This window comes from Segatella hominis (assembly GCF_019249725.2).
Lineage (GTDB): Bacteria > Bacteroidota > Bacteroidia > Bacteroidales > Bacteroidaceae > Prevotella.
In genome coordinates this window covers 57,672-115,342 of sequence record NZ_CP137559.1, presented here as the reverse complement: position 1 = coordinate 115,342, position 57,671 = coordinate 57,672, and the positions used below count along the sequence as shown (strand labels likewise).

The 57,671-nt window shown below is 37.4% G+C and carries 63 protein-coding genes and 3 pseudogenes (2 of these 66 cut by a window edge); 1 reads left to right on the top strand and 65 read right to left on the bottom strand.

Annotated elements, in window-relative coordinates; all coding sequences use genetic code 11:
• The 11 genes from KUA50_RS00515 to KUA50_RS00465 form a co-directional block, all read right to left on the bottom strand.
• Positions 1–503, bottom strand: the 5' end (the start) of a protein-coding gene (locus tag KUA50_RS00515; RefSeq protein ID WP_218457818.1) for an AAA family ATPase. 730 nt of this gene lie to the left of the window's left edge; 503 of the gene's 1,233 nt are visible here — the first part of the coding sequence; it begins with the start codon at positions 501–503; the stop codon falls past the left edge of the window.
• 489 nt (positions 504–992) lie between these two features.
• Positions 993–2,222 carry a glycosyltransferase gene (locus tag KUA50_RS00510; RefSeq protein WP_218457819.1) on the bottom strand — a complete coding sequence of 410 codons (1,230 nt, stop codon included), beginning with the start codon at positions 2,220–2,222 and terminating at the stop codon, positions 993–995.
• A 19-nt stretch (positions 2,223–2,241) separates the two neighbouring features.
• On the bottom strand, positions 2,242–3,195 hold the full coding sequence (locus KUA50_RS00505) for an acyltransferase family protein (protein WP_218457820.1): 954 nt from the start codon (positions 3,193–3,195) through the stop codon (positions 2,242–2,244).
• Positions 3,195–3,773, bottom strand: a complete 579-nt coding sequence (locus KUA50_RS00500; RefSeq protein WP_256624341.1) for an acyltransferase — start codon at positions 3,771–3,773, stop codon at positions 3,195–3,197. The genes KUA50_RS00505 and KUA50_RS00500 overlap by 1 nt, the downstream gene beginning before the upstream one ends.
• Before the next feature lie 386 nt (positions 3,774–4,159).
• A complete protein-coding gene (locus KUA50_RS00495) occupies positions 4,160–4,360 on the bottom strand; it encodes a hypothetical protein (RefSeq protein ID WP_256624342.1) in 201 nt (66 codons plus the stop codon).
• Positions 4,333–4,779 (bottom strand): acyltransferase family protein, encoded by a 447-nt coding sequence (locus tag KUA50_RS00490; protein WP_256624343.1) that lies wholly within the window; start codon positions 4,777–4,779, stop codon positions 4,333–4,335. Before KUA50_RS00490 ends, KUA50_RS00495 begins: the two co-directional genes overlap by 28 nt.
• Before the next feature lie 297 nt (positions 4,780–5,076).
• Entirely contained in the window at positions 5,077–5,982 is a 906-nt protein-coding gene (locus KUA50_RS00485) for a hypothetical protein (protein WP_218457822.1), read from the bottom strand.
• Positions 5,975–7,744: a hypothetical protein gene (locus KUA50_RS00480; RefSeq protein WP_218457823.1), complete on the bottom strand. Its 1,770-nt coding sequence runs from the start codon at positions 7,742–7,744 to the stop codon at positions 5,975–5,977. Before KUA50_RS00480 ends, KUA50_RS00485 begins: the two co-directional genes overlap by 8 nt.
• A 13-nt stretch (positions 7,745–7,757) precedes the next feature.
• Entirely contained in the window at positions 7,758–10,196 is a 2,439-nt protein-coding gene (locus KUA50_RS00475) for a hypothetical protein (protein ID WP_218457824.1), read from the bottom strand.
• A 276-nt stretch (positions 10,197–10,472) separates the two neighbouring features.
• Positions 10,473–11,009: a UpxY family transcription antiterminator gene (locus KUA50_RS00470; RefSeq protein ID WP_218457825.1), complete on the bottom strand. Its 537-nt coding sequence runs from the start codon at positions 11,007–11,009 to the stop codon at positions 10,473–10,475.
• A 123-nt stretch (positions 11,010–11,132) separates the two neighbouring features.
• A complete protein-coding gene (locus tag KUA50_RS00465; protein ID WP_218457826.1) occupies positions 11,133–11,573 on the bottom strand; it encodes a hypothetical protein in 441 nt (146 codons plus the stop codon).
• Between the two features lie 221 nt (positions 11,574–11,794).
• Here KUA50_RS00465 and KUA50_RS00460 point away from each other — a divergent pair, with 221 nt between their 5' ends.
• Positions 11,795–13,018, top strand: a complete 1,224-nt coding sequence (locus tag KUA50_RS00460; protein ID WP_217752555.1) for a transposase — start codon at positions 11,795–11,797, stop codon at positions 13,016–13,018.
• 23 nt (positions 13,019–13,041) lie between these two features.
• Here KUA50_RS00460 and KUA50_RS00455 read toward each other — a convergent pair whose 3' ends face one another.
• The 54 genes and pseudogenes from KUA50_RS00455 to KUA50_RS00190 all read right to left on the bottom strand — a co-directional run.
• Positions 13,042–15,798 carry a hypothetical protein gene (locus KUA50_RS00455; protein WP_218457042.1) on the bottom strand — a complete coding sequence of 919 codons (2,757 nt, stop codon included), beginning with the start codon at positions 15,796–15,798 and terminating at the stop codon, positions 13,042–13,044.
• 102 nt (positions 15,799–15,900) lie between these two features.
• Positions 15,901–16,944 carry a glycosyltransferase family 4 protein gene (locus tag KUA50_RS00450; RefSeq protein WP_218457043.1) on the bottom strand — a complete coding sequence of 348 codons (1,044 nt, stop codon included), beginning with the start codon at positions 16,942–16,944 and terminating at the stop codon, positions 15,901–15,903.
• Positions 16,945–16,947: 3 nt separating this feature from the next.
• Entirely contained in the window at positions 16,948–17,274 is a 327-nt protein-coding gene (locus KUA50_RS00445; RefSeq protein WP_218457044.1) for an EamA family transporter, read from the bottom strand.
• Between the two features lie 2 nt (positions 17,275–17,276).
• Entirely contained in the window at positions 17,277–17,615 is a 339-nt protein-coding gene (locus KUA50_RS00440; protein WP_256624267.1) for an EamA family transporter, read from the bottom strand.
• Between the two features lie 16 nt (positions 17,616–17,631).
• The gene (locus KUA50_RS00435) at positions 17,632–18,540 is read right to left on the bottom strand and encodes a glycosyltransferase family 2 protein (protein ID WP_218457045.1); all 909 of its coding nucleotides are present in this window, start codon (positions 18,538–18,540) and stop codon (positions 17,632–17,634) included.
• Between the two features lie 8 nt (positions 18,541–18,548).
• A complete protein-coding gene (locus KUA50_RS00430) occupies positions 18,549–19,814 on the bottom strand; it encodes a hypothetical protein (RefSeq protein ID WP_218457046.1) in 1,266 nt (421 codons plus the stop codon).
• A gap of 37 nt (positions 19,815–19,851) precedes the next feature.
• A complete protein-coding gene (locus tag KUA50_RS00425) occupies positions 19,852–20,163 on the bottom strand; it encodes a hypothetical protein (protein WP_256624268.1) in 312 nt (103 codons plus the stop codon).
• Between the two features lie 277 nt (positions 20,164–20,440).
• Positions 20,441–20,851 carry an acyltransferase family protein gene (locus KUA50_RS00420; protein WP_256624269.1) on the bottom strand — a complete coding sequence of 137 codons (411 nt, stop codon included), beginning with the start codon at positions 20,849–20,851 and terminating at the stop codon, positions 20,441–20,443.
• 6 nt (positions 20,852–20,857) lie between these two features.
• A complete protein-coding gene (locus tag KUA50_RS00415) occupies positions 20,858–21,991 on the bottom strand; it encodes a hypothetical protein (RefSeq protein ID WP_218457047.1) in 1,134 nt (377 codons plus the stop codon).
• A gap of 122 nt (positions 21,992–22,113) precedes the next feature.
• Positions 22,114–22,872 (bottom strand): glycosyltransferase family 32 protein, encoded by a 759-nt coding sequence (locus tag KUA50_RS00410; protein WP_218457048.1) that lies wholly within the window; start codon positions 22,870–22,872, stop codon positions 22,114–22,116.
• A gap of 35 nt (positions 22,873–22,907) precedes the next feature.
• A complete protein-coding gene (locus tag KUA50_RS00405; RefSeq protein WP_218457049.1) occupies positions 22,908–23,768 on the bottom strand; it encodes an acyltransferase family protein in 861 nt (286 codons plus the stop codon).
• A gap of 127 nt (positions 23,769–23,895) precedes the next feature.
• Entirely contained in the window at positions 23,896–24,861 is a 966-nt protein-coding gene (locus KUA50_RS00400; protein WP_218457050.1) for a glycosyltransferase, read from the bottom strand.
• Between the two features lie 59 nt (positions 24,862–24,920).
• Entirely contained in the window at positions 24,921–25,859 is a 939-nt protein-coding gene (locus KUA50_RS00395; protein WP_218457051.1) for a hypothetical protein, read from the bottom strand.
• 53 nt (positions 25,860–25,912) lie between these two features.
• Positions 25,913–26,785: a hypothetical protein gene (locus KUA50_RS00390; protein WP_218457052.1), complete on the bottom strand. Its 873-nt coding sequence runs from the start codon at positions 26,783–26,785 to the stop codon at positions 25,913–25,915.
• The gene (locus KUA50_RS00385) at positions 26,769–27,476 is read right to left on the bottom strand and encodes a CatB-related O-acetyltransferase (RefSeq protein ID WP_256624270.1); all 708 of its coding nucleotides are present in this window, start codon (positions 27,474–27,476) and stop codon (positions 26,769–26,771) included. The genes KUA50_RS00390 and KUA50_RS00385 overlap by 17 nt, the downstream gene beginning before the upstream one ends.
• A gap of 12 nt (positions 27,477–27,488) precedes the next feature.
• Complete coding sequence (locus tag KUA50_RS00380) at positions 27,489–28,685, bottom strand: DGQHR domain-containing protein (RefSeq protein ID WP_218457053.1); 1,197 nt, start codon at positions 28,683–28,685, stop codon at positions 27,489–27,491.
• Positions 28,686–28,690: 5 nt separating this feature from the next.
• The gene (locus KUA50_RS00375; RefSeq protein WP_218457054.1) at positions 28,691–29,338 is read right to left on the bottom strand and encodes a hypothetical protein; all 648 of its coding nucleotides are present in this window, start codon (positions 29,336–29,338) and stop codon (positions 28,691–28,693) included.
• A gap of 39 nt (positions 29,339–29,377) precedes the next feature.
• Complete coding sequence (locus KUA50_RS00370) at positions 29,378–30,496, bottom strand: HEPN domain-containing protein (protein ID WP_218457055.1); 1,119 nt, start codon at positions 30,494–30,496, stop codon at positions 29,378–29,380.
• 58 nt (positions 30,497–30,554) lie between these two features.
• Positions 30,555–31,370 carry a glycosyltransferase family 2 protein gene (locus KUA50_RS00365; RefSeq protein ID WP_218457056.1) on the bottom strand — a complete coding sequence of 272 codons (816 nt, stop codon included), beginning with the start codon at positions 31,368–31,370 and terminating at the stop codon, positions 30,555–30,557.
• A 40-nt stretch (positions 31,371–31,410) separates the two neighbouring features.
• Entirely contained in the window at positions 31,411–32,034 is a 624-nt protein-coding gene (locus KUA50_RS00360; protein ID WP_218457057.1) for a hypothetical protein, read from the bottom strand.
• Complete coding sequence (locus KUA50_RS00355) at positions 32,024–32,809, bottom strand: P-loop NTPase fold protein (RefSeq protein WP_218457058.1); 786 nt, start codon at positions 32,807–32,809, stop codon at positions 32,024–32,026. Before KUA50_RS00355 ends, KUA50_RS00360 begins: the two co-directional genes overlap by 11 nt.
• A 15-nt stretch (positions 32,810–32,824) precedes the next feature.
• Positions 32,825–33,808: a hypothetical protein gene (locus KUA50_RS00350; RefSeq protein WP_218457059.1), complete on the bottom strand. Its 984-nt coding sequence runs from the start codon at positions 33,806–33,808 to the stop codon at positions 32,825–32,827.
• 19 nt (positions 33,809–33,827) lie between these two features.
• Complete coding sequence (locus tag KUA50_RS00345) at positions 33,828–34,868, bottom strand: acyltransferase family protein (protein ID WP_218457060.1); 1,041 nt, start codon at positions 34,866–34,868, stop codon at positions 33,828–33,830.
• A 38-nt stretch (positions 34,869–34,906) separates the two neighbouring features.
• Complete coding sequence (locus KUA50_RS00340) at positions 34,907–35,809, bottom strand: glycosyltransferase family A protein (protein ID WP_218457061.1); 903 nt, start codon at positions 35,807–35,809, stop codon at positions 34,907–34,909.
• Between the two features lie 38 nt (positions 35,810–35,847).
• Positions 35,848–36,693: a glycosyltransferase family 2 protein gene (locus tag KUA50_RS00335; RefSeq protein ID WP_218457062.1), complete on the bottom strand. Its 846-nt coding sequence runs from the start codon at positions 36,691–36,693 to the stop codon at positions 35,848–35,850.
• A 7-nt stretch (positions 36,694–36,700) separates the two neighbouring features.
• Positions 36,701–38,248: a lipopolysaccharide biosynthesis protein gene (locus KUA50_RS00330; RefSeq protein WP_218457063.1), complete on the bottom strand. Its 1,548-nt coding sequence runs from the start codon at positions 38,246–38,248 to the stop codon at positions 36,701–36,703.
• Positions 38,248–39,243 (bottom strand): annotated as a pseudogene (locus tag KUA50_RS16840) (acyltransferase family protein). The gene KUA50_RS00330 and the pseudogene KUA50_RS16840 overlap by 1 nt, the downstream one beginning before the upstream one ends.
• Positions 39,244–39,358: 115 nt before the next feature.
• Positions 39,359–40,681, bottom strand: coding sequence for a UDP binding domain-containing protein (locus KUA50_RS00320; protein ID WP_218457064.1), 1,323 nt, complete (start codon positions 40,679–40,681; stop codon positions 39,359–39,361).
• A gap of 54 nt (positions 40,682–40,735) precedes the next feature.
• Positions 40,736–42,601, bottom strand: coding sequence for a glutamine--fructose-6-phosphate transaminase (isomerizing) (gene glmS, locus KUA50_RS00315; RefSeq protein ID WP_218457065.1), 1,866 nt, complete (start codon positions 42,599–42,601; stop codon positions 40,736–40,738).
• 764 nt (positions 42,602–43,365) lie between these two features.
• The gene (locus KUA50_RS00310; protein WP_218457066.1) at positions 43,366–43,821 is read right to left on the bottom strand and encodes a hypothetical protein; all 456 of its coding nucleotides are present in this window, start codon (positions 43,819–43,821) and stop codon (positions 43,366–43,368) included.
• 31 nt (positions 43,822–43,852) lie between these two features.
• Entirely contained in the window at positions 43,853–44,944 is a 1,092-nt protein-coding gene (locus tag KUA50_RS00305) for a DUF262 domain-containing protein (protein ID WP_218457067.1), read from the bottom strand.
• A gap of 158 nt (positions 44,945–45,102) precedes the next feature.
• Complete coding sequence (locus tag KUA50_RS00300) at positions 45,103–45,456, bottom strand: hypothetical protein (protein WP_218457068.1); 354 nt, start codon at positions 45,454–45,456, stop codon at positions 45,103–45,105.
• Complete coding sequence (locus tag KUA50_RS00295; protein ID WP_218457069.1) at positions 45,449–46,087, bottom strand: hypothetical protein; 639 nt, start codon at positions 46,085–46,087, stop codon at positions 45,449–45,451. The genes KUA50_RS00300 and KUA50_RS00295 overlap by 8 nt, the downstream gene beginning before the upstream one ends.
• 244 nt (positions 46,088–46,331) lie before the next feature.
• Positions 46,332–46,622, bottom strand: a complete 291-nt coding sequence (locus tag KUA50_RS00290; protein WP_218457070.1) for an AAA family ATPase — start codon at positions 46,620–46,622, stop codon at positions 46,332–46,334.
• A 49-nt stretch (positions 46,623–46,671) separates the two neighbouring features.
• Positions 46,672–47,406, bottom strand: a complete 735-nt coding sequence (locus KUA50_RS00285) for a hypothetical protein (RefSeq protein ID WP_218457071.1) — start codon at positions 47,404–47,406, stop codon at positions 46,672–46,674.
• On the bottom strand, positions 47,396–48,676 hold the full coding sequence (locus tag KUA50_RS00280; protein ID WP_218457072.1) for a DUF262 domain-containing protein: 1,281 nt from the start codon (positions 48,674–48,676) through the stop codon (positions 47,396–47,398). Before KUA50_RS00280 ends, KUA50_RS00285 begins: the two co-directional genes overlap by 11 nt.
• A 56-nt stretch (positions 48,677–48,732) precedes the next feature.
• Positions 48,733–49,272, bottom strand: a complete 540-nt coding sequence (locus KUA50_RS00275; RefSeq protein ID WP_218457073.1) for a toll/interleukin-1 receptor domain-containing protein — start codon at positions 49,270–49,272, stop codon at positions 48,733–48,735.
• Positions 49,273–49,274: 2 nt separating this feature from the next.
• Positions 49,275–49,694 carry a hypothetical protein gene (locus KUA50_RS00270; protein ID WP_218457074.1) on the bottom strand — a complete coding sequence of 140 codons (420 nt, stop codon included), beginning with the start codon at positions 49,692–49,694 and terminating at the stop codon, positions 49,275–49,277.
• Between the two features lie 2 nt (positions 49,695–49,696).
• Positions 49,697–50,281 (bottom strand): dTDP-4-dehydrorhamnose 3,5-epimerase, encoded by a 585-nt coding sequence (rfbC, locus tag KUA50_RS00265; protein ID WP_218457075.1) that lies wholly within the window; start codon positions 50,279–50,281, stop codon positions 49,697–49,699.
• Positions 50,282–50,393: 112 nt separating this feature from the next.
• Positions 50,394–51,410 (bottom strand): hypothetical protein, encoded by a 1,017-nt coding sequence (locus KUA50_RS00260; RefSeq protein ID WP_218457076.1) that lies wholly within the window; start codon positions 51,408–51,410, stop codon positions 50,394–50,396.
• Positions 51,411–51,554: 144 nt separating this feature from the next.
• A pseudogene (locus KUA50_RS00255) lies at positions 51,555–51,774 on the bottom strand (UDP-glucose 6-dehydrogenase); the annotation flags it as partial.
• Between the two features lie 123 nt (positions 51,775–51,897).
• Positions 51,898–52,023 (bottom strand): annotated as a pseudogene (locus KUA50_RS00250) (IS66 family transposase); the annotation flags it as partial.
• A complete protein-coding gene (locus KUA50_RS00245) occupies positions 52,022–52,426 on the bottom strand; it encodes a hypothetical protein (RefSeq protein WP_218457077.1) in 405 nt (134 codons plus the stop codon). The gene KUA50_RS00245 and the pseudogene KUA50_RS00250, both read right to left, overlap by 2 nt.
• 28 nt (positions 52,427–52,454) lie before the next feature.
• Positions 52,455–52,640 carry a hypothetical protein gene (locus KUA50_RS00240; protein ID WP_218457078.1) on the bottom strand — a complete coding sequence of 62 codons (186 nt, stop codon included), beginning with the start codon at positions 52,638–52,640 and terminating at the stop codon, positions 52,455–52,457.
• 220 nt (positions 52,641–52,860) lie between these two features.
• Positions 52,861–53,013, bottom strand: coding sequence for an ABC transporter ATP-binding protein (locus KUA50_RS00235; RefSeq protein ID WP_218457079.1), 153 nt, complete (start codon positions 53,011–53,013; stop codon positions 52,861–52,863).
• Between the two features lie 288 nt (positions 53,014–53,301).
• On the bottom strand, positions 53,302–53,763 hold the full coding sequence (locus tag KUA50_RS00230; protein WP_218457080.1) for a hypothetical protein: 462 nt from the start codon (positions 53,761–53,763) through the stop codon (positions 53,302–53,304).
• Complete coding sequence (locus tag KUA50_RS00225) at positions 53,763–54,239, bottom strand: hypothetical protein (protein WP_218457081.1); 477 nt, start codon at positions 54,237–54,239, stop codon at positions 53,763–53,765. Before KUA50_RS00225 ends, KUA50_RS00230 begins: the two co-directional genes overlap by 1 nt.
• 265 nt (positions 54,240–54,504) lie before the next feature.
• Complete coding sequence (locus tag KUA50_RS00220) at positions 54,505–54,915, bottom strand: type II toxin-antitoxin system VapC family toxin (RefSeq protein ID WP_218457082.1); 411 nt, start codon at positions 54,913–54,915, stop codon at positions 54,505–54,507.
• Positions 54,912–55,175 (bottom strand): hypothetical protein, encoded by a 264-nt coding sequence (locus KUA50_RS00215; protein ID WP_119229824.1) that lies wholly within the window; start codon positions 55,173–55,175, stop codon positions 54,912–54,914. Before KUA50_RS00215 ends, KUA50_RS00220 begins: the two co-directional genes overlap by 4 nt.
• 687 nt (positions 55,176–55,862) lie before the next feature.
• The gene (locus tag KUA50_RS00210) at positions 55,863–56,195 is read right to left on the bottom strand and encodes a type II toxin-antitoxin system RelE/ParE family toxin (RefSeq protein WP_218457083.1); all 333 of its coding nucleotides are present in this window, start codon (positions 56,193–56,195) and stop codon (positions 55,863–55,865) included.
• A gap of 4 nt (positions 56,196–56,199) precedes the next feature.
• Complete coding sequence (locus KUA50_RS00205; RefSeq protein ID WP_153097818.1) at positions 56,200–56,448, bottom strand: hypothetical protein; 249 nt, start codon at positions 56,446–56,448, stop codon at positions 56,200–56,202.
• A gap of 650 nt (positions 56,449–57,098) precedes the next feature.
• Positions 57,099–57,344: a DUF6169 family protein gene (locus KUA50_RS00200; RefSeq protein ID WP_256624273.1), complete on the bottom strand. Its 246-nt coding sequence runs from the start codon at positions 57,342–57,344 to the stop codon at positions 57,099–57,101.
• Positions 57,325–57,549 carry a hypothetical protein gene (locus KUA50_RS00195; protein ID WP_256624274.1) on the bottom strand — a complete coding sequence of 75 codons (225 nt, stop codon included), beginning with the start codon at positions 57,547–57,549 and terminating at the stop codon, positions 57,325–57,327. Before KUA50_RS00195 ends, KUA50_RS00200 begins: the two co-directional genes overlap by 20 nt.
• Before the next feature lie 52 nt (positions 57,550–57,601).
• Positions 57,602–57,671, bottom strand: partial view of an ABC transporter ATP-binding protein gene (locus KUA50_RS00190; RefSeq protein WP_153084946.1) — the final stretch only. Its footprint extends 98 nt past the window's final position; only the last 70 of its 168 coding nucleotides appear in the window; its start codon lies off the right edge, out of view — the gene reads right to left on this strand; the stop codon is at positions 57,602–57,604.

The window sequence follows — 57,671 nt, the reverse complement described above, 5'->3', positions numbered from 1 at the left end:
CGCAAATAGTTTTTACCCAAACATAATTCAGACAAATAGCCATGAAGAGAAAAGCTCATCATCAAGACATTGTCCTCCAAGTCAAGGGGGAAAACATTTATATCACCATTAATGCTATAACGAGTAAATCCCGAGGCATCCTCATCATGCAATCTCTTCATTTCTACAGGTTTGTCGTCGTCTATCTCGAAGACATAATTCACTTGACAATCAAAATTATTGTTACCTAACAAATAACCGAGAAACGCAGCTGTATTCTGATTGAGCCACATTCTAAAATCCTTGAATTTAAAAGTAAGCTCTTCCTTAACACTCCCATTTATCTTCTTTGTAATAAACTCTTGAAGTCTCATAGGAGTCAATGAAGTAATTAAGTTATACCACAATAAAGCGGTATAGCTCTTACCCAGTCCCGATTCACCCGTAAAAACCATAAAAGGCTTAAATACTATCTCAGAATCAGTAATAGGTCCTAACTTATCTATTATTATTCGGATATTCATTGTACTATGTCTTTATGTATTCAAATTTATTTGCAAAAATAGAACTTTTAGGCGAGACTTCCAAATGTTTCGTTTTATTTAACACATTTGGATAACCATTCTTCTTTCGTGCTCCTTGATTTCCTCTTCAGTAAATCTCATTTTGATCAGTTTGGCAGAAATACCACCGATATCAGTCATATACTTGCCGCAAAAATACGCTTTTTAATTGAAGCCACCAAGAAAATAGCAAAAAATCTGCAACCTTTCAGCAAATTACGCAATACACCAGTCACCTTGTCCCTGCGGGTTCATCCCCGCTAAAACAACCCTGGCGAGGGCTTTGATGCCCCGCCAACCTTATAGCGAAGCGGTTCAGAGCGACAGGAGGAGCGGTTACATCCTCTCCCTTCTGAGAAGGGCAGAGGCTTGGAGAAGGATGTGGAGCTCCCTTTGGCTAAAGGGAGACGGAGGAATTCGAAAAATATACTTTTCTTTTCAAAAGCTTTTTCAAAGCATTTTCCCCTTCTTATACCACTCCACCATGACCTTAGCCTTTTCCTCCCAGGAAAGCTCCATTTGTCTTTCCTTGCAATTCTCCGAAAGGAGCCTCAGCAAAGACCTATCCTTTTCAAGCTCATTGAGCAGTTTGGCGAAATCACGAGCAGACTGGCTCGGAGAAGAAAGAGGAATCTTCCTACCTACCTTATCATTCACAGCATCACCCTGACCGCAAGTATCAAAACAAACGACAGGGAGATTATTGGCAATAGCTTCCAAAACGACATGAGGAGTACCCTCAGCAACACTGGTAAAGAGGAAAACATCCGACATCTGCATGATGTTCTGTACCTCATCGTGGCTAACAGCACCATGCCAGATACACTTATCAGCAATGCCATAACTCTCTGCTAATGACTGATAGGATTCTGCATCACCGCCACCAACAATATGAAGACGGAGCTTATCGTTTCCACTCTTAGCTACAGATTTTAAAGCCAAGCCCAACTGCTTGCGGAAATCCATTTTACCAACCCAGAGTACATCAAAAGTTTCTTTCTGCGATTTATCCACAATAGGATGATCCTGAACATAACACCCAGTCTCGTTAAGCAGAGGCGAATCTATATTCATGTATTTTTTGAAAGAGCGCTGCGAGTTCGATGAAGCAGAGAAGATGACTGATGCCTGATGCGCAGCAAGAAGCACACGCTTGGAATGTCTCAATTGGATACCCGTCAGGAAATTCTTCAGATGCATGAACAACTTTGTCTTCAGTCCAGCACCATCCAGATAAGCTACAGGGAACTTATCCTTGGCATCCACAGGCCCCCACACAAACGGCACCCCATTCTCTTGCGACAATTTCCAGAGATATCCAGGCTCACGGAATCCAATCATGTTGAGCTGATGCAACACATCCATCTTCTCCACCTTACAGATATCCTTTGCCAAGAGATACGTCCTCCACTGCCACTCCTTATAATATTTATAGAAGCGCCAGTCACCCTGGTTCCAACACATCTTCCTGATTTCCTCCGATACCGGATTATAATAGAAGTGCATGTTCTTCCCCTGTTCCAAGGTAGGCACCACCTCCTCTATCTTCTCCCGAAACTCCCCTTCGGTGATAATATATAGTTCACAGAACTTAGCGAGATTGCTCACCCAGTTCCATGCCATTCCCGGCTCACTCCCCATACCAGGCGAGCAAGCGTATGCATTAATTAAAATCTTCATACATCAGATCTTTTAAAATCTACCATTTACAACCACACAGTTTATGATAAACACACCATATTATATAAGCAGCAGCAAGAGATTCCAGATATATCCATGCCAAATCAGCAAATGGATTTCTGAAGTGAAAACCATAGTTGATAAAAAACAAGTGGATGAGCCACATGTTCATAGACATTTTACCTAAGAAATCAAATCCACGCTTCACCTTATCAGATAAATATCCCTGAATATCAATCAGAAACATAATCATAGCAATGATCAGACCGATATTCAAGATATTCCATCCCAAAACAAAACGGGCAACCAGTAAAGCTGCCACCAAGAGCAATCTATACCATACTCTCTGCGCTGCCAAGAAATCAAACAAAGAGAATTTACGGGCAATCATACCCGAATAAAGCAGAGGGAAATAATGCAGCACATAATGCCCAGCTTCAGAATAACATCTGAGAAACTTAGCCAAAGGTTGGAAGCAGACTACAGAAACAATCAGCAAAGGAATCCATACCTTATTATATTGCAGACTTTTGGCAAATAGTGGAAAACAGATTACGTAAATCACGTAGGTCTGCATAAACCACCAATTCCCATTCATATTCCTTGTCAGCAACATCGCATCCGTCACTACCTGAAACCATTTCACTTCATGGATAATCAATAAGAAAGGCGCTATCAGGATGACAATCAACCAAAAGGGCAACAACACCTTCTTCAGTCTCCTCCAAATATGAAAGACATTCCCTGCAGCGCAGTAAGAAGCCATTAGCCCATAGCCAGAGACAAACAGGAACATGCCCACGCAGATTTTGCCCATCATCCCAATAGACAGTAGCAGATGCCCATACTCTATCGGCTCAAACAGAGCAAAATAAGGCCGATGCCATAGATGATGCATAATCATCAATACCAAGGCAAAAGCCTTCAGTTGGCTTGAAACTTTCTTATCGAATGAATACCTCGTTTTCTGCATTATGATTTCGATAGTTCCATTCTACTTTCATGCTCCTTGATCTCCTCTTCCGTAAATCTCATTTTGAGCAGTTTAGCAGGAATACCGCCGATAATACTATAAGGAGGAAAGGATTTAGTGACCACAGCACCAGCAGCCACAACCGAACCATGCCCGATAGTCACACCTTTGAGGATTGTAACATTTGCCCCACACCACACATCATCCTCGATGACGACAGGCTGGTCATATACATTCACCCCATCCACAAACTTTTCCTCCACAGTAACGTCCGCGATATATTTGCCCAAGATGTCAATACGATGATCACCAGTGATGATTGTAGGATTCGGACCGAAGAGCACCTTCTTGCCAATAGTACATGCAGCATCCGTACAATAGATAGTACTACCTTTAGGAATCGAAGTACCATCTCCTACAGACAGGTTCCACAAGCCCTTGAAATCCGAAGACATCGGACGGATATATACCCCCTTGCCACAGTGCTTCATGCAGCGCTTCCATACGGGCACCCACATCTTGTCCCACAGATAAGAAGGAACAAGACTTATCTTTTGTAATATCTGAAAAATGTTCATGATTTCAAATAATTCACTATTATATATACAACTCATATTGATTGGCGAGATTGCTCACCTCGTTCCATGCCATTCCCAGCTCACTCCCCATACCATGAAAGCAAGCGTAAGCATTAATCAATATCTTCATACATCAGATTTTTCATTAAACCTCCAAAGAAAACTTATCCTTCGATAGCAGCGAAAGAAAAGCAGCGGTCATTACCTTTAGCAGATATGCAGCTATACAAATGACAGCAAACACAATAATGATATTCAAAGGGAACACACTGTTCCATTTATTAGTGATAAGCATAAACTGCACAATATAAATCTCCAGCGTGAGCCCAGCAACCAGAGAGATTCCTTTACCCAAGAACCTCTTGCCGAAGCACCAGTCAGTCCATTTATACGATGCCACATACATCCTTCACCCAATGATCAATTCTTATTCTGTCACGACAGACATACACCAAACCCCCCATCATCATGATGCTGAAATGACATACGAAATGAAAGCTCGTATGGAACGGCGAACCTTCAGCCACCGGCATCCAGAAGAAATAAGCCACAGAGCAAGCTACCGCCAGACCGAAGAGAGACAACATGTATTTATTGCCCCCCAGAATCGGCATTTTGCAGGTAAAAACCTTATCAACAGATAGAACAAAGCATAGTACACCACGATAGTTTGCAGGAACCAATAATCACTCCCCAATATCATTTTATCGAAAGTCAGCGGAGCATCCCATATCAAGTTAGCTGCCACCACCCAGATAAACACCGCAGGCCACAACCTCCTGATTTTCCCTTTAAACCAATCGATAAAGCTCAGCTCCTTATGCTTTCCAAATCCCATCATCAGAAGATACCCTGCCACAAAGAAGAACAGAGCATTACCCTGCACACCAAAAGTAGCAAAGGCAGTGTTCACTCCCTCATATAGCGGTTGGAAATGAGAATTGGTAATCATCAATGCAGCCATGAATTTCATCATGTCTAACGAATATAAACGCTTCTTAGTCATAGTATCACATTTATTTTTTAAATGAATTAACACTTTTCTATAGTCATCAGCAACAACCACCTCCTCTATTTTGTCCCGAAACTCTCCTTCTTTGAAGCCACATTTACACAAAAAGGGCGACTAATGTTGTATAATAAACGGATGCCTTAAAAAGACATCCGCAAATTTTATTCAATCGTTTATAAAACATCCTCACATCGCGCTGCAACACGATAAAGAGTCTTATCAAAGCAATCGCCATCTTAACACCATGACGATTGCTTTTTTATTATTCTTGTTTATTTATAAATGCAAGATTTAATGTCCGGATTTAAGAGTTTTCAACAAAACACCCAATTCTCCAATAAATCTATTCAAGCTATCAATTGGCATATTTTCTCTTGTTGAAAGTTTATTTTCTTCTTTTTCCACATAATCCAAGAAACACTTTGCTTTTATACTGACACTTGGTGAAGTAAACAAAGCCACACATCTACAAATATTCAAACGGAAATTGGTAAAAATCAAGCATAGTATCATACTATCTTCTTCCTTACAAAGATTCTTATCTTTATCTACTTCATTTTCTTTTTGCTTTAAAGTGCGATATTGAATTAAGAGTTCTTGCGCTTTAGCCAAATATTCAATAATTCTCTGTTTTCTTTCATCATCACGTGGCAACATCAAAGGATCATGTAGAGCAGCCATTGTACGCAGTAAATTAAAGAGGGTTGTTTCTATTCGTAACTTATCCTTTAGAGCTGTACGTTCATTCTCAACCGCTTTCTTCAAGTTTTCAATATCTTGTTTTTTTATCTTATTATCAGCTGATAGTTTATTCCAATCATCATCATGTTTCTTCACTTGCATATATTGCCCAACACCTGCCATCAACAATACCACGGCAAGAATCGCCAGCCAAAAACCTACCCAACTATTCAATCTATCAATACCAATATTGATGTCAGTTTGATATTGGTCACGAATCATTCCCAACTCATTCTCCATAGAATCCAAGCGTCGAGTATAGCTGGCAAACTTTACAGAATCTTGCTGGCTTATTTCCGTAGAAGGCTTTACTTCGCTATGAATCCATTTTACATTTTGCTCTACTGGGGTTATTGCGCTTACGAAAAATACACAAGCAGCAACTGACAATAATAGTAAGAGTAAGATAACAGTACCTTTCAAATAACAACCAGTTTCTTCTTTTTCCTTACACATTCTGATATATACTTTTATAAGAGTTTTCCTTTTTCAACATTTCTGCTTTCTCCGAATCTTTATAGATTTCATCTATCTCCTCCAATCTATACAACCTCCCTGTAACCAATGGGAATTGGTCTATTTTCATCGTTCCAATATCGGCATAGTTCAAACCTGTGTACCCACGCTTAAAAGATTGAAGCACCAAATCATCATGGGTCATCATAATCAATTGAAGAGACCTATCAAAACCTTTCTGTAAGACATGTTCATTATATGCCTTTTTCATAAAATAGGCAAAGTGCTCCAACTTGATGCTGTTTTCAAAATCGTTGGCATTAAAGACATCATCTACAACAATGGGAGCAGAAATTCGATGTTGCAACATCCAATAAAAAGAGATTGCCATTTTCATAGCCACGCAATACAGCTTAAAACGAAATTCATTGAAATACTCATGAGGCGTGGTTACATATTTTGTTTTTAAATTAGCATGAATCTCTAATTTAATATGTTCAATATCATCTACTGAATTAAATGTATATTCTTCACCATGATTAGAAAAGTAAGACATAATATCAGAAACAATATCACCATATTCTTGAATAAATTGTTTGACCAACTGTATTCGTAATTCATTCAATACTTGTTCTACATCTTCTAACAACTTTATATTTGTAGCAATAGAATCCTTATCTACGTTTTTCAATCCTATAGCTTGCAAATTATTCATCTCTTGCTGATTGTCAAATAGCTGGTTAAGTTCATCTAACTTTTGCCCAGTATTGGTCATATCCTTTACAATGTTATAAAGTGCGCAATAAAGTCCAACGAGCTTTTTCCGTTTCTCCTCTATTCTGTTTTTTGAGTTCTCATTTATACCATCCTCCGTTACACCCGATATCAAAGCACTTTCTCCATCCTCTGTTACAGATGGGATATCGGTCAATTCTCTCCAACGTTTCTCAAATAAGCGATGATACGATGAAACCTCGCTTAATTTTTGACTGTTATCTTCTACCTCTTTACTATCTTTATCCTTATCATATAGTAAAAGTGCCTCTTGTAAGTCTTTGTATTCTGATTCCGAAAAAACAATTCCTTGATTGACCTTTTCTTGCTTTTCTTTCAATTGTATTATCAATTCACCTATTAATTGATAGCTCTCGTTTAGCCTTCCATATCCCATTTGTTTTAATATCCAAAAAAATAAGACTCTATCTTTTTTCATTTCATGAATATCCACATCCGAACAAAAAAACGCAGGAACTGCCAAAGGGCTACATTCTGGAGAGTCTTGATTTATCTGTTTTTTTAGTTCTTCCCCCTCTAAACTATACGATAATTGCCAGATACAATTTTCTCCATTTGTTCCCTTCTTGAATCCAAAAGAGAAATAAGAATCAGAACCAGATGACAACAGTTTAGAATAACTTGAATATCCCATATAAATTTTCTCCAAAGCTGTATAAAGAGTACTCTTACCACTTCCATTCTGACCGACTAATAGCAAAGAAGATATCTTACTTTGAGAATCAAGAAAAGATAAGCCATAATTGACATCTCCATCTGGATAAGTACGAAAATTATCGAATACAAGAAGGGCTATACGACATTTCTCAGGAGCCTTATCAGTAATGGGATTACACGTTTTCTTCAAATCAGGAATACGCAGATTGGTTGAGGAAGTTACACAAAGGTTTCGGATGACCTTTCGTACTTCTTCATCCTTATCCTTTATATATTCCTCAACCCTCATCAAACATGAAGGATGCATCATTTCATTCTATAAATTAAAATTTGAGTATAACATTATTGATATACCCTTGAATTTTGAATTTGAATATTTTATCATGCCACAAATCCTTATTTGCATTTTCAGGTGACATCAAAAAAGCAAACAAATCATCTGCTACTAAATATTTCTTTAAAGTATCAGACAAGCTATTTATATATGTAATGACATATTCTCGACCTCTATAGAATAGTGATACAAGAATATTCAGAACATTCACCATTTGCCAAACTTTCCACATATAAGGACACAACTCTTCACGAACCATAGAGTTTTCATCCAACAGAACAGAACTATTCAATTCATAGCGAGACAAAACTTCTCGATATTTATCTAAAAGATCTCTTAGCTTCCTATCTACCTCTTCTGTTTCTATGCTACTATCAAAGAGGGTTGGTAAAGCTTGGGAAATTGCATCGGAAACATTTTGCAGTTTCTCGCAAACATCATGTATGTCCATGATGTCTGACATAAAATAATTGATGGTATTGGAATAGATAAATGAAGCCTGTGATTTATTTCCCATCTCTGCCATTATATCTTTGACATACCCATTCATAGCTGTTTCCACCTCACTACTTAAAGTCGTATTTTTCACAAACTCTTTATCCAGTACCTGAGAGGCTACACTAACAAACTTACCGTCTTGCAATGTGAGCACATTCTTTGACACGAGAAATTCCACAAGATTTTCCTGGATATTTTTCTTCGCGCCACAATCCCCTAACAAAATGTTCAGACTCCACTCTTTAGAATCCAACTCAATAGGCAACACAAATTCTTCCTCCTCCAAGTCATTTCTGAAACGATGATAAACAGCCGCAAGAACACCATTCAAGTTTTTCTTAATTACCTTATCAGATGATTCGTTGACATCTCCTAAGAGCATTTGCCTAATAATATGAACAACAAAACGACCAATATGACTTATCAAAACGTCCTCATTTTCTCCTGGACGAAAAACCCTAACCCACTTGAAATTACCTGTACCAAGAATGTACTGTGGTACAATACTTCCATTGTCAATTTGGACATCAACCCATTGGTGCATCTCTTTAGCAGAGATATCTTTTGTTTCAATATTATTAGCATTGTCCCAAATAAAATTCCACAAATATTGATAAGTATAACCAAAACGAAGACGTTCCTGTCTGTTGACACTGATATAACGAGACCCACGTTCTACCATCATTGTCTGATTGAAGAACATAGCAGAAAGTGCTTCTTTCATAGTCTTGCTATCAAAGACCATCTTTAAATTAGTCGCCTTTAATAAATCCGCCTCCAGACTTGAAAGCCGAGAAGACTCAAAGACAATATTATCATATATGTTCTCTATATTATCAGAAATTGGCAATGTATAATATTGCTCGCTGTCAAGTGCTTCATTCCATGCACTAACTATTTTATCTGCAATTGTTTCGTTTCCTAACAAGTAAACCAAGTTAGAAGAGTCTACATTTCTATGAAGAATCTCACCTACAATATTAAGGATTGCTTGTTCCACACTTCTTCTATAATAACAAAAAGTATCAATAGAAGAGAAATAATTAAACAACACCACCGCTGTCCTTACGAGATTACGGTCGTTCATCTTTTGACTCCACAATTTTTCTGATATCCCCTCCAATTGTTTTGCCATTTTACGCCATTGAGCGTTCACTTGGACAATGTTTCCAAAAGATATAAATCTAAACAATCCTAGATTTGTCTGCATTAGTTCCGGTGCTATCGAAACAATAGAGATTTTGCAGCCATCCACAAATATTCTCAATTTGCGGAAAGTAGAATTTTTCACATCTGACAACAATACAGAAATGCTCTTGATCCCAATAGGACTATCTATCATATAGACCTTTTCCGAGCCAAAAACGCTCTCTAAAGAAGCCAAAAGCTTATATATATCTACAGGAGATTTTGTCTCATAGCATATCTCAGGGAACTCCACCTCGAGCGACTTGCCCAAACTACGCAAGTCCTTCATCACTTCCTTCACGAAGAAGTGACCATATCCCAAGCGTACATTTTTTATCGCTTTTACCTCAACATCTCCAAAATCCAAAGATTCCTTGTCTTTAATACAAGAATAGATTCCCTCGATATGTACCCTTTCCTTTAAACCATAAACAGCGATATATGATTCTATTTCATCTTTCAATGCAGAAATCGTAGAACCATAATATATAGCATCATCGACAATAAATATACGATATTCCTGATCCGATTTGGCCAATATGCTGTCAAACAAAAACGGCAAAGCATGTTCTGTCATAACATTCAATTCCTTCAAGCCCATATTCTTTCTCAAATATTCGAGAAGCCTTGGACCTTTTCGGGACAATGCTATAACTATATCCGAATCTGAAGAGATGATGGAAGAGTTTAAATTCTCCACTATACCTTGCAGACTTTTTATATATGTTTCTTTATCCGTCATTGACACTGAGGTTCTTTAACACTGAGGTTCTTTAATAGGATAAATGATTTTTCAATATAAATATTGTAATAAATTCCCTTTCAGACATTCCTTAGGTTCCTCAAATCTCAGTTTTTCCTCTGTGATTCAAGTACTTAGCGAATTTCACATTACAATATTTCATACTTTTTATCCTCATCTCTAACAAAAGAATGAGATTCATGATGCAAAAATAGATATAATTTATGAATCTTGCAAGTTTTTTTGCACCTTTTAACGGTAAGTTAAACTTCACACCTACTTTACTTTCACAAACTTACACTCCACGCTGCATGCTATTGCTATCAAGCCTTCTATCAACACTATGAAGCGCTTGTCCTTCGCCCCCTTCACTCGCTGGTAATAACCAGTGATGCCAGCAAGTGGGCCATCGCCGATGACCACCCTTGCATTCTTCCGAAGCTTCCCTATCGTTTGGGGAGTGAGAAACTCGGGCTCGTCATAACCGATCGACTCATAAAAACGGATGAAGTCATCCATCTGCCTCTGCGGCACAACTATCGGAGACAGGGGATTTAGAATGAACTGCAGGATGTCCTGCCCCTTCTTCACCTTCATGATGCCATTGTAGCTGTCATGTACGAAGACGAAGTTGTGGATAGCCGGTTCCTCCCACGTTACAATTTCACCATCCCGAATCTCCTGCATTTTCTTCATCGGGATAAAATTCTCTATATGGTGAGCATCCAAGAGTGCCTTGGCCTTCATCTCCCGACGAAAAGGAGAACTCATCGCATACCACAAGATTTCATTGGGATCACAAGATAACCTCATATTGTCTTTTGATTGTTTTCCAACTGCTTCATTCTCTTCAATAGCAGAGAGTTAAGTAAGGACTTTATTTTTCTTGCCAACCTATCGTTATCTATTTTGACGATAGCAGCAAAATACAGTTAACTATAAAACACAATTTCTCATATTCTCTATAGTATCATCATAGCGTTTTATATACTTATCAACGATTTGGATAGATAAGTCATCAAGATGAGAGCATCTATTATAAATATCTTTCAATTGCATATTCCGAAGATTTTCCAAATCTTCAATAGAGTCAACTATAGTTTGAGACGGATTATCAATAACCTCATCGTTGACTTCAAATGTTTGAGTGGCCGTCAGTTTCTTAGATTTTATCTGCTTTAATAACTGTCTGCAAGACATATAAGGCTGGTTTTGAGCCAACAAATTATAAACAGCAATAAGGCACGTCATCTGCTGTTTTTCTCTCTCATCAAGTTGTTTGATCTCAACGAAATCAACATAACCATCAAAAACCTGATGAAATAAGCTTTGCATTTTTTTCAACTTATCCTGTGCATCCAGCAATATCACCGTCATTTTTTGAACCTCATTGATGAAGCCACCTGAGGGCTGATAACTCTGTATGAAGAAGGTTGTCAAATCAGTAGAATAATGAACAATACTGCGTTAAATTAATATTTAATCGTCTGTAAATCAATAACTTATATTAAGAAGTGCTTATGAAAACTTAACTGTAAAAAGTTGGTCAAGTCGCTGATTTTCAGTAACTTTGTAGATCACGACAAATACAATATTACATGAATACAGGACTTGACCAATATATGGATATCTTTAAAGATGCAGTTGAAGATTCAGCTGCAAAGATAACAAAAAGTTTCGAGAAAATACTCATCGAGGTGATAATTTTGTTCATGGTAATACCAAGAAAGATAAATTTCACCCAAATGGGGAGGTATGGCTTGCATGTTGAGCAAACCTATCGCAACGCATTCGGCTTGAAAAAGTCGAAGTGCATTGATTGGCTCAAACTTAATGTCTCACTTGCCAAGCGCTTCTTGGGTAAACAGGGAAGATGGGCTATTGCCATTGATCCCAGCTACATCAGTAAAGCTGGCAAGAAAACACCACATATCGGTCGTTTTTGGTCAGGATGTGCTCAGTCTGTTAAACATGGTCTCGAAATCATGGGTATTGGCCTCATTGATATTGATGCCAAAGACTGCATGATGTTAAAAGCACACCAGTCGCTAAGTAATAAAGAACTGAGTCTTAGAAACAAGACTATGGTAGATTTCTATATCAGCGTCATTAAGCGTTACCGCAAGGAACTTCTTAAACTCTCAACCCTCATAGTTGCAGATGCTTACTTCTCTACAAGTACATTTGTTAATGGGATAAAGAAAGAAGGGTTCTCTTTGATAAGCCGCTTTCGTGACAATGCTTGTCTCTTTTATGTCTATGCTGGTCCACGTACTGGAAAACGTGGTCGCCCCAAGACCAAGGATGGCAAGATTGATATGAAGAATCTTGACCTCACTCGAATGGAGAAGATGGAGATGAAAGATATAGAAGGAACAGCTTATACTTTGATAGCCTATTCCAAGGCACTCAGGTGTAAAGTTAGACTTGTCATCTGGCAGATGCCGAATGGCAAGAAGAAACTATTCTTCTCTACAGACACCTCACTTTCGGGTGAAGAAGTACTTCTTTATTATAGAACCAGGTTCCAGATCGAATTTTGCTTTCGTGACGCCAAAGGCTATACTGGTCTTATGGACTGCCAGGCTCGCGATAAGTGGAAACTCGATTTTGCTTTCAATGCTTCGTTCACATCACTAAATGTTGCCAAGGTAACTATGAAGGAGATGGGAATGGAATATTCTATGTCTTCATTCAAGTCACTGATGACCAACATTTATCTGGTGAAACGAATTTTTAAAGCAAGCGGGTACACCCCGAACCGAACTTTAATTAGCAAGATTTTCAAAGATCTCTCGTGCTTACAGCGTATAGCTGCTTAGCACATTATTGAATTATTAACGAACTATTGATGAAAATACAAGGAGTTTAATTCCTTCAAATTATCTTTTGTACTTTGGCCTTCACCCTCCTCTTTGTTAATTACATAACCTAATCCGAATCTATTTATTTCAGTTGCAGGTAACTCTATGTGAGCATTTAAAATCTTATCACACACAACATAAGAAACTTGGTCCATTTTGGCATTGTGCGCCTTTCCTACTCGATGAATGTCATCAATGCCTTGCCAATATTCTTTTATTACATCAACAAATAGCTTACGCAAAGTTATCAATTGATCACAATAAGCCTTTCTGGAAGGAAGAGCATAGCTTTTTTCATACAAATGCACCATCATTGTGCGCGGTTCTTGCATATCATCAAGCGGTAACTTTTCTCTACTAATATGCTTTTCAAAAGTCAAATCTATATCTTCAAAAATCTCATCTTTTATTATCTCTGAATGATATACATCTGCATTTGGAAATGCTTTTCTCAGCAAATCAATATGATGCATATTAATGCGATGCATTATATCCCCATCTCCATTTTCAAATTGTTTCCCAGCAGTAAAATAGTCTAAGAAGGTAAGACATTTAACCTCATTTTCACAAATATCAAACTCCAAGATGTTATTCTGGATGCGAAATTGTTTAACGAAGTTTTCTTCCAGTTGATTAAATGTGGCAGAATCATAACCAGCCAGTTTCAGTCCAAGAAGCACATCTGCCATCTCATCCAAATCATCAGGAACCTTAGCATCCATCTTAAAATCAGCAAATTCTGGCTTATAAGAAAGCTGCAAATTACATATCGTTAAGAATTTTGCCAACCAAAAATAGTCACGCCACTCTTTAGGCTTTTCCAAAGAGATAGAACTATCAAGCCATTTACATAAATAGAAATAAACCTCAGTCTGCGAAGAAAATCTTTTTCTTACATCATCCATCGTAATACCTATTTGGCTACCAAACAATTTATCAACAGACTCATCTAGTTCGATTTCCGTAAAGTTAACTGGCACTAACACTTGCCAACAAAGAGACGCAGTTTGCCTTAACCAGTCAAACGCTGCTTGATTATTATCTATATAATGCTTAACTCCACACCATACCAATGTTCTTGCCACAATATACGCTTGCATAGAGTTTATCTTCTTACCCTCCAATTCACGCAAAAGAGAATCAGGCGTATATTTTCCTTCATCTATAAGGGCCATAAGAAACAGAGGACTTGTGTTTTCATTAATATGCTCGAATAATTCCATACCGATTTCTCCTAATCCATTTCTATAATTCCTAAATATCTCTTCAACTATGATATGAGTTCTAATGGGGTGAACATCAGAAAATCCTTCACCATTATACTCAAAGAATTCACCTTTCATTTGGTCTATACATCGAGACAGGTCCATTGGAGAAAGATGACACAAGTTCCGAATGACATTCACAGAGATATTTCCCTGCAAGACATTCGAGACAGATATATACTGAAGAAAGGAGGCATTTACATGATCAAGTTTTCCTATCTGTTCAGAGATTCTTGCCCTTAGAGGAACACCTTGTGTCAAGAAATACACATATTCAAGCAATGTTTGAGGATGTCCAGAATTATTCCAAGCCTCTTCAAAGATATCAATATGGCACAATCCTCTTTCGCTTAGATGATCAAAGATATCCTTTGCCTCAGATTCGGTTAAATCTAAAGCAAGAGTAGAGTAATGAAGTTTTTCATTAACTTTGTTTTTACACCTATTCCAATCATCCTGCCGGATTGTTACTAAGCATTTAACAAAAGGAGTATCCTCTATTTCATTTACCACTTGAATCCATGAAGTATCGTATGGCAGCACATCTAAATATACAAAAGCTTCACTCTTCAAGCCTTTCGAAATATCTTTGATGGTGGCAATAATCTGCGATATGTTATTCTGATTTATATATTTAATCTCATATCGTAAAGGAATACCACAAATCTTCAAAAACCGATATGCCAAACTACTTTTCCCTGAACCAGAGACACCCGTTATGAAAACGAGATTACTGTCTTTCTGCTTCTCATAGAGTTGTTGTAACTTTTCTTCTCTTACTACATCATAATTTCTTGCAATATGTATTTCCTTGGCAGATATACCTTGATAATAAGATATTTCAGAATTAACATCTTCCTGACAAGCTGACTGAAAAAGTGGAATTACAGTTAGTCCAAATTGAGTAAAGAATTCCTTTTGGCGCACAGAAAACTCAATAATCTGCCCTACCTGACAACATAAATCATCATAAGTAGCAGACATTTCATTTATCACAAGATAACAAATCCACTGAACCAAATAATCCTTTACTATTAAAGGATCAATAGATGGAAATCGATTTTTTAAAACAGATTCAACATAATTTTCCAACTCTCCTTGCGATTTAGACTGCCATAATATTTTTGCAGCAAGCTCCTTGGAAGAAGCATAATCCAAATGAAGAGTTTCCTCTTTTTTGAGCGACTTTACAAGAGAGGACACCTTCGTCAATCTATCAGAAATCACTCCTTTATCATTGCCATGTCCAACCGCCACGAATGATATTTTTACATTTGAATTTTCATCTAAACTATCCTTACCACGAGAAAACAAAGAAGTAGATTTACCCTTGGAAAACAGATCAGAATACACGATTGTCCCAGAATAACACTTCACCTGTACGGTTTCGATAATTTGGTCATTCAAATATATGTCTAAATCTTCTCTTCCTTCAGGCACAAATACTTCTTTAGAATCAGCAGATTCTAACATTCTATACAAGGTATAGAGATATTGAACATGATAACCAAAAACTGTTGATGAAACGGACATAACTATAACCTTTGGCTCAAATCTGATACTTAAAAATCAAGATTAAACTTTTAATATCTCCTCATATAACTTCTCAATACTCTCATTCACCTTAACAGGAGCAAACACCCTTTCTCCGAAGCTTTTAGAATATTCTGCCATATCCTTGCGAAACATTGGCGACTCCATCAGTTTGCGAAGCTGCATAGTAAGCGTATCCACATCATCAAATGGGAAAGTGAGGCTGTTCTTCCCCTCTTCAATCACATCAGGAAGGCCACCTACAGGAGTAGTTACCACAGCAACGCCCCTTGCCCAGGCTTCCAATACCACCATAGGGAAACCCTCATGGCGAGAGCACATACAATAGATACTTGCTTTATTCCATACATCCTCCTTTTGCTTGCCAGTGATATAACCAGTAAATGTAACACTATCATCCAAACCCATAGTTTGAGCCATCGCCTGAAAGCGCTCCACTTCACCATTTCCCATGATGGTAACATGCCAGTCTGGGAAATCTACCTTCAGATTCTTCCATGCCTTCAGGAGCAAATCGGGATGCTTGTTATCATTCAAAAAGGCAGCCATGATGATACTCTTTTCTTTGATAGAATAATCCACAGCTGGAGTCGGAGCACAGGCATTATAGATAACAGCAGTCTTGGCTTTCACAGTAGGGAACCATTCTGCAAAACACTTCTGCCACTTCTTTGCTAACAGCACTACGCAGTCAGCCCTATTCAAGCACCATATAAACAACCGATTATGCTGATGATCCTCCAACTGATTACCCATGTGGATATGCATGACTATCTTCTTTCTGCCAAGTAATGCTAATAAAAGCACAGGCATTTGAATAATCAGACAAATCTTATCAGGCACCGTGTGGAAATGCACGATATCATACTGCCATATCGTAAACATCGCCTTGAAGTAAGCCTTCACCGCATACCACAATTTCACGCCATATCCTCTCTGAATTTGCGTACCAAGCCATCCGCAATGATACTTCTCCCAGAAAGGCATCGTCTTCATCAGGCGCAGCACACTCGCTACTCCGCCGCCACTCTGTTCAGCGGAGCCTACCATCAAAACTCTATTCATTATTTATTTAGAAACAATCATGATTGCTCCAGCTATTACAAAGAGCAATCCCACTATTTTTTGAATGTTTATCTTCTCCTTGAAAACCAAATATGACAAAAGCATAGTCCAACCATACGTCAAAGAAGTCAAAGGAAGAACTTTGGAATACTCCATCAAAGACAAGACATAGATATTAAGGAGAGCGGCTATAAGGTATAAGCCACCACCTAAATATAAATAAGGTGAAGACAATATGCCAAGAATATTGCTCTCACCTGCCAACCTCTTAAAAAACACGGATGCCTGCGCACCAAGATAGGTCATCGCCAACAAAAGTAAATAAGCCATATCTATTCTCCTCTAGCTATTAAGACAACACCGATAAAAACAGCTATCACCCCCGCTATATTCACCATCGTGAGTTGTTCACCCAATACAAAATAGCCAAGTAACACACTCAGAATGTAGTTGACACTCAAAATGGGCTGCAAAACTGACAGACTGCCAAATTTATAGGCAACAATCATGACAATGGCCCCAATGCCATAGAGAATGAATCCCATCAGCAGCAACAAGAGATTTCCATCCACTGCCAATTTCCACAATAGTTGACCGAAACAAGCCAAGACGGAAGAGCATATCATAAGCAAGATGCCCTTGCCATTCTTCTCCAAAGAAAAACTATTCATTTTCAATCCTTCAGTTCTACTTGTTCCTCAATATCTCAAACATCTGTCGATGCTTTTTCACAAGCACTTCCAATATCAAGCCACAAGCCCATAGCAGCATAGCCAGTAAGACAATAAAGCCAGAAACTATCAATGTTGGATAGCGAGGCACAAGCCCTGTTTGTAGGTATTCATAAAAGACTGGCACAAACAAGATGGCAGCCACCGCCAACAGCACCAATGAGATGCAAGAGAAAAACAGCAACGGCTTGTAGTCACGAAACAGACGGAAAATGGTAAAAATCACCTTCATGCCATCACTGTAAGTATTCAGTTTTGAAACACTTCCAGCAGGTCGATCTCTATATGTCACAGGGATTTCCTTGAGCAACATATTTTTGTCCAAAGCATGAATAGTCATTTCCGTCTCAATCTCAAATCCCTTTGACAAAACAGGGAACATCTTCACAAAGTCACGGCTAAAGGCACGATAACCAGTCATAATGTCCCTCACGTTGCTATGGAATAACTTGTTGATCAAATATCTCACAGTCACATTGCCTATATTATGGAAAGGACGTTTGTTCTCCTCAAAGTAAGTGGAAGACAAGCGGTCACCTATAACCATATCTGCCCCCCCATCTAAAACCTCGTCACACATCTGTCGAGCGTTTTCCGCAGGATAAGTATCATCGCCATCTATCATCAGATAACAATCCGCATCAATTTGATGGAACATACTTCTGATGACATTGCCTTTTCCCTGACGACGCTCATATCTCACAATAGCACCTGCCTCCTTGGCTATCTTGTCAGTTCCATCCACAGAATTATTGTCATAGACATAGATGTCAGCCTCAGGCAGAGCCTCTTTGTAGTCCTTCACCACTTTTGCAATGGTCTTGCTCTCATTATAGCAAGGTATCAATACAGCTATTTTATTCATGATTTTGATTATTTTTTAATGAAACGATTCCAATCCACCGTATAATAGACCAATAAGAGAAGAGAATAAAGTGAGAGAAGTCCAGCTCGCCAAGTGAACCATCCATGCTGAATGGAATGATTTCTCATGACCAAAAACCATATTGGTACAATCATGACAACCAACAGCAAGAAAACATTCTCACCAAAAACCTTTTTACTCTTTATCATTTTGATGTATAATAAAATCAAAGCCACAACAACGACAATGGCTCCAAAGAATGGCAAGACCAAATGTTTCCTTTCCACAGCCTGCCAAATAAAAGCCAAGATGCCACCAATCGTCATGTGCATGCCTTTATATACATCAGAAGTTCTTAACTTGGCACTCTCCATGGCATCAGCCAAAATATTGGTTTCTGTCAGCAAATAACCAACAAGCCATTTTGAAGCCCAAATCAAGCCGTAACCCAAAGCCCATGCGATGGAGATATAGATGACATACTTCCATTTGTCCTTACGATTGCTCATCAGCAAGCATACTATCATTGGCAATCCCAAAGTAAGCTGCGGTGTCGTCAAGAAGTCCATAAAACTGGTAACTCCACCTATAATGAAAAAAGTGCAATACAAGTTATCATCTTTTTCTACTAAACGTGGAAAGACCATCACAGCTATCATTGACAAAAATGAAAGATAGAAGCAAGTCGAGAACTGGAGAGAAAGAGGAACTATCGGGAAATTGATCAATACCAAAGACAAGACAAACAACCCACATGCCGCTTTACCTATTTTGCGATATATCAGCCATGAACATACGACAATTAGCAATGAGAACAGAACATAGTTGAGGATTCTGATGGCAGAATAATCCATGATGGTCATCAATGGCTTCAATGTCACTTGGTATCCGTGCCAATACCTGCCATAACTCTCCTTGTTGAGACCTTTGAAATTGCCCTTGATAACATTCTCCGTATCATAAGCTAGACTCATATAGTCATCCGACTTATAATCATCATTCAGCATGGCAGAACGAACAGGCTCATCAGCATCAGCGGATGCCATCAGGTTGAACATATAGCAATCGGTGAAGTTATCCATTTGGAACAACTTGAAATGAAAGAACTCCTTGTAAAGTCCCTCTTGTTCTATTACTTTTGTGGAAGAATACAAATTCTCCGCCACAGCACTTTTTGGAATACAATGCACAGCGATGATTGACAAAGTGAACAACGCTACCATGATAAGCAGAGCGACGACACACCTTGCAAAGGTTTGTTTAATCATTTTCATAAAGGTATTTATTTGATTAATATTTTACGTCTTAACTTTATAATCTCACAATCTCTTTCCACTCCAAGTCCTCCTTAGACAACACCGCCAAGAATAGCGATGTCATCACCTTCAGCAAATAAGCAGCCAAGACGATAATGGCAAATACGAGAAGAACGTTGAGAGGGAAAATAGAATTGAATTGATTGGTAATGAATGCGAATTGCACGATATAGACTTCCAAGGTTAAAGCAGCTATCCATGACATAACCCTTCCCAAAACTAGAGAATGAAATGCCTTGTCACACCATGAGTAAGAAGCAACTTTATAGAGATAATACACAAAGGTATGCAATGGAATCAAAGCCATAATTTGAATATCATATCGAATACCCATTGAGCCCTTTCCTATCTTTAAGATGACAAAATAAGCAATAAAAGAAACGATCACCCAAAGCATATCTCTCGTAATTGACGTGCATTTGATTTTATCCCTAAGCGAGTAACACAACCCGCCCATTACCATCACACTAAAATGACAAACGTAATGAAAACTAGTATGAAAAGGCGAGCCACTAGCTATCGGCATCATAAAGAAATATACAACAGAGACGGTTAAAGACAAAACGAAAAGACATTGCATCTGTCTAATCTTGCCCCCCCCAGAATAACTTAATAGGTCTTGTTAAGACATAAAAAACGATGTATGCCACGGCAATAGCTTGCAAGAACCAATAGCCATCAAAAAGAAGCAGATTACCAATCGTGAGAGTCTGTTTCCAAACTACAGCACTGACAACCACCCAAATGAACACGGCAGGCCAAAGTCTTCTCATACGCCCCTTGTACCAATTCAAGAATCCATGAGCCTTCTTCCTCTCAAATCCCATCATTAACAAGAAGCCTGAGACAAAGAAGAATAAGGCATTACCATGCACTCCATATGTAGCAAGAGAAGGCGAAACGTCTTCATAAAGCGGTTGGAAATGAGAGTTTGTAATCATCAACACTGCTATAAACTTCAAAAAATCCAAAGAATATAATCGTGAATTGCCCATATCAAATTAATCCATTTCTTCCTTCACGCTTTTTCTTTGCTCCAAAAGCATCTCTTTCTTTCGCTTCAACATTTGCTGTCTCTTCATCTCCATCATCTGGTTACGATTGGCATTGAGGCAGAGGGCTATCAACATACAATACCCCATTCCCTTTCCAGAAAGCCAAGAAGAGTCTGCCGTTTGCTCAATAGCAAGACAACAGAAAGTTATCATAGCTACACGATAATAGCGCATATCTGCAATAATATCAAAAGCTGCTAAACGACGCTTCCAGAACCAGCAGAAGAAAAATACACCAACAATACCAAACTGCGCTAAAGTTGGATAATAGGCATCACAGATAAAACCTCCACTTTCATCCAATCCCCAGATACCATTTAAATTATACTTATAATATAAAGGAGAATAAAACTTCCAGGCACCATTACATGCAAAAGATCCCATGCCAGAACCGAATGGCAAGTAGTCCCAAAGGATTTTCAAACTCGTCTTATAGGTCATTGGACGAGCCAAATATTCATTGTCCAAGCCCGAAATATAATAGGCATCAAAACGAGTCCAGGTTACCATCAATATGATTGTCACCACCACAGCACAATAAATCATTGTTTTAGGCGACTTAAAATTCAAGCGATGTTTCAAGAGGAAAATGAAGGCGATAAAACAAATTATCTCCCCCAGAAACTTAAACTTCGGCGCCAACATACCCGTGAGTACCAAAGTTAAAGCTATAAGACGATTGCGCTTCGTATCTTTTGTGAAGAGATAGTAACTCATACCCGTACATATCGCCAGCTGTCCTAATACAGGGAACTCTGCCTCCACCTGTGAATCCAAGGTTTGTGGATGATATATAATCCAAGAGAACAAAGTAATAATCATAGTTATTAACATCCACTTCTTTTGTTTTTTCGTAAACTGAGGGTTTAGAATCCATGTGCAGAAAATAATGGAATAAGGTCGTATTTCTTGCATCAAATCTAACAAAACAGCATCCTTGACATTCGCTCCAAACAAGAGAGAATACACCACATAGAATGCAATCAACCCCAAGCATACCATAAATTCCTTCCAAGGTTTCTTATTGATATACTTTGAGCCATACATCATAAAGGTGTAAAGCAGCAAAAGTATTGTCATCGCTTCATCGACGCTGGAGAAACCCGGCAAGTCATTATAAGCAATACAAGTAGGAAAATAAACTATCCAATAAAGGGTAAAAAAACGAGATATATTTTTCACTTTGTTTGTATTTTAAATAACTATTTCAAAAGAGCCTTACACTCTATAATGGCAATAACAAGTTTTTCTGGCAGTATTTTTTTGATAAGTTCTTTCAGTGAGAACCTTTTGTCCACCCAAGTCCCGGCATAATGATGGATGGTTCTAGTATTTTTCTCCACATGAAAACGCCCCGTCATGACATTGATAGGACAGAAATACTCAGACGGATACACATAGCAATCATCATCTACTTTCTGTATGCCAGACACATTTTTCAAGCCATTATTTAACAAAATATGAGTTGCAATATGAACCACTGTTATTTGATTGCGCATATTATCCTCATGGACAAAATGTTGTCCTTCATAAAAATCCAACATCTTTTGAATGAGACCGAGACCAGGAGCTACGCCTAGACCAAGACCAGGATTAACGCTCGCTTTGTGCATATTTTTCTTTTCATCAAAAGACGGCAAAGGATCAGTTTCAAACCCCATAAAGTTTCCATTGGCAATGATGTCATCTATCGGTCGAATGACTTCTACATCTGTATCGAAATAGATTCCACCATATTTATATAGAATCCAAAAACGGGCGTAGTCACTCACAAAGGCATACTTCTTTGCAGCATACGCCTCTGCTGTATAAGGAATGATATCGACATCGAAGTTATTTTCGTTCCACTCCTTAATCTCATAATCAGGCAAATACTTCTTCCAAGAAGCAATGCACTTCTGTGCCAATTCAGGCAAAGGATTTCGCCCAAACCAGCAATAATGAATAATTTTTGGTATCATTTTTTACCATTATTTTTTAGTTACACTCTTACAATTCAAACTCCTCTATTAGTATTTATTGCCCACAACCATTTTGGAGTTATCTTCCGAAAGACAGGCGGTACAATAAGACAAGTTACACACATAATTATAAATAAAGTTAAACCCTCGATTCCAAATCTTTTGAAAGGGAACAGCCACAACGTTTTTAATGCTAGCATATGTACTACATAAAAATCCATAGAATGTCTTCCTATATAATGAACAACAGGAATATTCGGCAAATAACGAAAAACATTATTGATGACTATACATCCTGCAACAGTGAACATTAATGCTAAATTATAGATTCCATCCGCACTCAATGCGTCATAACGTAAGTTTAAATGCGAAGGATGAAGGATTAATATGCATATGTAAACCAAACAAGCAAGACTTGCAACATATACATGAAACTGCTTTTCACGACAAATATGTCCCAAAGAATACATGCTAATACCGAGTGCGATATTACCCAAATACTCAGGAGAATGTATATTCAAAAAGTGACATAAATATGCAATCGTAAAACCGATAAATACTATAAGAATAGAATTTACCTTTCTAAGCATCAATTCATTATATAAAAATTGCACACAAAAAAGTGATGTCAAAAACCATAATATATCATTTGCGCCAAAACTTCCAGCGATAAAAAACTCTTTGATGGGTGTAAGCAAATAGTGTATCCAATTTCTATCACCATTAATATAGATGGTTACCAGATAAAGAATATATCCCAATAGAGAAAATACGAGAAATGGATATAATAGTTTTTTGCCCCCCAGTTCAAGAAATTCCGTGTAGTTCGTTGCTTGAAGAACATACCAGATTTGAAATAGAACCAGTACATGAAGAATTGCAATGGCTCCAACCATAAAGAATCATTTCTTAATGGGATGACGTTCCAAGCCAAGACATGAACCAACATCATAAAACAGATGAGGATTCCTGCTACATTGTCCAAATAATCTAAACGTTTCATATCAAATTCAAAACTTAGTTTTAAGATTTTTGCATTTTAATTGCCCACAGCTTCACTCTAAATACCATGGATCCTAACAAAAGGCAAACACGCTGAATCACAGATAAATCCACATAATTATGAAGATAATACAAAGAACTCTTAAATTGAGCAGACAACGAAAAGTAATTCGTTGTTTTACTGGTAGAACAGGCACCAAGATGAATACATTTGCACTCTGGAACTAGATAGCTATTCAATTTTAGCTTGGACAGTTTCTTATAAAGAATGTCTTCTTCATAGAATAGGAACGTATTTGGATCAAAGCCTCCTATGTTTCTCAGGACATTCTTCTTCATCAACATACATGACCCACTTGGCAAATCTATACCGATAGATTTATTCTTTAAAAGTTCATCATGCCCTTTCAAAAAATATTGCTTGCCATCATAGTACTTGAGCAATCCAAACAAATCCTTGTACATGCACATATATGCAATGATAATCTCCCAAGGATTATGCTCACGTCTAGCACAATTGTAATCAATGCCCTCCAAGTTCTTTTTGAAAAGAAGAGGACTAACAATAGCACAATTTGCCGAATCATATAGTTGAACTCTAAGAGGCTCGATGATATCTTGTACAAAAAGAATATCATTATTCAATATCAGAATCTCATCTATCTCACTATCAGCATACGCAAGTGCAAGCCCCTTGTTGTTTCCTTGCGCATACCCATCATTAGTTCCACTAATCAGAAAAGATACTTTCTTTAAAGGTGTTTGGATGGCTTGACCTTCAATATACTTGTCGTAGTCAGGACCAAAGCTATCCACCAAAAAATCATCAATAGCTTGAACTACACCTTCCTTAGGAGACCCATTGTCAACTATAATATATTTGACTTTAGCCGTATTGAACTTTTCTACGGATTTTATGCAATTTATGGTATCTTCCCAATTATTATAATTGAGAATAACGATACCGGTACAATGAATTGTATTCATATTACAAAAAATGTTGAAATTAATATTACATGGTACTTTTCGTTTCTATCCTCAGCTGATTATAAACTATATCCTAACTCTTGCAATTTCTGCCTCATAAACTCAACACGATTTTTCCAATCGCCAAATCTCAAAGCCATTTTACGATTCTTATCCACCAGATTTTGGTAATCCTCCAAATGCCCTAAAACATCCAACACCTGTTCTGCGAAATGGTCTTTGTCCAAATCTATCACAGGATTATAACCCAAAATATCAATCAGTTCCTTTGGAGCTTTACCTATGATAACAACTCTTGAAAGCATGCACTCCCAATAGCGTTGTGTAAAAGTTTCGATTCCCTGAGCAATTTCAGGCTGATTGACACTTCGTGGTAAACAGATTGTAATTTTAGAGTCAGCCAAGGCGTCAATCAACATTGCTCTTGTTGTCAATGCAACGTGCTTGTCTCCACTACTCAATACTCTAACACTATCAGGTAAAGAGTTTGTATCAACATAATAACAGCATCTACCAAACTCCAAAAAGTCAAATTTTCTTTCTGACAATCTTTTACCCTCCTTATAAAGATTCGTCTCAATTCCCTCTGGTAAATGAAAAATATGAACGTTCGGACAAAGTTTCTTCATTTTCTCGGCAACTTGAACCGATGTGAAAAATGCTGTACGAACATGATGGTTTTTCATCCATTCTGCAACCTGATTGAAAAAACCTGGCCAACAATCCCAAAACAAAGGGATAACTTCGTAGCACAAGTAATCAGGAAACGTATCAAATCGCAAACTGATAGCCTCACAAAAGCGAAGGCATACTTGCTTTTTGTTTTGAAAAAGAGTTGGCAGAGAAAGATGATGTGAAAGACTCTTATATAGAAATTCATAAGGTCTCGCATCTACTTTTTTTCCTCCTGCCTCCACCCAGGCTTTATAGATTGCTACTTTAAAGTTAATATTATTCTTGTAAACAAACGGTTTGACCGCCTTTACTATCTTTCCCATTATATATATCAAATATTTATAAGATTATTATCTAAGTAAATTATATCTTCCTTTTACCAGGGATAGCCCTTTCCAGATATTTCATAATCCTTAACTTTACGGAAATAGAAATTAAGAAACATACGCCAAGGACGCAATAGTTTATTCTTGATCAACTCAGATTTAGGACGCCCCATTTCCTTTGTTCGCATTCCAACAATCGGGTTATCACACAGTTTGTCCCACGCTTTTGGATTACTTCTATCTGTCACATTGGTCTCCTTCCATGAGATTTCAATATGTGGACTTAGCTTCGCCATAAGCGAGAATGAGCTTTGATCATGTCTATGCTCCTTAAAACCAGGTTTATTGGCGATAACAGAACGCTTATCCGTAATTAATTCTTTTGAAATATCATTGAGGGCTATCCACCCATTCAAGAACTTTTCAGATATAGGTGACTTCATCAATATAAAACAACCTCCCCAAAGCTGAAAGCTTGCACAGATATCTTTATCATCATACACTCCCACTTCTTTTAGTAAGTCACCCTTTGTCCATTCCTGCTCTATACATGGTTCTTGAAAGGTCAAAATAGGTTTATCCATACTCAGCAAATTCAAATATTCTTGGAACCCTTTAAGAGCTTTTTCTGAATGATTCCAAACGATTCCTGCATCCGAATAAACAATAATGTCACCATCAGACATTTGGTCAAAAAAGTATTTCACTAAATCCGCCTTCCATTTCCAATACCCAAATCCACGACGATAGAACCATGGTTTCAACTTACGCCAGTAAGATTTACTAAAAGTATTGGTCTCGTCACAAAAATGTTTTTCTGTGAATGGAAAGCTCTCAATGTATTTTTCCATTCGTTTCATCGCATTTCTGTAACGATGATCTGCAAATGAAACAAATATCAATTTCTTAATGTTCTTTTCCATAATATTCTTTCAATTTATCAATATCTGTAAGAAGTTTCCAATTCTTCTCAAACCATTCAGGTGTATTATTCCACCATTTCACATGCAACAAAAAATCAATGGTTTCCTTATCATATCTATATCCAACCACACGTGCAGGAACTCCACCAACAATTGCGTATGGTGGCACATTCTTGGTTACTACAGCATGAGCAAGAACCACTGCTCCATCGGCAATCTCGACTCCTCCAATCAAGGTAACCTCTAAGCCTATCCAACAGTCATTCCCAATCTTGTTAACTAGTTCTCTCTCTTTGTCATAATATCTGAATTCATCTAACATTTGCGCCTTAGCAAACGTTTTCATCTGAGGATTCCTCCCATGAGAAAGGGAAAAGAACAAAGGAGAGGTTGTTACAAAAGGAGACTTGTATGCGTGTAATCCATTAATAAAAGTACATCTTGGGCCTATCGAAGTAAAGCGACCAATATCTGCACTCACATTACATTCATGTCCTATATAACTACCATATCCCATCGTCCCATAGAAAGAACTATGTTGTGCTACCATATTCATTCCTTCAAATCGGCAACGATAGGAGATATGCGTGGAATACCAAAACTTCACCTTATCACCATTATGCTTCTTCTGCCATAGATAGAGAAGAAGTTTATATAGAAAATGGATTTTCTTAATTGCGTTCAACATCATAATTCAAATTAATTATCTAACTCTCACGCTTAATATACCACACATAGTTTTATACAAGGCTCTCTCCAATCCTCTTCCGCCTGTACCACTAAAATGCCCCTCAAAAGAGAACAAATCTTTAGCATCATCCAATAAACAAGACAAAATGCTATTTACACGATCCATATATGGCTTGCACAAATAGCTTTCAGATTTTTTTATGGCAGCCTTTATTTCTTCAGAAATATACATTGTATGGATATATCCAATCAACTTTATCATCGCTCCAACTCCCGTAGTTTTAGTAAGTATAGATTTATGCCTTTCACACTCAGGCCAATATTCACGGAAAACTTTCTGTACAACTTTATAAAAGCTTATCAATTCCACCGCCATATAGCGATAACTAGGTTTCCCTTGTACCTTGTCCATATCTATATACCATATACCTTGAGGAGAAGACATATGCGACATCAGTGCTTCCGCCATACATGCCTGGGAAACATATCCACGACCTGTACCCAGCATTTTTATCTTATGGTAGAAAGGTGACTCCACATTTGTATTCATAAATTTAACCAACTTATGTGAGATATAGATAAAATTCTTTTCCCTATCGGAAGCATTTGCAGTATATTCCATACCATAAATATCATAATAAAGGGATTTACTTACTCGCTTTTGATTAAAATTGACTTCTGCAAACACCTGTGCCTGCTCCCAAATGTCAAAGTTCAACATAATCGTGCAGTTAAAACGATAACGTTCAAGATACTCTTTTACTATAGAATCTTCTTTCGTTGGGAAAAAGCCTTTTGTTACGTCTTGATACAAAGAAATCATACTATACAATCGATGCTGTCCATCTACTATATAAAAGTCTTGCGGCATAGTCAATTGTGAAATACCTCCTACCGAAAAACTTGTATCATCTATCGTCACAGCAAGAAGCATTGCAGTAGGGAATATAACTGCAACTTTTCTCTGTTCGTAGTCAGTTAATATAGCATTTTTTATATATCGCTTGATTTCTTTGACTCGCTTTTCATCAATTCGTCTTTGATAAGAATTATCATTATCTTCATTTCCAGTATTATATGGATTTTGACTTGGATCTTGACGATAAAAGAATTTAGCGTTATCTTTTAAATCCATAAATGGGACACAAGCTTGCAACATCAATTTTTGCGAATTCTCATCACCACTCAAAATATTTACATTCATTGCCATGTCATTTAAAATAAATCATTATCATCAGAATCACTAATATTTTCTGTTTGTTGGGATTCACTCACATCTTCTTCTGATAGGGAATTAAACTTTTCATCATATTTTTTATAAACAGAATCCAAAATTTCTTTTTTAAGAGATTCTGCTGCAGAAGATTTTAATATTTTTTCTGACTCAATGGTAACCAAACCTTGCAACCTCTGTTTTAGATATTCTTTTGTAACGTCTTCCGAAATCTTTGTTGCCAATCTTTGAGAATTTTCTTTTGCTTTTTCCTCAATTGATTTTAATGATTTAAAGCCAAAAAAGCCAAAAACAGAAATTACGACTCCCACGACAAACGTACCTATTGAAAAATATCGATCTTCATTCATCTTTTGATCAAGAGCATATTGATATTTATCCTCCAACATACGCTCTTGTCTTTTCATGACACTAATTAGGCTATCGGCTTCTTCTTTACTAATATAATTACTGCCTAACATCTTATCAGATTCCACAACTTCTATCCGGATAGGCTGGAATGATGGAACTTTAACAAATGCCCCATATACCCAACAACATATACAGAACAAAATCGCCAAGATACAAGATATGAGAATAAACTCTGCTGTTGTACTATCAGAAGGTTCTCTCGATTTATCATTTTCCATACTTATCATTTCTTTGAATATTATACAAATTAGATATCATCAAGAAACGCCATTGCGAAACCGACTCATAATACATCTCTTAACTATATCCTTCAACTCATCAATGCAGAAAGGCAACTGCATAATAATTCCATCTTTCTCACGAATACTTAGCAAAGGGATTGATGTTCCAACATAATCACTAGAAGACAACATTTCTCCAGTATGAACGAACTTAGAACGATATGCATAATAGTCCTTCATCTTTTTCTTCATCGTCTCACTTTTTGTTACATCATAAACAAAATCAACAACTCTTCTTGCGATAGAGTATCTTTGCTGGCCACACTCTTTGCACGTTTCAGGTTTTATGTCGTTTAAAGTTATAACCTCTAAGGCTGACATAAAATAAAGAACAGCCAGTTCTCCATAGTTTTCAAATGAATTTAAATGTTGAAATATCATTTCAGAATATCTTAATCCTTGCGCATACAAGCATACACTTTTGTCCAAAACAGACAAATTATTCTCATATAGAAAAGGGCTCGCAATAAATGTATCAATATACAGGATGATTTCATCTGACAACCGAATAGACTTATAGTGTTGCTGGCATGCTTCAACACAGGCATCAGTGTCACTATTGTTAGCGCTTGTACCTACACATATATACTCCATAACATCTAAAGACATATAAGCACATATGGTCTTAATCAAAGACATAATCATTGTCTTTGCATCAATTTCATCATAAGCTTTTACTTTTATCGACAATTTATTCCCCAAAATAGAAAAAGAAACGCCTTCTACCTTACCAAAATTAGCGGACTTGTTTAGAGAGCAGGAAAGACCCCAAATTTTGTATTGTCCAAGGCCATGTCGAGTTTTTGTGATACACCCTTTTAATCTGCTCTCGATTTGTTCTTTATTGGACATTTCATCTGGTATAGAAAAGATAATACTACTAAGACAACCTTTTATCTTTGCCTTTAAAGTAACTTCCAACGCTTTATCCAAACCTATGTCACAATAACCAACAAATATTTTATTTTCAACCTTTAATGGAAAGAGATTCCATGCAATCTTTCCAAACTCTTTTCTTATGTTTGCCCACAAGCATCGCAAGAAATCATTCGATTCTTTATTACTTTGCAATCCTAATGAAATATCAATATCCATACAAAACAATATATTATGAAAATCTGGTGCTAACTCTAGATTCCTTTAATTATCTAACTTATTTTATCCACCCTATCACCTTATATATCAGCAGCCAATCGTATCTACGATATAGCCAAGGATAGAGTTTCTTGCACTGTTCACTATAATACTCTCTCTCGCCAAGGAAGAAAGAAAATAATGCCATTTTCTCCCAAAACGACTTGCCCTTGAAATCAAGATAGCCCAAGAAATCCTTCTTGATGTTCTTGCGAGCACGAGAGGCAGAAGAATATTCTAAGTTTACTTGGGCTACAGGAACATGACAGAGACACAGGCTAAAGTGACGATAGAGTTTGAATATTCGTTGCAAATCCTCATATCTTCTCACTTTTTCATCAAAAGGATATTGCAAACAGATACTCTTTCTGTAAACTGTAGTTCCAGAGCATTGGTACAGATGCCCGAACACATGCTCCTTGAATGGATTCTTAACATAGCCATCTTGATAAGTTCTGCTCAGTTTTTTATTCCCTGCATTATTGACCACTACTTCTGCCAAAAACATATCAGCATTTGGAATTTTCTCTATGTACTTAGCAAAGTTCGAGATGGCATCCGGCAACATCTCATCATCGGCATCAATAAACAGGATCCATTCTCCCTTAGCATTCTTCACACCAGTATTTCGAGCCTTGCTCGGTCCTCCATTCCCCTGACGAATCAAGCGAATACGAGAGTCTTGGATTTCTTCAACTTTAGCCACAGAGTTATCTGTCGAACCATCATCCACTATTACCACCTCAAAATCTTGGTAAGACTGAGACAAGACACTCATCAGCGACTGCTTGATGGATGCCTCCTTATTATATAAAGGTATTACTACGGAAATCATTGTTTTTCGTTCATTTACGTTAAATATCTAGTAGAATTTTTCAATATCCTAACAAAGATAACATATATGCACATCTTTGCTTCAATTTCTTATCATCACCATAATCCCCTATTACTTTTAATTGAGAAGGTGAACATAAGCCATCTTCAGATATACCATTAACTGTGATAAAGAATCCTTCATCTTGCCTAGTATTTACATAGACCTGTTCTAATACTTTAGTCCTAGGATTTTGGGCAATTAATGGCAAAAGTCTATCTACATAAAAATAATCGTATTTTTTAAACTTATGAGTAACAATTAAAATAATAAGGTCATTTGACACACCTAATCTTTTTGCAATCACAAATAACTTCAACAAATTAGAATTAGCTCTAACACCTTTTTTTACTTCAACTGATTGAAACTGCTCGGCAACTTTATCGACCGCAAATCGTATTTCTCGTAAAGTCTTATTTTTCAAGAAGTCATTAGAGAAATACTCTTTCACATAATCTTCTCGAATATCAGTTTCTTGTGAAATCAAAGCCATCGCATATTTTTCCTTCTCTTCTGCTAATGAGAACGTAAATATGTCTTTGTTATAGAATTTAGACATATAACCTTTATAATCCGCATCATCACCATAAAAATGATGGAAGATAGCTTTTGTATTACCCCTCATGCATTACAAACACAACATTGCTTACACCAAACTTATTGCCAACTAAAGAATCGTTCACATTTGGCACAAAGCAACGATAACCATAATCCATCTGGGCTGTAAAGACATTCAGAATTCGAAAAAGATGTGCTGGGTCTAATCTGTCCATATCTTCTATGACAAGTACTATACGTTTCTTGTTTACTTTCTGATATGTTTCAATATTATCACGAATGATTTTCGTTACCACATCATTCTCATAAACAGAATTATCATCAAAAGAAGACAAATATTTATCTAAGAATGAAGTCTGATCTATTTCTTCCTTATACTTGTCAATTTTATTTCGCAAACTCTTGAACAGCTTTCCAACTCTGAGACCTGTGATTACCGCCTTAGATACGGCATCGTTTGCTTCCACGGCAGAAAGCATGGAAATAAAGGTCTCTGCCACAGAGCCGAAATGGCTTTGAATATAAAATTCAGCAGCCATTTTATCCGTCACCTCATAATTTACATCAATCATTTTAAGCTGTAGCATCTGCAAAAGAACATCATGCTTAATTAGATTGAAGATGTCATTGTTCGGCAAGACCTGGTAGTTTACAGGATATAGTGTGATAAATTCAAATGGAGAGTTTTTATCTTTCTTATATTTCTCTTTGAACTGATTCAAGAAGAATGTCTTGCCATCACCAAACTTTGCAGATAATATGACTCTGTCATGGGATAGCAAATGGTTTTCAAATTTCTCCATTGTATCGTCAACAGGGATGAAATTATCGTCTAGTATCATAGCATTCACTTGTTTTTATACGTTTTTCCTAGTTTTTCTATGCAACCAATCCAACCAATTCGCCACCTTCCCCATCAAGAAAGATGCGACTCCGCCATCACGATAGATTCTGTTGAAAATCTTTCCTGCTGGTGAAAATAAGAAGAAAATCTGTTCTCTGCCAACAGGCATAGTAGGAGAAACAAAGCTTTGCTTGCAATTACGAATCAAATTTTCAACATGAGATGTAATTCCACCAAATTCCTTCACCTCTTTATAAATCTGTAAACTGAAATATGGTGAATAGTCCTGATTTTCGATGAAACTCATATGCCACCAATGCAAGATAGCTGCATCAGCAAAATACTTTAATGACATTGCAACTTGTGCATCATAGATTCCAGGGAGCTCTTCTATAATATATCCAAACTGCTTATCTGTCGCAAGCAACGCTGGCTGGTCTTGACTATTGCCTTTCTCAAAACAAGAGAGCAACCAATTCTCATGCCATTTCTTGTAAAACTCTCGTGTTTTATCATTGTCGGCTACAAACATCACTCCCGAATTAAACCAGAACTTAGCATCAGAAAGTGAAATGTCAAACATTTTTTCTACACCTTTGGTTGGAGAGAACATACACTCAGACAATGGTAGATGCCCATCTGGCACTGCAGCCACATTACAGGTCAATTCATCTATACCATCCAGCTTCTTGCAAATAACTGTATCCGTATCAATAAACAGATAAGCACCTTCTATAACATTGCGCACTGTTGTTTTGATTTCTCTCGACCGCTGCTTGGCATTATAATTCTCAGGCACCGGTACGACAACAATCTCCGTAATCATGTCACAGAGTTTCGGAAATCTCCTCATATACTTCTCCGTAAGCTTATCCACCAACACCTTGACGCTAACTTCAGGATGAAATATACGAAGAGAATGGAGAGACACCCATAGTTCCTCCAAGAAATAATCCTTTTCAGAACTAATTAAAGTATATACTATTTGAGTTTTCATTTATAAGACAATAAAGAAATTATTTAGCAAAAGTCCTCTGATACAAATGTTCAGAAAGCAATTTCAAGACATATCCAGCAAAAAGGCTAGCCAATAGAAACACTATCAACATTCCAGCCTTTGGCAATTCTGCCAAGATTGAAAATTTAGAAACTACGATATAATAAGATGAAGAGACAAATGAATGGATGAAATACATATACATGGATAACTCTCCTAGCCATCCCCAAACCTTACCTTTAAAAACTCTCGATAGCCAACTTTTTGCATTGACACACCCCAAAATTAGCATCGGAACAAAAAATAAAGCCAAAGTATCATAATTGTTATACGACAATACTATCAGTAACATGCCAAATGCGCCTATAAAACCTATAATATTCACAAGTAAAGGTTGATTCTTAAAGCTATCTTTTTTTTGATCATATATGTATGATAACAACACTCCTATACCCATCTCCAGAACACCTCTCATTAGGTCACAACTCAAAGGAGAACCTTTCAATTGTTCACGCCAAACCAAGCCACAATCACCAAAACTAGTTAAATAGGTAATTCCTAATATTACCATTAACGGTATAATTATTGCGATAGCTTTATGCCCACAATTTTTTAGCAAGGAAAAAATAATTGCCCCCCCAAAGATCAATATGGAGACAAACCACAAAACTACATTGATATACGAGTTAACTTTGATAAATTCCAATCCTTGGCAAAACAACAGTTCAGGAATATGCACAAAATACTGTGATACAATTCCATCTATAGAATAATCACTTAGATAGATATATTTCTTTCTGTCTAACAACATCAATGCTATGATAGAGAGAACCATCGGATAGAAAAAACGCTTAATCTTCTTCCATGTAAAATCGACTGTTCCTACATCAGAATGTTTACGATACGACTGATAAATAAAGAAACCGGCTAATATGAAGAAAAACTCAACGGCAATATAACCATTAGGAAAAGGATTGACTGCAGGACAATGGAAAGGACACAAAATGCACATAAAGAAAAAACGCATGGCATCGATTGCTACATTTCTATTACTTTTCATATTTTTACAAAAACATTATTCAAAAAACAAATTCTTGCTTACAATCTTTTCTTAACCCAATTTTTCCATACCTGCATATTTGCAATACTCCCTTTCAAATATCCACGTTGATGAAAAGCTTTCAAAAAGCGAATCAGATCATTCAATTTCATTTGTGCTAAAAGAAATTGAAGAATATTCTCAACGTGACATTTATGTGCTTTCTCAACCAAAGGTTTTAGAAACTTCTGATCGACAGGAAGCTCATCCAACAAAGGACTAATATTGCTAGAATACCAATCAACAAATAGCAAATTAGCAGTAGCTACATTGATAATATTATTAGTATATCCTGATGTAGAGGAAAGATTTTCATTGGAAATACGAAACGAGAAAAGTATCTCATGAGTAGAAGCGATTCCATTTTGTGCCATTATCATTGCGGTGGCAGAATCACTTTTTGCAGCAGTTGGAAAGTCAGGGAAATACCCCAAATCTTTCAACCTTGATGTGCGAAACACGTAATTTGCCAAACAACTTACAATGGGAGTTCCACCAAAAGTAGTAGCAAATTGCGCAAAAGTCATATATTCATCAAGATTGTAATCAGCTCTCGTTATCATACCATCCTCAACTCTCCTAGCTCGTGCTCTCAATATATCTACTTGTGGATATTTTATAACCAAATCATCTATCTTCTCCAAGAAATTTGGCTCATAAACATCATCATCACTTGCCATTATCAGATATTCCGTATCACACATATCCACAAGCAGGTTCCAATGAGAAACGAGACTCTTACCTCCCATGTTCTCTTTATTTCTACGGAATGTAAAACGAGAATCACCGCCACATACTTTATCATAAATAGGCTTCAGGGGCTCAGGAGAACAGTCATCAGAGATTAACACTTTAAAATCCTTGAATGTTTGGTTCTTGATACTCAACAAAGCTTCTTCCAAAAAAGAAGCCTTATATGATGGCACAAGAAATGTATATTTTACTTTGCACATAAATAACTGAAATATTTCTTTAAGTATCGTAAAGGAGAAAGTATTTTCTCTCCCACTTTATAACTATTTGAGTTTAAAATCCCATTCAATTCTTTAGAAAGGCGATTAAACTCACGAGTAACATTGAAAGGGGTACCATAGTATTCTTCGTATTTGTCTATATGCTTACGATAGATATACATAGTTTTCTCTTCGTTTTTGGCTTTTGCTTGAAAGTTTACACTTGTAGCGCTGTCCGTAACTCTGTAGTGGAACAGTAGTTTAGGCTCCTTATAAATTGTATCATTATGATAAAGAAGTCGAATAAAAAATTCCCAATCTTCATAGCCTCGTAACTGCTCATCAAATCCCTTAATTCTATTAAAGTCATTGCGACGAACAATACAAGCACAATCTATGCTATTCGCAATCAACAAATCTCGATAAGAAGAATAACGCAATACAAATTCTCCCTTTCGATTTCCAAAATATTCTGCACCAGTATAATAAAGAATACAGTTTGGATGAGAGTACATATAATTAAATCCTTCTTCTAACAAGACCTTATCTATAATGTCATCACCGTCCAAGAAAAACAGCAAAGGAGCTGAGGTTAAGTTTACTCCTCTATTTCTTGCAGCAGACGGTCCAGAATTCTGTTGAAACACATAATGTATTCGCTTGTCTTTCTCTACATACAACTTTGCTATTTCTGCAGAGTCGTCAGTAGAGCCATCATCAACAATGATACATTCCCAATCACTCAATGTTTGATTGATGACAGAATCCAACGCTTCTGCCAAATATTTTCCTTGATTATAACAAGGAACAATAACTGATATCTTTGGAATCATATTCACATTAATTAAATTTATGATGTATTACTCCTGATATGCGCTTGAAGAAATCTCTTGTTCCCTGTGAGAAGACTAAGAATTCTCCAAACAAAAGAACAGATACGATACTTAATACAATCATTGAATATCCTGCAAAAGCAAAGTAATTGCTCATACGATGAGGTAATATGATGTCGAATAAATACGTCAGAGCAACAACGTCCAATACGACAACGATATATCTAAAAATAACACGGCGGAAATAAATCAATACTGATAATTTCAAACCATCATGAAACAGAAGAATTGGTTTCCAAATGCAAATGATAATTACCTGTGACAAGATACTTCCAAGGATTACGCCTTCATAACCAATGAGATAACCGAAACCTAATGCTGCAGAAATATTGATTGCCCCTTCTGCCATCGGGGCCCACACATCTTTAAATATTCCATAACCATTGATATAATGATCAACCGTAAGGCGAGTGATATAAATGCTTTGATCAAGAATAAGCAAAATCAGCAAGAATTGTCCCATAACATACTTTTCACCCAACCAAAGAGCAATAAACGGATGCGACAAGAAATACACGCAAATCAAAGCAACAGCAGCTATACAAAAGCGAGAATCGTACAATTCCCAAAAACGTCGCTCAATTTTTTGTTTATCACCTTCTGCTATCAGACTTCCCACAGCAGCTCCCATACTGCTATATACCATACTGAGGACATCTTTAAACTTTCCTACTAGTAATAGATAATTAGCATAATAAGCAACTATCGACAAAGTAGAAAAGGCATACATTATAAATGGTGTACCTTGAAAGAGTAAAACAGCAGTAATACGATGAATGAACAATTGCTTTGTCTTCTTAATTATATCAGGATATGCTTTTAATAACTTCCGACCTTGATAGCCTGTTGTTTTCAGCCATGGGTAATCTTTATCAATTGTTCTATTCAACCACCAGCAACCAAACAAGGTTGAAAACAAGCTTGTACCTATATAAAATAGAAAAGGATTAGGCACAATAGGCAGCATGAAGATTTGCAAAATTTTCAATGCCACACTTACACCAGTTGTTACTCGTGTTACCTTGTACCCCTTTTGGTCTGTATTAAGAACGATTTGACGATAATTAATAAAGTAGCCAAGTAAAGAATTAAACAAGAAAATTCCAAATACGGCATACGCATACCACAAAGGAAGTTTCATCCCACGAAATATCTGAGGGAAGAAGCACATTAAAACAATAGCACCTGCTATAACTAAATATGCAACCCTTCGATAAATCCATCCTTGTAAGGCTACAATTCTGTTGATTTCGTCATAATCTTTTGAAAATAAAGGTCTATATAGGAAATATGTCACCGACATGCCAATGCCCAACTCTGCCAGATTAAGAAATCCTAGCAAATTACCTGCCGTGGATTCCAAACCTACTACCTCTGGACCAAGATAATCAAAGAATATCTTTCTTGACCAAAAGCCAAGTATCATAAACACTACATAGTAGAAAAATGATACTTGAGCGTTTTTTAAACTTTTAACTGTTCTTGATTCTGCCATTATTTATTTAGTAATTTCTTTTCTGCTTTTTTAGCGATGAATGCATAACTGTATATGCGTAATTGGTCTGCTAACACCGAAAGGATGAATACTGCGACCAAAAACGAAAGGGTAATAATGGGATATAATATCCCTGAATATTCAGTATGTATAATGTTGATAACTTTTGTGAAGTATGTCTCAAATACGGCATAGTTGGAATGCAGGAGATATACTGCAAATGCGGATGCTGCTACCTTATTAACGACTTTACTATAAAATTTTATTTTAGAAAAAGCCAATAAAAGATAGGTAGATGCCAACACTGACAAAGGATTGACATACGACATAAACATACCATAGGATTTGTAAACCAGATGGGCACTTGATGAACAATATGTGATCAGCATCATTATCATTGCTGACACGGATGTTAATATCAGAAACAATGTCAAATCATGCTTTACTCCATGTGTAGACCAACGAGGACGATAAACATGTACATATCTGGCTGTGAGATATAGTCCGATAAAAAGTATCGGAGATAAACCAAACTTAATATAGTAGAGTGGTTGAATCCAGCCAAACAATATCATGAAAATCCAATACAGCACAAGTACCAATTTGCAATCTTTTTGAGGAGAGTTGTTGATGAAAGAATTCAGGATAGGCGAAAGGATATAAAGAAATAAATATGCATAGATGAACCAATAGAATTGGTATGAACCTATGAGATATTTATAGTCTCCTATCGGGAAACGTATACCACTAATCAACAAAACTGCGACGACAAAGACTGCAAGAAACAACCACTAGTATATGAATTCTGCAAGTCGTTTTATCTTTATCTTTATTCCAAACCATCCTGATATCATAACAAACACGTTGACACAAACAAGGCTTATTGCCTCAAACTCTGTGCGCAACACCATCTCTACACCACTATTTACATAGTCTTCAGCAGTTGGACGTCCTAAAGAATAGTAAAGAGAATGTAACAATAGTACTAAGAACATACTCACAATGCGAAGAAGTTCTATTCCTGATTGGCGCTGATTTGGCTTTTGTGCCGCTTTAGATTCGGGAGGGGTAAGTTTATTTTGACTCAACATTGAAACTATTATTTTATTTCTAATCTCTTCTAAATATATCTCGTGTGTAAACCTTATCCTTTACATCGTCCAGACATGCGTCATAGCGGTTAGCGATGATTGCAAGGCTTTCTGTCTTGAAGGCATCCAGATCGTTAACGACCTTGCTACCGAAGAAAGTGCTGCCGTCTTCAAGGGTCGGCTCGTAGATGATGACCTCTGCACCCTTTGCCTTGATACGTTTCATAATACCCTGAATGGCTGACTGGCGGAAGTTATCGGAATTGGATTTCATCGTCAGACGATAAACACCGATGACGCATGAATTGACCTCAGCTCCAAACTGATTGTTCTCAGAATAACTGTACCAGCCTGCTTTCTTCAATACTGCATCTGCTATGTAGTCCTTGCGAGTGCGGTTAGATTCAACGATTGCCTCGATAAGGTTTTCCGGCACATCGGCATAGTTTGCCAGGAGCTGCTTGGTGTCCTTGGGCAAGCAATAACCTCCATAACCGAAGCTTGGGTTGTTATAGTGTGTACCGATACGTGGGTCGAGTCCTACTCCATCAATAATGGCCTTGGTATCGAGACCTTTTACTTCTGCATAGGTATCAAGTTCGTTGAAGTAGCTTACTCGCAATGCCAAATAGGTATTAGCGAAGAGTTTCACTGCCTCGGCTTCCTTCATGCCCATGAACAAGGTGTCAATGTTCTCCTTGATAGCACCTTCCTGCAAGAGTGCTGCAAAGGTTTTGGCTGCTTCTTTCATCTCCTCGACATCGGTAACTCTCATGATGGCCTCGTTTTCTTCTGCAAACTCAGGGCGGTCGATAATCTTGGGATAGCCTACGATAATACGGCTTGGATAAAGATTATCATAGAGTGCCTTACTTTCACGAAGGAACTCTGGTGAGAAAAGGAGATTGAACTTCTTGACGCCCTTCTTGGCATACTTCAGGTAAAGGCTGCGGGTATAGCCCACAGGGATGGTACTCTTAATAACCATCACTGCGTCTGGGTTCACCTCCAATACCAGGTCAATCACTTCCTCGACATGGGTTGTATCGAAGTAGTTCTTTACTGGGTCGTAGTTGGTTGGTGCTGCTATCACCACGAAGTCGGCATCAGCATAAGCTGATTTGCCATCGAGGGTTGCTGTCAGATTCAGTTTCTTCTCTGTCAGATACTTCTCAATGTAATCGTCCTGAATGGGAGAAACTCTATTGTTGAGTTTCTCCACCTTTTCGGGGATTACATCTACTGCTGTTACATGATGGTGCTGAGACAACAGGGTTGCTATACTCAGACCAACGTAGCCTGTTCCGGCTACTGCTATTTTTATATCGTTGAAATTATTCATAGATTCTATGATTATGTTTAACTATGTCCTTCAGAATTTGGATTTATTCTGCCTTTATTCTACCGTCACACTCTTTGCCAGATTTCTTGGCATATCTACATTCAATCCCTTATCTACTGCCACATAATACGCAAGTATCTGCAGGGGAACGACGCTGAGAAGAGGTACCAATGCATTGAGGGTCTGCGGTATTTCTATCACAGAATCGGCTATCGCCTTGACTTGTTTGTCGCCTTCGGTAACAATAGCCAGGATGCGTCCGTTGCGGGATTTTACTTCCTGCATATTGCTGATGATCTTCTCATACAGCTGGTGATGTGTAGCAAGGAAGACGATCGGCATATCGGTATCTACCAAGGCTATCGGACCATGTTTCATCTCTGCTGCAGGATAACCTTCGGCATGGATATAACTGATTTCCTTTAGCTTCAAGGCTCCCTCTAATGCTACGGGATAGTTGAATCCTCGACCGAGATAGATGAAATTATGTGCATAGGTGAATACTTTAGCCAGTCGGGAGATCGATGGCGTCTGCTCCAACACTTTCTCCATCTTGCCGGGTATCTCTGCCAACTCGGCGATGGTCTCTACATAGTCTTTTTCGGAAAGGGTGCCAAGCTCATGACCTAACGCCAAGGCAAAGAAGGTAAGGACGGTGACCTGACCGGTGAATGCCTTGGTACTCGCCACGCCTATCTCGGGACCTACATGAATGTAGATACCTGTATCTGTTTCTCGGGCGATGGATGAGCCTATGCCATTGACGATGCCGAAGATCAACGCTCCATGCTGCTTGGCAAGTTGAATGGCTGCCAAGGTATCGGCAGTCTCGCCACTCTGGCTTATGGCTATCACTACATCATCGGATTCGATGACGGGTTCGCCATAACGGAACTCGCTGGCATACTCTACTTCTACTCGCTTGCGACACATCTTCTCTATGAGCTGCTTGCCGATGAGGGCTGCATGCCAACTTGTTCCGCAAGCTACGATGATGATATGCTTGGCTGACATGAGTCGGTCTTTATAGTCTGTAAGGGCTGACAACACGATGTGGTTGTTGGATGGATTGTCCTTATCCGCAAACAGGCGACCACTCATACAGTCTTTCAGGCACTGGGGCTGGTCGTAGATCTCTTTCAGCATGAAATGGTCGAAGCCTCCCTTGCTGAGTTTGGAGATGTCGAGGTCTACGGTCTTGATGGCATAATCGCATAACTTATGGTTGAGATTGATCATCTCTATATCCTTGCCGATTCTGATTTCTGCTATCTGACCGTCTTCGAGATAGACTACCTGGTCGGTATATTCTACGATAGGAGTGGCATCACTGGCGATATAGAAGTCTTGCTTGTCGGCTCCTACTCCTACCACCAATGGACTTGACTGGCGGGCTGCCACAATGTGAGTGGGGTTCTTGCATTCGATGACTGCTATGGCATAGGCGCCCACTACATCATTCAGTGACTGGCAAACGGCTGACACCAAATCTTTGCCATTCTGCTGATAGTATGAGTCTATCAACTGTACCAGCACCTCGGTATCTGTTGTGCTCTTGAACTGATAACCGCGTGCTATGAGTTGTTCTTTCAGCACCTGGTAGTTCTCGATGATGCCATTATGTACCAAAGCCAGGTCACCACTCATACTGACATGGGGATGTGCATTTTCGGCTGATGGTTCGCCATGTGTTGCCCATCGGGTATGGGCTATACCGATATGGCCTCCGCAGTCTTTGTCTGCTGCGAGTTCTTCCAAGTTTGCTACCTTGCCCTTTGTCTTATAGACATTGAGTTTGTCCTCTCCATTGACGAGTGCTACTCCGGCACTGTCATATCCTCTATATTCAAGTTTCTTCAGTCCTGCTATCAGGACTGGATATGCTTCGTTTTGTCCTATATATCCTACTATTCCACACATAAATTTATGGTTATGTCGTTATATTCTGATTTGTATTGTATTTTTTGTTTTATTATAGTTGCGGCTATATATAAAGTACACACGGGTATGAGTATAGTTTTTTTCTAAAATCAACCCGTCCTTCTTTACCATTAAAGAAGGCTCCACCTCTCTTCTCGGTCTTCTCCCCTCAGGGGAAAAGAAGAAACCGCTCCTCCCTGTCGCTCTTAACCGCTGCGCTATAAGGTTGACGGACCATCAGAGGTCTCGTCAGAGGGGTTATGCGGGATAGGACCGCATGATTATAGTCCATCATTGTGATACGACCTTAACTGCTTAAAGATTTCCTCCAAACAATCAGCTACTCTACTCGCATCCTCCAATTGATCACAAAGATATGTTGCCTGAGGCTCAGGATTGTTGTTACGAATCATCGTCTTTAAAGCTTCAACTATAATCTTCTTTTGAGCAGATTCCTTAATATTTATATTGTACATCATAATAGTTATCGATTTTATGAATTTACACTATCTGTATAGCCAAGTAAGTGTTTCGGCATGCCAATCACCCTTGAAACGGCCAACACATTTCAGGAATTCATAACGAAAAACCAGAGACACAATCTAAGAAAATATTTTTTGTACGAATCGCAGCAAATCAGAGCCATTTGGAACTCGTCTGCAAAAGTACAAGATTTTATCCAAAATTGGAAGAACGATATATTCAATTCTTTTTCAACAACTTAGACTACATAATCTGGATGCTCGCGGAGAGTAGGGAAACGTTTACAAAGAAGCAATCTCATTTTCTATAATCATTATTGCAGGCTTAACTTTATTGTAAGCTGCTATAGTCGTCGATGGACTTGAAAATGTAGCCATTACAACAATAGAAGAATGAGCAGCTTTATTCCTTATACCCGTAAAAGTACTTGTAACATTTACCAAATCTACTAAATTCTGTGGTTTCAACTTATCTTCTATATTCTCCCATGTATCTACACCCAATACAGAAGTAAACACTTTAAAGAGATTGCTATAATAATTGAAGCCAAAATTTCCTTTGATATTCTTTTTAATATTTTGTTTAACTATAGGATCAACAATATGATTATCGATATAGTCATAGACAATAGAATCCACAGAATCTTCTATCCATCCCGAGAATTCAATGACAGCTAGTTTAGAATAAAAAATAGGTAAATCCGGATCCAAGATACTATTATTATATTCTGTATCCAACCTTTTCAATTTTGCTTCTATATCAGTATAATTAACCACGAGCAAATATTATTTTAGCCGCATTTATACGGTTTTGAACCTTCTCCAATGAACCTAGACCTTCCTTCAAGGCCTCCTCAGAGAAGTTCTTATCTCCTTCAACATCTTTATAAAGTTTATTGATAACATCAGCCCCTTTAGTTTCCAAAGCACTTATATTTGCTGCAATACCAATCAAAACGGCTTCAAAAACATTTTTAGACGTAGAAAGTTTCTCAATCTCCATAGCAACTTTTAAACTCCTTGATAGCAAACTTGCATATTCATTTTTCACATTTTCTGTTAAATCTTTATGACTTCTCATAAAATCATTTAGAAATGAAGCGAGCTTGCCTTTGTATCGATCTAGGTCATAATAGAAAGCAAAAAACCTCAAGATACGCTCTTCATTATTAAACCTAGATGTTTCAACCTTTTCTTTGGTAAGATGATTGGCATTCAACCAATCAGGAGATCTTGCTAAATCTTTAAGCAATGTATTAAAATTGCCTTGAAATATACAATTTCTAATTTCTTGATTATACAACTTGTTACCCCCAGAATTTAAACGATAAAAAATCTGGAATAAATATTGCATATGAGAACCTTTAGAATAGTCGCAACGTAACACAGTTACTGGTATCGCTAAATTTTCAACAATATCAATAATATCTGGACTATTTTGCTCTATTTCTACTTTTTTCTTGCCAGAAATTCTTTCATCTACATCGTCAATTTTGGATAATTTCCAGTCATTATCACCTAGAAACTTACAGATAGTAGTAATACGCTGTAATCCGTCAATAACATATCTTTTTTGGCTATGTACATCCAAACTGATACACATACTTGGAATTGGCAATTGTTTAATCATACTATCAACAAAAAGGGTTTGTGCTCTATTTTTCCAAACTTCACCACGCTGAAAATCAGGATAAAGATCTATTTGACCTTTTTGGCACATTCTATACAAATCTGCACAAGAACGTTGTTCTGTAAAAGCTACAATATCTGCAGGAGGAACCACTGTATCCAAAGCATCTTGCTCCTCTTCTTGCGCTCTATTTTCTAAATCTGTAAAATCAGCAAAGGTCATTGATTCCATAATTCACCTCAAATTTAATTTACATTTAAATAAATTCTCTTTATTCAAAATCTCAAAGATATCATGATTATGAATACTACACAATTATTAGTATCCAATAAAAAATGAACACTAATATTTTCCACTATATAAATAGTAGAATAGTTATATTTTTATACTTATGAAACAGAATACATGTAATATTTGGCTACTTGATAATCAAATATTGTGACATTACTTCCATTTACAGTAACATTAAAATAACTTGCAGTATGATAGTCAAAACCATCTATAGTATTAACACCTTTTCGAAGATTTATATAAGATGTCGTTGAATAATCAAACAAATTGGGCAAATAGCCTGATACATAACAACTTCGCCTGTAATCAAATAGAGATATATAATTCCCTCTAAAAGTACAGCCCATATTATAGAAGCCACCTAATGTATAATCAAAAACGCCATTGGCAGCTTTGCCAGCAATCATCATATAAGCAATTGCTGCAACACACCTCCTTGTCTCATTAATCATGACTATTATCTCCTTCTGTTTGTGCTACATCTGCGGACATATCATCTGGTGATTTGAAAGGCGGCCGAGGCGGAACTGGTGCTGTAGGTAAATGCTGCATCTGCGACATTACGATTTGAGCCTGATTGGTAATATTTTCGCAAGCTTGATTAGATTCGGACAAAAGTTGATGAATCCGATTAGCTTCGTTTTCGGCCTTACCTAACATTTCATCAGTCTTGAATATTGAGTATAACGAAAAGACAAGAAATACTATCATCAAACAACTCGCCCATAACATCAAAATATTAAAATCCGCTTGTAACTTGTTATATTCAGTTTCCAACAATGCCTCTACTCTATTTTGGTGTCTGTCCAACAAATCGGCTATTTTCTCTATATCATAAGTTTCTCTCTTCTGAGGATTAAACACCGGACAGAGTAGGTCTTCTAATATTTTTGCATCCTTTCTTTGTAATGCTACTATATCATTTTGAGCTTGTCTATAGTTGGATGCCAAGAAAGCAAAACAACCTAAAGCCAAAACGACAATTAATAAAATACAACAGACGAATCGATGTCTGGCGCTAAAATTGAATACTGAGAGATGCTTGCATTGTTCTTTTCCCAAATGTTCATACTCACTTTTCATTGTTCTTTGTTTTTTTTATTGATTAATCTTACTACTATCATAACTTATGATAATAACTGCAAAAGATTTATACTGTTCCATACATTTCACCGCCTGTTCCTTTATTATATATCAAGCTCAGAACTAAGAACTTTTTCATGAAGTAAATACTCTGTTACCTTACACTGAATATAGCCTTCAAGATAAGCTATGCATAAACCATTGACTTGTAACATGAGCTTATTTTTTTGCCATCAATATTCTTTTACTCACTCTCCAAATAGCAGGAAATATTCTCAATCTGAGCATCCATTTCATCTTGAGAACAGATTTTAAAAGGTATATCTAAAACATTTGCAACCTCGTTAGCATACGCTTTTTCTTCTTGCAAAAAATCATTTATGAAGGATAATGAATATTCTTTTGAATCACGAGCTATTAACCTCTTTCTTATTGTATCAGAACTGGCTTCTAATAATAATATCATATCAGGATTAATGGTTTCAAAAACTTCTAACGGAACTCGTTCTATGTTCCCTTTGTTGTCTATAAACAAAAATGACCATCAAGAAGATAAGGATTCTTATAACAATCAATATCTCCAATTAATCCTGCATACAAACATATTTTCTAAATAATGCCATAAAAATCTCATCTATCAGCACTATCAAAGCAAATCTAAAGAAATAACTATGATAGGAGAAATCCGTTGAGGCAAGAACACTGAAATCAGGCTTGTTTACTTGATAGGATAGCGTATTATGCGCACAACGGTTTCGATGCCTATAAACCAACTCTTCATACCTTTTACTCAATGGTGATTGAAATAAGCTGTAGGACTTAACTGGACCTAAAGGATAATTTAGTTGTCTAATATTTAAGACAGTTCTAAACTTTGACTTGAAAAAGAGATATTCCCTGTTCTGCCAGACACATAAGTTTGAAGTTGAATACAATTGCTCTATATCATCCTGTATCTTACCCATAAAAGTAGCATCAATCAAAGTAGAGGGTTCAAAAGACGGCTGCATCTTCTGTATTACCTCTATCAAATCATTGAATATCCCATTTTTACTGCTATAGGTCGAACATTCTCCATACTTTTTCTTATTAAGGAAATCATACCTATAATCATAGTCATGCGTAGCCAGTTCCCAACAGATACATTTCATCTTTTGCTCTTGAGCTCCTGTCATTTTCAAAAACAAAGATTGCATCAAATATTCACCCATAGGATAGGAATCGATACCATCACCGGCAGCCCTACTCGCTGCGATTCCATCCTTTAATATCTTTTTTAAAGGTGAAAGGATAAAATCGGAATGTTGACTAATATACATAAGAAGAATATATTTTACAAGATTCTACTAATCGATTACGTATAAATGTCACTCTATTTGAGTTTTTTAGAAAAGACGGTTCACTTCTCATTTTATCTATTGCAGCCTCTATTTCTGACTTTAATGTTGCATATCTTCCTCTATTATTCACTGCTACATATTGCTCCCGAATCTTACGCCCTTCAAACAAGACATAGTACATTAGCCCGAACAACCAATAATCAGCTTCATACCATGAGGAAAATATTCTATTATCCTTCAATCCCATGCGAAGTTTCATATGACTAATAGTAGATTTCAAAGTTTTGAAACGTTCTTTCCATACATCGTCGGGGAAGATTTCAGAAAAATCAAATTTATCAAACTTATTAACTCTGTCTTCTTGTTCTATTCCAAGAATATATGAAACATAGTCTGCATAATAACTTTCTCGAGAACTATATGCTGAATATCCCATCATAACATCCCAGGCGGTATCATGATTAGAAGAACAATATTGAGAAAGAATTGCCAAATACCTAACAAAGTCTATCTTAACAGGTTGCAAATCCTCCATAATTCTCAAATCACCCAACACATCGGAGCCATCATCGCATTTACCTTCAAAGAACTTTGTGAGATTTTGATTCTGGTAATACAATGATTTGCGACTATCCATAGGTTCCAACTTCTTACCAAAATAGTTGATATTTCGAAATAGCTGCGAAAAGTTTTTCTGTACTTCTGTTGCAATTCTTGTTTCAGGCACGACATAGGAGAAGCCTAAATAAGTTTTCTCGAAGAATTCATCAGTAAGACCATTTATCAGGTCATCTGTTATTCTGATATACTTATCACTTGTATTTATGTTACTAATAATTTCAAACTTATCCTTGCCATACTTTAGTATATCTGTATATTGCCATAGGAAGCCTTCAGATGGAGAGGCACCATCATCAACAGCACTATCATCTTCATTTGCAACTTTTATGCTATCACCCATCTCAAATTTCTTTTTGTCTGGGAAATAGCCGAGATAAGCTAAAAGTAAAGAAGTTAGCCTCTGCTGCCCATCCAATATCAAATTCTGTCTTATGGTACTATCATCATACAATGCAATTGTAACTGGCTGTACAAACTGTCCATCGGACAATGATTGCAATAAACGTTTTACATCACGTTCACGCCAAACAAAATGACGTTGGTATTCTGGCAAAACTATATTACCAGATAGCATCAACTTAATCCAATGTTTCAGGGTATATTCCCCGTAATAAACCTTATTTTCCATTTTTCAGAAAGTTTTAGTTATCGCTATATCATCAAATTACTACTGACATTTATTTGTTATGATAACTGTTCTTCTAAAGAAACTTTGGACAGCTGATCAGCAGTAGTACAAATTGGAACTATTTTTGAAAGAGAAGACGGGAGTTTTCCACCATCAACCAATATAGGAATAATTTTTTTATGGTTCGCTCTCATTTCTGAAATTTCAATCTTTTGCATGGTGCTAATTTTCTTACTTATTATAACAAGACAAATTGAACAATGTGAGATTTTCTTTTTTATTTCTTTAGATATGTCTTTACCTGGTCTTAATGTATCCGTTCCATATTGTGGTGAAATCATACTATTTATTCGAAATTCATTTATATCTCGCTCAAATTCCTGTGGAAATGAAATGTAATATTGCTTATACCTATATCTATATGACATCAAATAAGTTGCCAAAATTACAGATGTCAAAACAAGACTAACAACAAAAACAATAATTCCTATAATTTTACTTTTGTCCCAAACTATTGTTTTGTATAAATATAATGATTCATAGACAATAGTTACCAAAACAAATATTACGAATATATTTTTAAATGTAAATTTCATTTTTAGCCGAATATTAGCAAGACAAACAAGAGCATAACAACACATATCAAGTCGGGCAACAATATTCCCCACCAAAGATTCCATTTATCTTCAATAACATTTCTACCTTTTTTCCTCAATATCGTATTAATAATAAAATATACACAAATAACAAGAATAACAGCACTATAAAATTGGTTTCCCGCAACAATCTTCTCTTCAGAAGTGAGATTACCTAAAGTTACTTTATTGGAATACTCCACACATATTAGCAGCAAGGTTGTTGCTAACATACCTGGAGCCCAATAAAACAAATCTCGTCCTTTGAAATTGTACCTATCACTATAGCAATTATATTGAAAGAATGTACCAACGAGTGTTGAGATAACTGGTACTGCCACATATTTAGCAAAAGGCAGACTTAAAAATGAGATTAAATCCATAATCAATATAATGGAACATTAACATCAAATGGAGAATCGAAATCTTTCAGCATCGCATGCTTCGTATCTTTCTCTGAGAGATTGGCATGTTCTGTTGGGATTTTCCAATCAATACCAAGGCTATCATCAAGGATAGAGATACCTCCATCTGCCTCTGGATGATAGAAGTTATCACACTTGTATTGAAAGACTGCTGTTTCTGAGAGGACGGCGAAACCATGAGCAAAACCCTTAGGGATGAAGAACTGGCGATGATTGTCTTCTGTCAGTTCTACAGCCACATGCTTGCCATAGGTTGGTGATCCTTTACGGATATCTACGGCTACATCAAGGACTCTGCCTTTTACGCAGCGCACCAGCTTGCTCTGGGTATATGGTGGGCGTTGGAAGTGCAGGCCTCGCATCACACCATAACTGCTCATTGACTCGTTGTCTTGGCAGAAATGAACACTGTGTCCCAGGATTGGGGCAACCTTTTCTTCAAACTCTCGCTCGCTGAAGCTCTCGAAGAAGTAGCCACGAGCATCACGGAAGAGGCGTGGCTCTATAATGAGTACGCCTTCAATATCAGTCTTTATTACATTCATCGTTTTTATATTTAAAAGTTGTTGGCTCCATGCCAGGTGCCGAGAAGTAGCTTATAAATAAGTCGCACGAACTTCGCCTACCATACATTAACTACCTACTCCTTTAATTTTTCTATTTTATACCAAAATAATCTGCAAGTATTGGAGTCAATACTTCTGCAAAGCGTTTTTTATCATGCCTATCACCTACTTTGACATCTTTATTATAATAGTTTTCAAAGAATATAGTCTTTAATTGATTTGGCATTTGCCCTAATTGTCCTATACTACACCAAATCAAATCTAATTTACGCTCTACCTCAATACGCTTTAAATGAGCTGCAAATTTAACAAATTCTTTATTTATTACTTTATAGGAATCAGTATCTATATTCACTACTTGTTCTGCTAATTCCCCATGGTTAATTGGTGCGTTTGCAAAGAAAGATTCTGTGCCAAAAAATGGCTGATTAGGAAAATCCTCATGCAAATCAAAAAACACACGCAGCACAAATTCTCCTATAACGACATCAAGAACTTTATTCTTATACTGTGCAAACAGAAAGCCATTTCCTGTCTTACAATAATCATGGCATCTCAGTATCTTATAGCGAAAAGGTACATCACTGAGTATCGTTTCTAAACTTCCGCCATTTTCTTTTAGTTCAAAATAGCTTTTCAAAGAAAGTTGTAAAATTTGATTTAACTCATCTCCTAAAGAAAAACCATAATCTTCTGTAACAGACATTCTCCAAACTACAGACAGCCAAAAGAATAATGGTATATCATTTTCAATTTTTGCTTGTTGATTTATAAAATGAGCATAAGGTGACTCCAAAAATACAGAAAGCCTCTTTTCACATTGAGGACAGAATACGAAATCTTTTGCAACCGAATTCTTTGAAAGTTCCTCATCAATCCGTTCTTGTGTAAGCTTATCTTTATCAAACAAATCTTCAATTTTAGTGTCAGGTACAGATCTACCAGTATATACACTATCAATTGAGCTTGATATTGTAAAAAGGACTTCAGAATCACGCTTTCCAGAAGAATTATAACTCGAAAATGATGTTATAAGGAAACTAGGCACTATATGAGAATTGGTCTTAGTTGCCTTTTTCTGATTACAAATTAAACACACATCACTCATAGTTTCTCATTTTAAATAACAACCTTTATCTATACTATGTCCCAGATTTATATCAGGAACTCTTTGAAATCCATCTCGTTCTAAATTATCTTTTAATCTCTTCGATGCTCATAAGGTATTCGGTTTGATTGAGGACTCACAAACTTAATCTCGACGGAATATATCACGAGTATAGACTTTATCCTTTACATCATCCAGACAAGCATCGTAGCGGTTGGCGATGATGGCATGGCTCTGTGCCTTGAAGGCTTCGAGGTTATTCTCTACTACCGAAGAAGGTGCTACCCTCTTCCAAGGTTGGCTTATAGATGATAACCTCTGCACCCTTTGCTTTGATACGCTTCATGATGCCCTGGATGTAAGCGTCCAAAAATGTCACAACGCCCCTATTTGCGGGCTTTTTGTAAAGCTCGCAAATTTCATTTTTAAATTTCTTTCACTAAAAATTTCATTAATCCAAGCAGATTGTCATTGGAAGTAGGTTCTAGAACAACGACCCCTTGCGCTGTATGGTCTGAGGACGTATCGCTCGTTCTGCTGCCAGGTTATCTATGGTATATTCACCATCGTTTCGATAGGCGAAGACTTGCTTCCAAAACTTATAGAGATAGTTACTGCTGGCTCTTTGTTCCACTGTAAAGATCCGAACGAAGAAGAGCGATATCATTCTCCAAGTCTTTACGCTCCTTGGCATCCTTCTCCCGTTCTGCTTCCAACTGACGGTTCTTCTTTTTGGCATCTGCCAACAGGGTCTCAGCAGTTTTCAGCTTTCTCTTTGTATCAGTAAGCTCTTGCCTGGTTTCTTGTAATTGCAGAAGCACAACATCCAACTTTTGAGAATGGGTGGCACTTACCGCCTTGCTTTCATCATTGTATGTTTGCTGTTGAAGACGCGACAAACGAACCTCATTCGTCAACTCTTTAATATTGGCGGTAAGGCGGCTTATCTCCTCATCCTTGGACTGAATCTGCGAATACAAGAATTTACAAAAGTTATGTAGTTCTTCTCCTGTCATAATCCCTCCAATCTAGACACTAAGTCCTTCATGCCGGCATAGTCAAGCCCACCCTTCTTGACAAATAAACCATCCGCCGTTTGGATGGTAATGAACAGGATGAGCCAGTCATAATCAACTGCTTCATCTTTGCAATACTTACGCAAGCTACGACCCTTGCGGTTCTCTGGTTGTAGTCTTGCATCACCTTTTCAAAATATTCTTTGCTTTCCATTTTATGTGAATTTTAAAACGGTTGCAAAAATAGTATTTTTCATGCAAGCCACCTTACGCTGTATTGGTGGTTTACTCACCACTATATTACAAGTAGTTACACCTATCAGTTTTTTGAAAAAAGTTATATTTTGTTCCTCATTGCAGTATCGCTCTGCACTTGTCGTCACTCGAATGAGGAATATTGTTTTATTAACCTATGCTTGGTTTATGGCTAAACACTACAACACACAAAATGATTCTGCTTCCTTACCGGTTCTGCGGCGATAGTCATCACGCATTCGCTTTTCCATTTGTGCTATGTATTCTGCCTTTCGCTCCATAGAAGCCTTGAAGCGACGCATGAAATCTGCTTTTTTTTCTTCTATGTTCATAACGTAATCTCCTTATTAATTATTGTATTTTTTCGACTCCCCTGTCCCCCTCTTGCGAAGAGGGGGTCCTTAACCCACTCCCAAGCCCTCGCCCTTTCCAAAAGGGCAAGGGATGTAACCGCTCCTCCTGTCGCTATTAACCGCTACGCTATAAGGTTGGCGGGGCATCAGAGCCCTCGCCAGGATTGTTTTAGCGGGGATGAACCCGCAGGGTGAAGACTTGCTGAAACTGTTGGGCGGGATGGGACCGCCTTGCTATTATCTTGTTAAAGGTGCTGGGTACTACCCCTATTTTAAAACCACATTAGCTTGCAATAAGTCACAAAGAGAACGTAATGTCTTTAATGTATAAGGACGAATCGTCAAGTCATCACAAACTATCTTCTTATCCTTACCCAAGAAAAACATTCCACAATGATCATTAAGACCTGCTTTAACAGGATATATTCTTAATCTATCTTGTAAGTTTGCTAAATAATTTGGAGTAAAAAGAGCATATCCGACATAATGGCTTTCTGTCTTTTTAAAAACATACTTACCTTTTTTATTCAAATGCTTTTGGTCTATAAAAGACAGCCTGGACAATGAGACATAAGACTCTACTTCACCATTCGTAAAACGTCGAAGATTAAATGCCGCAAAATTTAACTGATGGGTATTTTCATCATAAAAGGCTGGAGAAGACAACAATCGAGCAATCTCCTCCATATCTTTCAATACTGGTTTCTCAAATGTTATATCACATTCCATTAGGCTATGTTCTTTAAGACTTCCAAAAATTTAGGGAGTTCCGAAAGTTGGAGGATGCCCTCTTTCTCTATCTCTCCATAATTGACATCATACACTATCCTATCACTAAGAATAGATAAACAGGCATCTCCTTTGGAGGTCTTCCATTGCATTAATATATAGCCATTGGTATTTGGGAATATTGCCAATCCTTGAAGTAACGATTCACTACAGCAAGCAACAACCTTCCGAGAATAATCACACGCTTCTGATGATACGGAAGGTGAACCTGCGTAATCCCAATTTGCTGGCAAATCTCGAAGTTCAAGAATTCGCTTCTCAAGTCGTTGTCTTAACGAAAGACTTGGCTTCTTTTTCAAGTGTTGCTTCAATAATCGCAAAGCTTCTGCCATAGCATCAGTCACACTGATGTTATTCTGCTCTGCTATTGTTGCATAGCCTTGATATAATGTATTATCGAGTACCAATGTTGCCATAATCGTAATATTCTAATTATTGGCTGCAAATATAACGGTTTTTGATGAAACCACCAAATTTTTGGAAGAGATTTTGCTTCTTGCTCTAATCTCCCTCAGATTAACGTATATCACCAATACAGCGTCCCTACGATATTACAAGTAGTTACACCTTTCTATTTTTTGAAAAAAGTTATATTTTGTTCCTCATTGCAGTATCGCTCTGCACTTGTCGTCGCTCGAATGAGAAATATTCAGGATTGTGACAGCAGTAGCTACGCCACCTTTATTGGTTTAAAATATTCAACAACTCAGCAGGAGTATAAACGGGTAAAGAAGAATTCGTAAAATCCTTCTTGTTACGAGTTACAATACAATCTCCCGCAGCTCGCAAAGCTGTGGCATTTTGAGTTGCATCTTCATAATCCTTCCAATCAGAAGAGAGCATTTCAATTACCGTATTGCCTTGCAAGTCCAAAACATCTACAAAATTCGACACCGCCAGAAGAGTTTCTTTTACATCTTGATACTCATACTTGTGTGCTATATACATGGCTGTAACATAAGACAAAGCTGATGTCATCAACTTTATGTCTCCTGTTATTCCAAGGGCAAAGAGTTTATCTGCATCTTCAGAAAAGCCCTCCCGATTTACAACGAAATCTATTAAGATATTCGTATCTATGAAAACTCTCATAATGCATATTTTTTATCAACCAACGCATCTAAGCTATTTTCATCTGCCGGTATCGGCTTGCCACCTTTTGCCTTTAATGTTTTAACATAAGACAAAGCATCATTAAACTCAGCAGTTTCTAATAGCTTTTGCTTAGGTTGTACCTTTTGCAAAAACAAAGAAATCGCCTTTTCTATTGCAGCTGTCACACTAATATTATGTAATTTAGCATAACTTTCTGCACCTTTATATATATTGCTGTCAATTGCTATTGTGTTCATAATTGTATCTCCTTTTTTGTCTGCAAATATAAGAGTTTTTGATGAAACTACCAAATTTTTAGAGGAGTTTTTACTTCTTGCTCTAATCTCCCCCAGATTAACGTATATCATCAATACAGCGTCCCCACTATATTACAAGTAGTTACACCTTTCTATTTTTTGAAAAAAGTTATATTTTGTTCCTCATTGCAGTATCGCTCTGCACTTGTCGTCGATCGAATGAGGAATATTGTATTTATTAACCTATGCTTGGCTTATGGCTAAACATTACAACACACAAAATGATTCTGCTTCCTTATCTGCCTTTTTTCCTTCTATGTTCATAACGTAATCTCCTTATTAATTATTGTATTTTTTCGACTCCCCTGTCCCCCTCTTGCGAAGAGGGGGTCCTTAACCCACTCCCAAGCCCTCGCCCTTTCCAAAAGGGCAAGGGATGTAACCGCTCCTCCTGTCGCTCTTAACCGCTACGCTATAAGGTTGGCGGGGCATCAGAGCCCTCGCCAGGTTTCTTATGCGGGATGGGACCGCAGGGCTGAAAGCGGGGCATCAAAGGTCTCGCCATGTTGTGCGGGATGGGACCGCAGGGCTGAAAGCGGGGCATCAAAGGTCTCGCCAGGTGGTTATGCGGGATGGGACCGCAGGGCTGTTACGGGAGTATTGTCTTCATTGATGAAATAGAAGTTTTTACAAGTTTTCTACCAGAAACTTGATATAGTCATCATTGACATTGGATATTTCTCCTTTATCATAAATTGTTAGGAGTGTAATATCCATCGTTTCTGCATCCAACAATATATTCAACGTCAAAATTCTAGCTCCACCACTTTTTCCTTTGCCTTTAGAATTAATCGCCATTCGTATCTTACGAACGCCAGCCCCTAAGTCATCTCCTGCAAGCGGATTATTCTTCAGCTCTTGTTTCCATACGTCAAAGTCATGCAACAAAGAGTGATATTTCTTCATCAAACGTTTAAACTGACGTTTAAACTCACTACCAGTGCTTATGTTCACTTCCATACGGCTATGCTTCCTTCATTTCCCGAATGAAATCATCAACATCCTGAAGCTTTTTACCTTGCAATTTAGCAAGTTTAACCTCTTGCAAGGCCCGTGACAAGCTTTCCTTGACATAAGCCTTCTGCTTCTCTTCTATAGTCAAAGGTGATTCTTTAATTATAGACGCAGAAACAACTCCACGCAACATCTCAATGGCATTGCGAATACTAGCAGATGGCTGCGTATCATCTATTGTAACTAATATCTGTTCCATATCCTATCTTCTTTTTATTAAAATGATGGTGCAAATATAAGGGTTTTCTATAAAACAACCAAATTTTTGGAAGAGATTTTGCTTCTTGCTCTAATCTACCCCAGATTAACATATATCATCAATACAGCGTCTCTACTATATTACAAGTAGTTACACCTTTCTATTTTTTGAAAAAAGTTATATTTTGTTCCTCATTGCAGTATCGCTCTGCACTTGTCGTCGCTCGAATGAGGAATATTGTTTTATTAACCTATGCTTGGCTTATGGCCAAACATTACAACACACAAAATGATTCTGCTTCCTTATCTACCTTTTTTCCTTCTATGTTCATAACGTAATCTCCTTATTAATTATTGTATTTTTTCGACTCCCCTGTCCCCCTCTTGCGAAGAGGGGGTCCTTAACCCACTCCCAAGCCCTCGCCCTTTCCAAAAGGGCAAGGGATGTAACCGCTCCTACTCGTCGCTCTTAACCGCTACGCTATAAGGTTGGCGGGGCATCAGAGCCCTCGCCAGTTTTTTGTGCGGGATGGGACCGCCTTGCTGAAAGCGGGGCATCAAAGGTCTCGCCATGTTGTGCGGGATGGGACCGCCTTGCTGAAAGCGGGGCATCAGAGCCCTCGCCAGGGTGTGCGGGATGGAACCGCCTTGCTAATGTTCGGGTTTCAACATAAACATATTAACAATATTGTTGAATTCTGACACGTAATCTACAAAATGCGGATTATCTTTTCTTAGAATCATTGCTGCGTAATTATCTACTCCTTCTAAGTCTTGGATATTAGCAACCATAATGACATATTGTTCTTTGTCATTAGCATAAGCAAACCAAGAATCAAACAGGCGATTTCGCATAGCTTGCTTTCTATCGCCCGTTTCACATATAAAGGAGAGCAAACTCGTTTGTCTCAAAGAAATTGTCTATGATAGCAATTACGGTATCTCGCACCTTCATATCACGAGGTGAACGTTGCTTGTTCACATTCGTGATATTAAACATGTATGCCTCGCCATGCTCCAGCAAGTCATCAAGATCAAAGCTAATAGCAATCTCAACGCTATAATCTGTTACGAAACGGTAAGTATTTGGATTTACCATCATAACATCATACGGTGAAGAGGCATTGATTGTTTTCAAAGAAAGCTATTTCATGTCACCAAACATTTACAAACTTTGGCTCTTCTCCTGTACGAGCTAAATAATCCTGACGGAGCATCTGCTCT

What these genes read in the sequence shown, in the direction of transcription:
- KUA50_RS00510 (WP_218457819.1), bottom strand. Translation starts at nt 2,222, where the DNA reads ATGAAGATTTTAATTAATGCATACGCTTGCTCGCCTGGTATGGGGAGT.
- KUA50_RS00505 (WP_218457820.1), bottom strand. Translation starts at nt 3,195, where the DNA reads ATGCAGAAAACGAGGTATTCATTCGATAAGAAAGTTTCAAGCCAACTG.
- KUA50_RS00500 (WP_256624341.1), bottom strand. Translation starts at nt 3,773, where the DNA reads ATGAACATTTTTCAGATATTACAAAAGATAAGTCTTGTTCCTTCTTAT.
- KUA50_RS00495 (WP_256624342.1), bottom strand. Translation starts at nt 4,360, where the DNA reads ATGTTGTCTCTCTTCGGTCTGGCGGTAGCTTGCTCTGTGGCTTATTTC.
- KUA50_RS00490 (WP_256624343.1), bottom strand. Translation starts at nt 4,779, where the DNA reads ATGACTAAGAAGCGTTTATATTCGTTAGACATGATGAAATTCATGGCT.
- KUA50_RS00485 (WP_218457822.1), bottom strand. Translation starts at nt 5,982, where the DNA reads ATGTGTAAGGAAAAAGAAGAAACTGGTTGTTATTTGAAAGGTACTGTT.
- KUA50_RS00480 (WP_218457823.1), bottom strand. Translation starts at nt 7,744, where the DNA reads ATGATGCATCCTTCATGTTTGATGAGGGTTGAGGAATATATAAAGGAT.
- KUA50_RS00475 (WP_218457824.1), bottom strand. Translation starts at nt 10,196, where the DNA reads ATGACGGATAAAGAAACATATATAAAAAGTCTGCAAGGTATAGTGGAG.
- KUA50_RS00470 (WP_218457825.1), bottom strand. Translation starts at nt 11,009, where the DNA reads ATGAGGTTATCTTGTGATCCCAATGAAATCTTGTGGTATGCGATGAGT.
- KUA50_RS00465 (WP_218457826.1), bottom strand. Translation starts at nt 11,573, where the DNA reads ATGACGGTGATATTGCTGGATGCACAGGATAAGTTGAAAAAAATGCAA.
- KUA50_RS00460 (WP_217752555.1), top strand. Translation starts at nt 11,795, where the DNA reads ATGAATACAGGACTTGACCAATATATGGATATCTTTAAAGATGCAGTT.
- KUA50_RS00455 (WP_218457042.1), bottom strand. Translation starts at nt 15,798, where the DNA reads ATGTTAGAATCTGCTGATTCTAAAGAAGTATTTGTGCCTGAAGGAAGA.
- KUA50_RS00450 (WP_218457043.1), bottom strand. Translation starts at nt 16,944, where the DNA reads ATGAATAGAGTTTTGATGGTAGGCTCCGCTGAACAGAGTGGCGGCGGA.
- KUA50_RS00445 (WP_218457044.1), bottom strand. Translation starts at nt 17,274, where the DNA reads ATGGCTTATTTACTTTTGTTGGCGATGACCTATCTTGGTGCGCAGGCA.
- KUA50_RS00440 (WP_256624267.1), bottom strand. Translation starts at nt 17,615, where the DNA reads ATGAATAGTTTTTCTTTGGAGAAGAATGGCAAGGGCATCTTGCTTATG.
- KUA50_RS00435 (WP_218457045.1), bottom strand. Translation starts at nt 18,540, where the DNA reads ATGAATAAAATAGCTGTATTGATACCTTGCTATAATGAGAGCAAGACC.
- KUA50_RS00430 (WP_218457046.1), bottom strand. Translation starts at nt 19,814, where the DNA reads ATGAAAATGATTAAACAAACCTTTGCAAGGTGTGTCGTCGCTCTGCTT.
- KUA50_RS00425 (WP_256624268.1), bottom strand. Translation starts at nt 20,163, where the DNA reads ATGGCTTTGATTCCATTGCATACCTTTGTGTATTATCTCTATAAAGTT.
- KUA50_RS00420 (WP_256624269.1), bottom strand. Translation starts at nt 20,851, where the DNA reads ATGGGCAATTCACGATTATATTCTTTGGATTTTTTGAAGTTTATAGCA.
- KUA50_RS00415 (WP_218457047.1), bottom strand. Translation starts at nt 21,991, where the DNA reads ATGACAATACTTTTGCTGCTTTACACCTTTATGATGTATGGCTCAAAG.
- KUA50_RS00410 (WP_218457048.1), bottom strand. Translation starts at nt 22,872, where the DNA reads ATGATACCAAAAATTATTCATTATTGCTGGTTTGGGCGAAATCCTTTG.
- KUA50_RS00405 (WP_218457049.1), bottom strand. Translation starts at nt 23,768, where the DNA reads ATGGTTGGAGCCATTGCAATTCTTCATGTACTGGTTCTATTTCAAATC.
- KUA50_RS00400 (WP_218457050.1), bottom strand. Translation starts at nt 24,861, where the DNA reads ATGAATACAATTCATTGTACCGGTATCGTTATTCTCAATTATAATAAT.
- KUA50_RS00395 (WP_218457051.1), bottom strand. Translation starts at nt 25,859, where the DNA reads ATGGGAAAGATAGTAAAGGCGGTCAAACCGTTTGTTTACAAGAATAAT.
- KUA50_RS00390 (WP_218457052.1), bottom strand. Translation starts at nt 26,785, where the DNA reads ATGGAAAAGAACATTAAGAAATTGATATTTGTTTCATTTGCAGATCAT.
- KUA50_RS00385 (WP_256624270.1), bottom strand. Translation starts at nt 27,476, where the DNA reads ATGATGTTGAACGCAATTAAGAAAATCCATTTTCTATATAAACTTCTT.
- KUA50_RS00380 (WP_218457053.1), bottom strand. Translation starts at nt 28,685, where the DNA reads ATGGCAATGAATGTAAATATTTTGAGTGGTGATGAGAATTCGCAAAAA.
- KUA50_RS00375 (WP_218457054.1), bottom strand. Translation starts at nt 29,338, where the DNA reads ATGGAAAATGATAAATCGAGAGAACCTTCTGATAGTACAACAGCAGAG.
- KUA50_RS00370 (WP_218457055.1), bottom strand. Translation starts at nt 30,496, where the DNA reads ATGGATATTGATATTTCATTAGGATTGCAAAGTAATAAAGAATCGAAT.
- KUA50_RS00365 (WP_218457056.1), bottom strand. Translation starts at nt 31,370, where the DNA reads ATGATTTCCGTAGTAATACCTTTATATAATAAGGAGGCATCCATCAAG.
- KUA50_RS00360 (WP_218457057.1), bottom strand. Translation starts at nt 32,034, where the DNA reads ATGAGGGGTAATACAAAAGCTATCTTCCATCATTTTTATGGTGATGAT.
- KUA50_RS00355 (WP_218457058.1), bottom strand. Translation starts at nt 32,809, where the DNA reads ATGATACTAGACGATAATTTCATCCCTGTTGACGATACAATGGAGAAA.
- KUA50_RS00350 (WP_218457059.1), bottom strand. Translation starts at nt 33,808, where the DNA reads ATGAAAACTCAAATAGTATATACTTTAATTAGTTCTGAAAAGGATTAT.
- KUA50_RS00345 (WP_218457060.1), bottom strand. Translation starts at nt 34,868, where the DNA reads ATGAAAAGTAATAGAAATGTAGCAATCGATGCCATGCGTTTTTTCTTT.
- KUA50_RS00335 (WP_218457062.1), bottom strand. Translation starts at nt 36,693, where the DNA reads ATGATTCCAAAGATATCAGTTATTGTTCCTTGTTATAATCAAGGAAAA.
- KUA50_RS00330 (WP_218457063.1), bottom strand. Translation starts at nt 38,248, where the DNA reads ATGGCAGAATCAAGAACAGTTAAAAGTTTAAAAAACGCTCAAGTATCA.
- KUA50_RS00320 (WP_218457064.1), bottom strand. Translation starts at nt 40,681, where the DNA reads ATGAATAATTTCAACGATATAAAAATAGCAGTAGCCGGAACAGGCTAC.
- glmS (WP_218457065.1), bottom strand. Translation starts at nt 42,601, where the DNA reads ATGTGTGGAATAGTAGGATATATAGGACAAAACGAAGCATATCCAGTC.
- KUA50_RS00305 (WP_218457067.1), bottom strand. Translation starts at nt 44,944, where the DNA reads ATGGAATCAATGACCTTTGCTGATTTTACAGATTTAGAAAATAGAGCG.
- KUA50_RS00300 (WP_218457068.1), bottom strand. Translation starts at nt 45,456, where the DNA reads ATGATTAATGAGACAAGGAGGTGTGTTGCAGCAATTGCTTATATGATG.
- KUA50_RS00295 (WP_218457069.1), bottom strand. Translation starts at nt 46,087, where the DNA reads ATGAAAAGTGAGTATGAACATTTGGGAAAAGAACAATGCAAGCATCTC.
- KUA50_RS00285 (WP_218457071.1), bottom strand. Translation starts at nt 47,406, where the DNA reads ATGTATATTAGTCAACATTCCGATTTTATCCTTTCACCTTTAAAAAAG.
- KUA50_RS00280 (WP_218457072.1), bottom strand. Translation starts at nt 48,676, where the DNA reads ATGGAAAATAAGGTTTATTACGGGGAATATACCCTGAAACATTGGATT.
- KUA50_RS00275 (WP_218457073.1), bottom strand. Translation starts at nt 49,272, where the DNA reads ATGAAATTTACATTTAAAAATATATTCGTAATATTTGTTTTGGTAACT.
- KUA50_RS00270 (WP_218457074.1), bottom strand. Translation starts at nt 49,694, where the DNA reads ATGGATTTAATCTCATTTTTAAGTCTGCCTTTTGCTAAATATGTGGCA.
- rfbC (WP_218457075.1), bottom strand. Translation starts at nt 50,281, where the DNA reads ATGAATGTAATAAAGACTGATATTGAAGGCGTACTCATTATAGAGCCA.
- KUA50_RS00260 (WP_218457076.1), bottom strand. Translation starts at nt 51,410, where the DNA reads ATGAGTGATGTGTGTTTAATTTGTAATCAGAAAAAGGCAACTAAGACC.
- KUA50_RS00245 (WP_218457077.1), bottom strand. Translation starts at nt 52,426, where the DNA reads ATGACAGGAGAAGAACTACATAACTTTTGTAAATTCTTGTATTCGCAG.
- KUA50_RS00240 (WP_218457078.1), bottom strand. Translation starts at nt 52,640, where the DNA reads ATGGAAAGCAAAGAATATTTTGAAAAGGTGATGCAAGACTACAACCAG.
- KUA50_RS00235 (WP_218457079.1), bottom strand. Translation starts at nt 53,013, where the DNA reads ATGAACATAGAAGAAAAAAAAGCAGATTTCATGCGTCGCTTCAAGGCT.
- KUA50_RS00230 (WP_218457080.1), bottom strand. Translation starts at nt 53,763, where the DNA reads ATGGAATGTGATATAACATTTGAGAAACCAGTATTGAAAGATATGGAG.
- KUA50_RS00225 (WP_218457081.1), bottom strand. Translation starts at nt 54,239, where the DNA reads ATGGCAACATTGGTACTCGATAATACATTATATCAAGGCTATGCAACA.
- KUA50_RS00220 (WP_218457082.1), bottom strand. Translation starts at nt 54,915, where the DNA reads ATGAGAGTTTTCATAGATACGAATATCTTAATAGATTTCGTTGTAAAT.
- KUA50_RS00215 (WP_119229824.1), bottom strand. Translation starts at nt 55,175, where the DNA reads ATGAACACAATAGCAATTGACAGCAATATATATAAAGGTGCAGAAAGT.
- KUA50_RS00210 (WP_218457083.1), bottom strand. Translation starts at nt 56,195, where the DNA reads ATGGAAGTGAACATAAGCACTGGTAGTGAGTTTAAACGTCAGTTTAAA.
- KUA50_RS00205 (WP_153097818.1), bottom strand. Translation starts at nt 56,448, where the DNA reads ATGGAACAGATATTAGTTACAATAGATGATACGCAGCCATCTGCTAGT.
- KUA50_RS00195 (WP_256624274.1), bottom strand. Translation starts at nt 57,549, where the DNA reads ATGATGGTAAATCCAAATACTTACCGTTTCGTAACAGATTATAGCGTT.